The sequence below is a fragment of the Methylococcus sp. S1M genome, from assembly GCF_051295855.1.
GTDB classification, from domain to species: domain Bacteria; phylum Pseudomonadota; class Gammaproteobacteria; order Methylococcales; family Methylococcaceae; genus Methylococcus; species Methylococcus capsulatus.
The window spans coordinates 680114-734365 of record NZ_JBPDXO010000001.1 but is presented as its reverse complement, the minus strand read 5'-3'; the positions used below and the strand labels follow the sequence as shown (position 1 = coordinate 734365).

The following is a 54252-nucleotide window of genomic DNA, read 5'->3' as shown; positions in this document are numbered from 1 at the left end:
TCGCCCGCAAGGGGTATCCGGTCACGGTGGCGACGCCCGGTAACCGCCCCGATGAAATTTTCCGGGTGATCGGTGAGCTGGCGCCGCATTTCGAGCAGACGGTGCTGCTGGGTTATCCGCCGTTCGTGAAAGACGTGATCGATAGCGGAGCGGCCGCGGGGATTTCCTGGGAACGCCATGCGGTGAAGCTGGTGTTCGCTGGCGAGGTGTTCAGCGAGGAATGGCGCTCCCTCGTCTGCGCCCGGATCGGGTCCGACTCGCCCTGCTACGACACCGCATCGCTCTACGGCACCGCCGATGGGGGCGTCCTGGGCAACGAAACGCCTTTGAGCATCGCCATACGCCGTTTTTTCGCGGCCCACCCCGAGGCCGCCCGCGAGCTGTTCGGCGAGTCCAGGCTGCCGACGCTGGTGCAGTACGATCCCCTGAGCCGCTATTTCGAACTGCACGACGGTACGCTGGTGGTGACCGGCGACAACGGCGTGCCCCTGATCCGCTACCACATCGCCGACCGGGGCGGGCTGGTCGGCTATGCCGAGATGCGGGACTTCCTGCGCGACTGGGACGCGCGCGATCTCTCCGAATACGGATTCGATCCGGCCTGGGGCGAGCGGCCTTTGCCTTTCCTCTACCTGTTCGGGCGGGCCGACTTCACCGTCTCGTATTACGGGGCCAACATCTATCCGGAGAACGTGACGGTGGGCCTGGAACGGCCTGGCATCGTCGACTGGGTCAGCGGCAAGTTCGTGCTGGAGACGCCGGAAGATGCGGCGGGGGACCGCGAGCTCCTGCTGACGGTGGAACTGTTGCCCGGTGTGGAAGCCGACGAGGCCAAGGCGGCGAGAATCGCCGAGTCGGTGCGGACGGAGCTCTTGCGCCTGAACAGCGAGTTCGCCCATTACACGCCGGAGGCTCGGCAGACTCCCCGTGTAGTGCTGCGTCCTTTCGCCGATCCGGAGTACTTTCCGGCCGGCGTGAAGCACCGCTATACGCGGCGTTAAGCCGCATACTCGACGTCTTTCGAGTACATTTCGTAGGCGGCGCCATATTCCATCACCCGCGCGACCTCGCGGATGAAGTCCTCACCGTAGCCGGCCCTACGCAGCAGATGGAATCCGATTTCCATGCCGGAGCTGATTCCGCCGCCGGTGACGATGCGGCCGGCGTCGACGACGCGCGCCCGGCTGATGCGGCAGTTTGGGGCGATCTCCGCCAGGCGGTCGATCGGCGTCTTGCCGTGGCCCGATTGCTCCACCCGGTCGGGTTCCTTGCGGTTGGTGGCGGCTTTGCCGTCGAGCAGGCCCATCCGGCCGTAGATCCAGGAGCCGGTGCAGACCGAGACCAGCAGGGTGGATTCCGGCAGGGCGCGGATGAAGTCGTGCAGCCTGCCGTTGTTGATCTCCTGGCGGGTGCCGAATCCCCCGGGAATCAGGAAGGCGTCCATCGCCGGACGGTCGTTGAATGCGTAGTTCGGCAGCACGGTGAAGCCTGCCTGGGCCTGAACCGGCCGCAGCGATTCGGCCACGAAGAAGGCGTCCAGCTCGGGGTCGAAACGGCGAGCGACCGAGAACACGCCGTAGGGCGCGGCGAAGTCGACGATTTCGAGATCCTTGCAGACATAGATTCCCAGGCGGAATCCGGGTTTGACGGCCATGGCGGTTCTCCGGAGGATGGGCGGTGACGGGAATGATACAGACCTGTCTCCATCATTGACGAGACAGACCCGTCTGTCAAGATGGATGCCATGAGAACCGAAAACCCTGGCACGGCGCGCGAACGCATTCTGGAAACCGCCCTGCGGCTGTTTTATCAGCAAGGCATACGCGCCACCGGCGTGGACAAGATCATTGCCGAATCGGGCGTGGCCAAGATGTCGTTCTACCGGAATTTTCCGTCGAAGAAGGATCTCGTGCTTGCGTTCCTGGACCGGCGCCATGCGTTCTGGATGGACTGGTTCAAGGCGCGTATCGAAGCGCAGAGCGAGCGGGAAGGGCGGTTCCGGTTGGGCTTTATCGCCGGGTTCCTGAGGGAATGGTTCGAGTCGCCCGACTTCCGCGGCTGCGCCTTCATCAATACCGCCACGGAGACCGCGGATCTTTCGGCGGAGGAACGCCGGCGGGTGCTGGACCACAAGCAGGACCTGATCGACTACCTCGCCGATCGGCTCGATGCGGCCGGGAGGGGCGAATCCAGGCGAGTGGCCGCGCTGGCGTTACTGATCATCGACGGTGCCATCGTGCGTGCCCAAATGACGGGCGATCCGCGGATCGCCGACGACGCACAGAGCCTCCTGGACATGCTGGACCGGGAGGTCGCCTCCGGGTGGAGACCCGCAGCGCCGGCGGGCGCCGGTCAATAGTGCCGGAGCCGCTGTTCGCGGTAGCGGTCGATGCCGTCCGATGTGGGGTTGACTTCGATGGGCAACTCGGCTGCCTTCGGTAGGCAGTGCCGGACCGACAGGGCATTGAGACTCTCGGGTACCGGCAGAGGCCGAGCGGCGGGATCGGCTTGGTCCAGGCGGCATCCGTAAGTCGTCAGCCGGTAATGCGCCACGAAAATCCCGATGAATCCCATGGTCAGCCAGAAGTCGGGCACACCCAGATGGTGGGCTATTACGCCGATTCCGCCGAGCATCCCATTGATGCCCACCAGCAGCCACGAGGTTTGCCCGGGCGTCAGGTTTTTCCGCAGGAGGATGTGGTGGAGATGCTCGCGGTCGGCCACGAAGGGGTTGCCGCCCCGCAGTCCCCGCTGAAGCATCAGTCTGACCGTGTCGATGACAGGCAGCGCCAGCACCCATGCCACCGCGATGGGTGAGAGGATGCGGTTCGGCCCTCCCTCCACCATCTGGATGGCGACCCAGGACAACGCGAAGCCGAGCAGCATGCTGCCGGAATCACCGAGGAAAGCCGAGGCCTTCTTGCGCAAGGGGTGGCGCACGTTGTAGGCGGCGAAGCCGAGAATGGCCGCCAGCAGAACCCATTCCTTGGGATTTATCGGTTGCCCTGCCAGCCAGGTCGCGACGATGAACCATGACATGGCCGTGATGGCGCAGCCCGAGGCCAAGCCGTCAATGCCATCGGACATGTTGAAGGCGTTGATGAATCCCACCGTGCACAAGACCGTGAAGGGGATGGCGAACAGACCGAGCCGCAGCGATCCTGTGCCGACGATGTCACCGAGATCATGGATCATCTTTCCTCCCCACACCACCATGATCAGGGCGGCACAGATTTCGGCCACGAGCCGGAATCGCGCGGACAGCCCGTAAAGGTCGTCGATCAGGCCGACCACCAGGACGAGTCCCATCCCCAGCAGCAAAATGGGGGAAACGATTCCGGTGCCGCAGCTCGAGGCGAAGACGAAACCGCCGTAGATGGCCAGCCCGCCGGTGAGCGGGACCAGTCCCTCGTGCGTCTTCCGCCCCCCCGGCCGGTCTATCAGGCCGACGCGTTCGGCGGGTTTGCTCAGCAGGTGGATGAGAAGGGCGGTGAATGCGAGTCCGCCGCCCGAGACCAGGACCGGACTCGCATTGCCGAAGTAGCCAAGGATATCGTCGATCAGTGCCATGGATCTGATGATTTGCCCGAAAAGTGAAGAACGCGCAGCTCTCCGCAACCGCGCGGAATCCAAGCCAGATCAAATATAGTCGATGGTTCTCGAGGGAGGGAGGGCAGGACCTACGGAAATAGAGTATCCACCAGAAGATCCGGCAAATCGGCGATGGAGTCGATGATCCGGTCGGGCTGCATGGAGCCGGTTTCCAGTTGGAAAGGCCGGAACTTGCCGGTTCTGACCAGGATGCCGTAAAGCCCCGCGGATTGACCGCCGCCGATGTCCGCTTCGATGTCGTCTCCGACGATGGCGGTGCGCTCGGGCGGCAGCCCCATGTCCCGGAGGGCGACGGCGAAAAAATCCGCCGATGGTTTGCCCATGACCAATGCCCGCACGCCGGCGCAGTATTCGAGCGCGGCCACCAGTCCGCCGATGTCCATGCGCAGGCCCCGTCCGGTTTGCCAGAAACGGTTCTTGTGCACGGCGATCAACTGCGCTCCCCGCATGATGGCGTTGAACATCCGGTCGAGGCAGTCATGGGTCCAGACGGCGCCGGTATCGCCGAGCACCAGGGCGTCGGCATCCTCCATCGATGCCTGGGGGACCCCGGCGAAATCGGCCCTCACGTCGTCCTCCAGCAGCAGGTGGGCCCGCATGCCCGTGGTTTGCAGATGGCGCAGCACGGCTTGTGGGGCGCTGAGGATTTCGCTTCGTTCCACGGGAAAACCCAGCGCTATGATCTTTCGCTCCAGCGCGGCCAGGGACAGTGTGCTGGTGTTGGTGACGAAACGGCAGCTCACACCGCTGGCCTTGATCTTCGCGACGGCCTCCACGGCGCCGGGGATGGGTTGCGAGTCCACATAAAGCACGCCGTCCAAGTCGAACAGTACGCCATGAATGTTCCGATCGTTCTCGTCCATGCTTCTCCTTATTGGGCAACTGGCAGGAAGATCCGGCCCGGAATGTTCCGTGATGGCGGCTTTACAGACAAGAGCCCGAGGCGGGGGGAGTCCAGCGGTCGGCTGGAATCCCCAAGCGCCGAGGGTGGATTTCCCCCATCAAGGTGGAGAAATTCTAACGGTCCTCATGTAAGTCAATGTTTTTGCGCGTGGTTGAGCTGGCACGAACCGTGTTTTCCCTTATCCGGAACCACCGCTCGTCCTTCGCCGATGCCATGAACTCGACCGATCCCTCCCGCAACGAAGCAGCCACGATCCATCTGCTGGCTTATGCCAGTCCCAGAACCCAAGCGCTCGACTCGGTCCGTCAGGCGCACTCGGTGATCGCCAGTCTCGGCCGCAAGGCCGGCAACTGGATCGAACTCGATTTTTCCGGGGTGGAGAGCGTGAGCGCGGCGTTCACCGACGAACTGTTCGGCTTCGTCGAGCGGGAGGTGCCGGACATCTGGCTGGTGCCGACGCATTACAACGAGAGCGTCAGGCCTCTCCTCAACCGCCATCTCAGCTTGCTGCAGCAACGGCGGGACCAGGCCTGGTGCCTGGCTTCGACAGCCACGGAATTCGGAAGCTGTGCCGCTTTTGCCGGCCACTCTCAAACGCGGCGTTGAAGCTGTGGTTCTCTACCGCGAGATCAGGGACAGGAGGCCGCGGACCAGAACCGCCGGCGTCGGCGGGCAGCCGGGGATCACGGCGTCCACCGCGAGCACGTTGCCCACCGCGCCGCAACTCGCGTAGTTCACGCCGAATTCGCCGCCGTCGGCGGCGCAGCTTCCGACCGCGACGACCCATTTGGGCTCCGGCGTCGCCTCCCAGGTTGCCTGCAGCGCCGCCTGCATGTGGCGGGAAACCGGTCCTGTCACCATCAGCACGTCGGCATGTCGGGGTGAGGCGACGAAATGGACGCCGTAGCGCTCGATGTCGTAGAAGGGATTTCCCAGCGCGGCGATCTCCAGCTCGCAGGCGTTGCAGGAACCGGCGTCGACTTGCCGGATCGCGAGGCTCCCGGCGAAGCGCCCGTCGATCACGGCCTTGAGTTCCGCACCCAGGCGGTCCAGCTCGGGGTCGGTCAGCGGCTTGAAGGTTTCGGTCACGATGCCTACACGGGCAATCTTGCTCAATAGCTTGTTCATGGTGGCGGCTCCTAGAGGTCGTGGCCGGAATACGAGCCGTTGACCGACTTGTTGCACAGAGGGAAGTCCGGCACGATGTTGCCAAGGATGAGTTTTTCCAGGGCAGGCCAGTTGAAGACGCTGGGGTCGCGGGGGAAGAAGCGGACGATGCTGCCGGCGCCGTCGAAGCGCACATAGGTGGCGATTTCGCCGCGCCACCCCTCCACCAGGCCCAGTCCCTCGGCATTTGCCGGAGGGGTGCGCCAGTCGGCCCGCAGCGGTCCCGGTTCGATCCGCCGCAGGCATTGGTCGAGGATGTCCAGCGAAGCGAACAGCTCTTCGTAACGGACATACAGGCGGGCAGCGACATCGCCGTCGCCGCGGGTGACGGCCTTGACCCCCAGCCGGTCGTACGGTGCGTGCGGCGCCCGCTCCCTCACGTCGCGGCCGATGCCGCAGGCCCGGGCCACGTAGCCCAGACAGCCCAGTTCCCGGGCGACGCGTTCCGGCAGCACGCCCGCTCCGACCACGCGGTCCTGAAAGATCGTGCTTTCATCCAATATCGGCTTCAGTTCTTCCAGCTCGCTTCGCAAGGCAGCCATGGCGGCCGGCATCGCGCTGGTGGCTTCCGCCGGCAGGTCCACGGCGACACCGCCCGGCACGATCCGGTCCATCAGCAGGCGATGGCCGAACCAGCGCAGGTTGTCGCGGAGCCAGAGTTCGCGCAGGCGGCTGAACTGGGAGTGACCGAAGGCGAAGGCCGTGTCGTTGCAGATCGCGCCGATGTCGTTGAGATGATTGGCGACCCGCTCCCGTTCGAGGAAGATCGCCCGCAGCCACAGGGCCCGCTCCGGCGGCGCGACGCCGGCGGCGTGTTCCATGGCCTGGCACGCGGCCCAGGCGTGACCCACCGTCGTGTCGCCGGATACCCGCCCCGCCAGTCGCGCCAGTCCTTCGGGATCACGGCCCACGGCCAGTTTCTCGATACCCTTGTGCACGTACCCGAGGCGTTCTTCCAGGTTCAGCACCGTTTCTCCCAGCGCCAGGAATCTGAAATGCCCCGGTTCGATGATGCCGGCATGGACGGGGCCGACCGGGATTTCGTTCACCTCGGGGCCATGGGCGGAGGCGAACCCATAGCTCCGGTCCGGCGCCGTGACGGCCGGTGGCTGGCCGGCCAGGGGAAAATCCGGTCGCAGCGGGAACTCGCGTTCACCCCAGGCCTGATGGCGCACCCAGCGCCGGTCGTCGGGATGGCCGATGAATTTCAGCCCCAGCAGGTCCCGCGTATGACGTTCGGGACGGGCCGCGCCGGGGAAGTGCGGCGTGTGCGAGGGCAGGCCGGTCCGGCCCGGCGGGAGCACCGTTCTGAGCAGCAGGTAGTCGCCGGATTTTTCGAGGAGGGCATTGACGACCCAGCTTTCGCCGCGGGCCTCGCCCCAGCCTGCCGCCCAGCGGCAGCCTTGGGCCGCGGCGGCTTCGGCGGCATCCCCCCAGTCCTCGGGGATGACCGGACACAGCAGGGCGGGCCCTACGGCGCCTGCCTGGGCCTTCTCGTTGCCGAACTCCGGGGTTCCCAGGCTCTGCAAGCTTGCCGTCAGCCGATCGATGACCATGAATCCGTCCTCCTTGACGGCGGTTCGGGTGGCGGTCATAGCGGCGCGCTCCCGGCTATGAGCCGCGTGGCCTGGCTGAACCAGTCGGCCAGCACGCCCGGAATCGCGAGCCCCAGCCAGAGGACGATGCCGAGATGGGCCATCACCGGCCAGAGGTTGGCCTGCACCGGCGCCTGTCCTGCCGGTCGGGGGCCATAGGCCATGGGGTGCAGATGGCGGAACAGCCCGGCGAAGGCGATGGCGATCCCCAGCAGCAGGAGCGGCGTCAGCCAGGGAAATTCCTGCATGGTGGCGGTGAGCACCAGGAATTCGCTGGTGAAGACGCCGAACGGCGGCATCCCCGCGATCGCCACCACCCCCAGCACCAACCCCCAGCCGACCATCGGCTGGGTCCGCAGCAGGCCGCGGATGTGCTCGATCCGCTGGGTGCGGGTGATCTGGGCGGCATGGCCGACGGTGACGAATATCGCCGACTTGGTGAGCGAGTGCACCGTCATGTGCATCAGCGCCGCGAAGGTGGCCAGCGGGCCACCCAGGCCGAAGGCGAAGGTCATGATGCCCATGTGTTCGATCGAGGAATAGCTGAACAGCCGCTTCACGTCGCGCTGGCGGTGCAGGAACAGCGCCGCGACCAGGAACGACAGCAGGCCGAAGCCCATCATCAGCCGGCCGGCGAGCGGACTTTGCAGCGAGCCGTCCACCAGCATCTTGGAGCGCACCACCGCATACAGCGCGTCGTTCAGCAGCAGGCCGGAGAGGATGGCCGACATCGGCGTCGGGCCTTCGGAATGGGCGTCCGGTAGCCAGTTGTGCAGAGGCACCAGCCCGATCTTGGTGCCGTATCCGACCAGCAGGAACACGAAGGCGATGCTCATGACCGTGGGATTGAGTTCGGCGGCATGGGCGTAGAGCACCGACCATTGCAGTCCGTGCTCGCCCATCCCTTCCACCTGGCCCGCGGCGAAGTAGAGCAGCACGGTGCCGAACAGCGCCTGGGCGATGCCGACGCCGCACAGGATGAAGTATTTCCAGGCCGCTTCGATCGATTCCGGGGAGCGGTACAGGCTGACCAGCAGCACCGTGGCCAGGGTCGCGCCTTCCATCGCCACCCACATCAGCCCCAGGTTGTTGGTGGTCAGCACCAGGTACATGGTCAGCATGAAGCCCTGGTACATGGCATGGTAGAGCCGCATGCGCGCGGCGTTCACCCGCCCGTGTTCACGCTCGTTGGCCATGTAGGGCGCCGAGAACATCGCCGTCGTCGTTCCGACGAAGGCGGTCAGCACGACCAGGTAGACGTTGAAGGCATCGACGCGGAACTGCAGGTCAGCCAGCTCGATGGTGCCCTGGCGCAACACCTCGACCGCCAGCACCAGCGAAGTCAGGAAGACCAGGCCGCACAAGCGGGTGTTGAGCCGCCCGGCCTCGGGCGCATCGCCGCGCCAGGCCTGATAGAGCATCCCGGCGAAGGGGATGCCCAGAATCCAGTAGACTGCGCTCACGGTTCCACCTCGCTCAGACGGTTCAGCCGGTCCACGTCCAGCGAGTCGATGCTGGAACGGATATGGAAGAAGAACACGCCGAAGATGACGGCGGCGACCAGCACGTCGAAAGCGATGCCGAGTTCGACCACCATCGGCATGCCCTGGGTCGAGGCCACGGCGGCGAAGAACAGGCCGTTTTCGATCGCCATGAAGCCGATCACGTGGGTGACGACCTGGCGGCGGGTGATCATCAGCAGCATTCCCAGCAGCACCACCGCCAAACTCACCGCCATGGCGTTGCGGGTCGCCAGCGTGGAGAGGTGCTCGATCGGCTCCACCACGTAGTAGCTGAACATCACCAGCGCGGCCGCGGTCATCATGACGTAGCCGTACAGGTAGAGCGGCTCGGCGTCGCGGTGCATGGCCAGCCGGACGATCAGCCGGTGCAGCATCGCCGGTATCAGGATGACTTTCAGCGCCACGATGATGAGAGCGGAAATGTAGAGGTGCGGATAGGGCAGGGTGTAGGCGGCAAGCGCGGTGGTGGCGGCCAGCAGGGCGCCCTGGGCCGCGAACAGATGGATCATGCCGGACAGGCGCTTCTGGCCCAGCATCAGGAACGAAGAGAAGACCACCAGGGCGGCGATGAACAGGATCGCCTGTTCGTAGATCGAGTAAGCCGGAGCGGGCATGACGCCTAGACCTCCAGGATGATGTGGCTCAGCATGCCGAGCAGGCTGAGCAGGTAGGCGAACCCCAGGAACTCCTGGACCCGGAACAGCCGCATCTTCGCCACCGAGGTTTCGGCCAGGGCGAGGACGATCGCCAGCACCCCGAGCTTGGCCGCGATGGCCGCGGCCCCGATGCCCAGCGCCTCGGGCGTGAATTCGCGGGCCAGTCCCCAGGGCAGGAAGATGTTGGCGATGAGCACGCCGTACAGCATCAGCCGGATCTGGCCGGCCCATTCGATCAGCGCCAGATGGCGGCCGCTGTATTCGAGGATCATGGCTTCATGGATCATGGTCAACTCGAGATGGGTCGCCGGGTTGTCGATGGGGATGCGCCCCGTTTCCGCCACCGCCACCAGCAGCAGCCCCCCCAGCGCGAACAGGAAGGAAGGCCGCAGCGCCAGGCCGGTGTCCAGCAGATAATCGATGGCGACGGAAATATTGGTGGTGGAGGCGGTCAGGGCCAGGGTGAAGATGGCCATGAGCATGGCCGGTTCCGCCAGCGAGGCGATGGTCATCTCCCGCGACGAGCCCATGCCGCCGAAGGCGGTGCCGACGTCCATCCCGGCCAGGGCCAGGAAGAAACGGCCCAGGGCGAAGAAGCCCACCAGCACGATCATGTCGGCGATGGCCGCCGTCGGCAGGTCTACGGCGAAGAACGGCACGATGGCGCCGGACAGGGCCGCTGCGCAGAACACGACGTAGGGCGTGACCGGAAACAGCCACGATGCGGTGTCGGCGACCACCGGGCGCTTGCCGAACAGCTTCCGCAGGTCGCGGTAGGGCTGCCACGGTGGGGGCGGGCGGCGGTTCTGCAGCAGGCACTTGACCCATTTGAGCCAGCCCGAAAACAGCGGCGCCAGCAGCGTGAACAGCACGGCCTGGATCAGGGCGAGCAACCAGTCCATCAGCTTACGACTCCCAGGAGAACGATCAGCGTCATGAAGGAATACGCGATGTAGATCCGCACCTGCCCGGTCTGGATCCGCGCCGTCTGGCGGGCCAAATCCTCGACCACACGGGTCAGCGGCAGGTACAGCCAGCGCCAGGAGCGGTCCCCGATCTCCAGCCGGTAGCTCAGGGCGGTGACCTGCAAGGGATTGGCGGCCGCCGTCTCCGGGGTCGAGGTTTCGACGGTCTCCCACACCGGCGCGAAGATGCGTCTGACCGGCTGGGCGAAGGCGGCGGCGGTGTACTGCATGCGGGGGCTCAGTCCCCCGAAGCCGCAATCCCAGGCCGGCGCGCGCCGGACGTCGGCCGCCGGCCCGCGACGCTCGAGCCGGCGCAGGAGCCACCAGGCCAGCGCCATCGCCAGCAGCACCAGCGGGGCCGAGTACGAAGCCGTGCTGACGCCGCCCGGCGTCAGCCACAGCCAGCCTCGGGCCGAAGCGCTGGTCAGGGTTTCCCCGAGCAGTTGGCGGGTGATGGGGCGCATGGCGTCGAGCACCCAGGTCGGAAGCACCCCGAGCAGCAGGCACAGGCCGGCCAGCATGGCCGGCGCCCACAGCATGCCGGAATGCGACACCTCGTGGGCATGGGCCGAGCGCCGCTCGCGCGGCTGGCCCAGGAAGGCCACGCCGTAGAGCTTGACGAAGCAGGCCGCGGCCACGGCGGCGGTGAACGCCAGGATCGCCGCCGCCACCGAGACCATGCTGCGCAGGATACCGTTGTCGATGACCGACGCCGCCTGCAGCGCTGCCTGAAAGGTCAGCCACTCCGAGACGAAGCCGTTCAGCGGCGGCAGGCCGGCGATCGCGACCGAGCCCACCAGGAACAGTCCGGCGGTGACCGGCATGCGCTTGATCAAACCCCCCATGTGTTCCAGATCGTGCCGATGGGTCTGGTGGACCACCGAGCCCGCCGCCAGGAACAGCAGGTTCTTGAACAATGAGTGGTTGAGCACGTGATACAGGGCGGCGACCAGGCCGATCAGCCCGAGCTGCACGTGTCCCTTGCCGATGAAGACCATGCAAAGGCCCAACCCCATGAACACGATCCCCATGTTCTCGATCGAAGAGTAGGCCAGGAGGCGCTTCAGGTCGCTCTGCACCACCGCGTACAGAATGCCGAGCGCCGCCGAGCCGGTTCCGAGGCCCAGCACGATCGCGCCCCAATACCACTGCACGTCGCCCAGCAGGTCGAACGCGAAACGCAGCAGTCCGTAGACCGCGATCTTCAGCATCACCCCGCTCATCAGGCCGGAAACGTGGGCCGGCGCGGCGGGGTGGGCTTCCGGCAGCCAGGCGTGAAGCGGCACCAGACCCGCCTTCATCCCGAACCCGGCCAGGGCCAGCAGGAAGGCGGCGGTTCCCCAGGCCGGCGTGACGTGTGCGTCCCGCCAGGCGTCGAAGGCGAAGCTGTGTGAAGCCGCGGCCAGGATGCCGAACGCGAGGATGATGGCGATGGCGCCTACCTCGCCCATCAGCAGGTAGAGGAAAGCCGCCCGCCGGTGCGAGGCATGCTCGTGCTGGTAACCCACCAGGAAATAGCTCGATACCGTCATCGCCTCCCATGCGATCACGAAGAGATAGGCATCGTCCGCGATCAGGACCCCCTCCATGCCGGCCACGAACGAGCCGGTGAAGAGACCGAGCGCCCCGAACGAGTACTGGCCGGCGAACTGGCGGGTGTAGCCCGGACCGTAGACGCCCGCGGCGATGACGCCCAGGCCGAGCACCACGAGGAAGAAGGCCGACAAGGTATCGAGCCGCACATGCCAATGCAGCCAGGGCAGACCGAAAGGCAGTTGGCCGGAAACCGCCGCATCGGCATGGAGCTGCAGGAGGCCCGCCCCCAGGGCCGACACGCCGGACGCCGTCAGCAGAGCGAACACCATGCGCCGCCAGGCGTGCGGCAAGCGCCGATGATGGCCGACCGCCGGCTTCGGGCGCAGGGGAACGGGGATGCGGACCAGCTTGGCGACCTGCAGCGCCGGTCCCGTCCAGGCGGCGCGGTGCTCCCCCAGCAGCGCCAGCAGACCCGAAGATAGCGCGGCCGCCACGGAGGCATAGGCCAGAAGTAATGTCATGGAGGAACCTGGGGAAAGGCGAGAGGGATACGCAGGACAAGCAAATTTAGTGCCAATAAGCCGTTTGCCTGAAACGATGGACGATTTTCCACCCCTGCCGGCCCGGCCGGGGTTGTTATGAACCATTGGTTGCGGGGCATTTGAACGGAAAAACCGTTCGAAGCGGCCGCATTGCGTCGCTGGCGCGAAGCCGGCACACTGTGCGCGGCCTTCGAATGGGGAACGACAGCCATGGGACAAGCACGAGCCGTAGCCGCACCGACACCCTATGAGCGTCTGATGGCGCTGCCCGACAATCTGGTCGGCGAGATCGTGGATGGCGAGCTTTACGCCCAGCCTCGGCCTGCCGGACCGCACGCCTTAGTGGAGCGCAGCCTTAACATCGAACTGGGCGGACCTTTTGACAAAGGCCGGGGCGGCCCTGGCGGCTGGTGGATTTTGCCGGAACCGGAACTGCACTTCGTCCGCGACGTCGAAGTCGTCGTGCCCGATCTTGCCGGCTGGCGCCGCGAGCGCATGCCCGCGGTGCCTGAGGACCACCGTTTCGAAGTGGTGCCGGACTGGGTCTGCGAAATCCTCTCGCCCAATACGGCCAAAAAGGACCGAGCCATCAAGCTGCCGCTGTACGCCCGCCGCGGCGTGGCCCATGCCTGGCTGGTCGATCCGCAGGCGCGCATCCTCGAGGGATTCGAGCTGCGCGACGGTTCCTGGCTGTTGCTCGGCATCTTCAAGGACGACGATCCGGTCTGTCTGACGCCTTTCGATGCCGTGACTTTTTCACTGGCGGATCTGTGGACATGAAACCGAAATGGCTCGACACGAGGCAAAGCCGGTCTGTGAAGGACCGGCGGATGAACACGACGCGGCGGATGGCGCCGATGAGCGGCGCAGCCCAATGTTGTGTTCCGGTGGTCGCGTCTGTGTTCTTCCTCCTTGCGGGGTGTGCGGGGAGGGAAGAGAAGGTCGAAAGCGTCGAAGAACTGCTTTCCGCCTCCGGGTTCACGACCTTCTACGCCCAGAATCCGCAGCAGCAGGCCAACCTGGAAAAGATCCCGCAGCGCCAGCTGGTCGCGCACCGGACCGGCAAGGCCGTGACCTACCTCTATGCCGACGACGAGCTTTGCGACTGTGTCTACGTCGGAGACCAGCAGGCCGAAGACCGCCTGAAGCAGCTCGCCGCCCGGAAAGTCCAGGCGGACAAGCGGCTCATGGCGTCCGAACTCAAGCTCGACATGACGGAAAATCCGCAAATGTGGATGATGGGGAGTGGCTTCGGCTACTGAAACCCGCGCGCCGTTTCCTGCGGGCGGGGTCCGGGCCCGCGCCCCGGAACCGGGACCGACGAAGATCGTAATCTTTGCGTGCGCTTGCGTCGGACGATGGACGACCGAAGCCGCTCGAATTTGACGTAACCCGTTTGGCTGCTAAGCTGCGTTCAACGCCTGAACAGACCTTGCGCCGAACCGATGACCCCTCGTGAACAGGCCCAATTGCGGATTCTCAAGAACCTGGAGGATTCCCCGGGCATCAGCCAACGGGTGCTTGCCGAGCGGCTCGGCATCAGCCTGGGAAAAACCAACTATCTCCTCAAGGCACTGCTGGAAAAAGGCTTCATCAAGGCCGGCAACTTCCGCCGCAGCGGCAGCAAGCTGGGTTATCTCTACTTGCTGACCCCGCAAGGCATCGAACAGAAGCTCAGCCTCACCCGTGCCTACCTGGCGCGCAAGGAGGCGGAATACGAAGCGCTGCGCGCCGAGATCGCCGCGCTGCACGTCGAGCTGTCGACGGCTGCGGATTCGAACGCACCCGGCGAAAAGTCCATTCAAAACCCCGTGACCAAACCATGACCCGAAAAATCGCTCTCATCACCGGCGTCACCGGCCAGGACGGCGCCTACCTGTCCGAATTCCTCCTCGGCAAGGGCTACGAAGTCCATGGCATCAAGCGCCGGACCTCGCTCTTCAACACCGATCGCATCGACCACCTCTACCAGGACCCGCACGTGAAGGACCGCCGCTTCATCCTGCACCACGGCGACCTGACCGATTCCACCAGTCTGGTCCGCATCATCCAAAAGGTGCAGCCGGACGAAATCTACAACCTGGCGGCCCAGTCCCACGTCGCGGTCAGCTTCGAGGAGCCGGAATACACCGCGAATGCGGACGGCATCGGCGCCCTGCGCATCCTGGAAGCCATCCGTATCCTCGGAATGGAAAAGAAAGCCCGCTACTATCAGGCGTCCACCTCGGAACTCTACGGCCTGGTGCAGGAAGTTCCGCAGAAGGAAACCACGCCGTTCTACCCGCGCAGCCCGTATGCCGTCGCCAAGCTCTACGCCTACTGGATCACGGTCAATTACCGCGAGGCTTACGGCATCTACGCCTGCAACGGCATCCTGTTCAACCACGAAAGTCCGGTGCGGGGCGAAACCTTCGTCACCCGCAAGATCACCCGCGCCATCGCCCGCATCGCGCTCGGCCTTCAGGAGTGCCTCTACCTCGGCAATCTGTCGGCCTTGCGCGACTGGGGCCACGCCCGCGACTACGTCGAGATGCAGTGGCTGATGCTCCAGCAAGACCAGCCCGACGACTTCGTGATTGCGACCGGGGTCCAGTACAGCGTCCGCCAGTTCGTCGACTTCGCCGCGGAAGAACTGGGAATTTCGCTGGCCTGGGAAGGGGAGGGCGAACGCGAAACCGGCAGAGTCGTGGCCGTATCCAACAAGGACGTCAAGGTGAAAGCCGGAGACGTCATCGTCCGGGTCGATCCGCGCTATTTCCGTCCGACCGAGGTCGAGACTCTGCTCGGGGATGCCAGCAAGGCGCGCGAGAAACTCGGCTGGAGCCCCCAGACCAGCCTGCGGGAACTGGTCAAGGAAATGGTGCAGAGCGATTACGCGGCCGCGAAGCGCGATGCCCTCGTCAAGATGGCCGGCTTCACCGCCTACGATTACAACGAGTAGACGGCGATGGAAGCCAGTCCCCGCATCTTCGTCGCCGGCCACCGCGGCATGGTCGGCAGCGCCATCGTCAGGCTGCTGCGGCGGCGCGGCCACACCAACATCCTGACTCGTACCCGCTCCGAGCTGGACCTCACCGACCAGGCCGCCGTCCGCGCGTTTTTCCAGGCCGAGAAGCCCGACCAGGTCTACGTCGCCGCCGCCAAGGTGGGCGGCATCCATGCCAACAATACCTATCCCGCCGAGTTCATCTACCAGAACCTGATGATCGAGGCCAACCTCATTCACGAAGCCTGGCGCGCCGGCGTGCAAAGGCTGCTGTTTCTGGGCTCCAGCTGCATCTATCCCAAGTTCGCGCCGCAACCGATGGGTGAGGACGCGCTGCTCACCGGCATGCTGGAGCCTACCAACGAGCCCTACGCCATCGCCAAGATCGCCGGCATCAAGCTCTGCGAGTCCTACAACCGCCAGTACGGCACCGACTACCGCAGTGCCATGCCGACCAACCTTTACGGCCCCGGCGACAACTACCACCCGGAAAACAGCCACGTGATCCCCGCGCTCCTGCGGCGTTTCCATGAAGCCAAGGCGAGCAGGGCGCCCAACGTCGTGATCTGGGGCAGCGGGCGCCCACGGCGCGAATTCCTCCACGTGGACGACCTGGCCGAAGCCTGCCTGCACATCATGGATCTCGACAAGGCGGCCTATGATGGTTGCACGGAACCCATGCAGAGCCATCTCAACGTCGGCACCGGGGAGGACATCACCATCCGGGAGCTGGCCGAGCTCATCGGGGAAATCACCGGCTTTGCGGGAGAAATCGTATTCGACACCGCCAAGCCCGACGGCACGCCGCGCAAGCTGCTGAACGTTCAACGGCTGGCCGACTGCGGATGGCGGGCCAGGATTCCCTTGCGGGAAGGCCTCGAACGAACCTACAAGGCATTCCTGGAAGAGACCGGCGAGTTCGCGGGGTGAAAGGGCTCTTAATTTCTCCGGCAACCCCCAAAAATTTTTCGAAAGGACCCTTGCCGCCCCGCTTCGGCCGGCTATGCTTGGTGTTCAAGTGTTGAACGTGCAGTGAGGCGTCATGCTTTCGACCATTCCCGCCAGCGGACTTCCGGCTCGGCCAGCGGCTCGAAGATACTCATCCTCGGCCTCACACCTTCAAGGAAAACTGCCCGGACCTGCGCAACAGCCGCGTCGTCGACATCATCGACGAACTGCGGAGCTACGGCGCCGAGGTGGAAGTCCACGATCCCTGGATCGACCGGGAAGAGGCCATGCATGAATATGGCATCGACGTCCTCGAAAGCCCCCCCGTCGGACGGTACGACGCCATCGTCCTGGCGGTCGCCCATGACCAGTTCCGCCGGCAGGGCGCCTTCGCCATCCGCGCCCATGGCCGTCCCGGCGCCGTGCTGTACGACGTCAAGTACCTGTTTCCGGCCCATCAAGTCGATGGACGGTTGTGAAGACCGACACCCTGTTTCATGAACTCTTTCGTCAATGGCCGGCGGTGGCCCTTGATCTGGCTGGCCTCGACCCTGGCCGGGCGGCTCACTACCGCTTCCGGTCCGAAGAGCTCAAACAGGCCGCTTTCCGGATCGATGGCGTGCTGTCGCCGATCGAAGACGGCGACGACCCCCATGTTTTCATCGAAGTCCAGTTTCAGCCCGACGACACGCTGTATCGGCGCCTGTTCGCCGAAATCTTCCTCTACCTGCAACGGCTGGCGCATCCCCGCGAATGGCGCGCTCTGGTCCTGTATCCCAGCGCCGGCATCGAGCGCATTCCCCGCGGTTACGCCAACCTGCTGAGTTTGCCGGAAGTGCGGCGGGTAGACCTCGGTGTCCTCAGCGGGCAAGATAGCGAAACCCCGGGTTGGGATTTGTTGCGGTTGATCGTCGACGATACTGACGTCGCACTGGCCCGTGCCGCCGGAATGATCCAGCGGCCAGTCCAGGACCTGGAACTGCTCAATTTCATCGAAACCATACTGATCTACAAACTACCGCGCAGCAGCCGCGAGGAGATACAAGCTATGCTGGGCATTACCGACATCGATCTCAGGCAAACCCGCTTTTACCAGGAGGTTCTCGCCGAAGGACGCCAGGAGGGACGTCGGGAAGGGCGTCAGGAAGGGCGTCAGGAAGGGCGTCAGGAAGGGCGTCAGGAAGGCCGTCAGGAAGGGCGCCGAATGGGGGAGGCTCTGGTATTGCGCCGGTTGCTCATCCGTCGCTTTGGGCCTTTGCCGGAGTGGGCCGAACTACGCATCCAGCAGGCGCCGCCCGAACGGCTGGAGGCCTGGGCCGAACGCCTGCTGGACGCGGAAAGCCTTTCCGCGGTATTCGAGACCTGAAAAGCAGGCTCTCATTGGTGAACAGGCCCCACCCATTGCCGAACCGGAACCTGCTGCACGACCATGCATGACGGATCGTACAGGCACGTCTTCGCCCGCGCCCTCATCGTGGAAGACCTGCCACGCGGCTTCGTGCGTGAAGACGGGGTGTCCCGGGTCGACTACGGCGGCCTGGAGAAGGGGGGCGGCGGTCATGTCACCGACGACCTGCGCGAACGGGAAGACGACGCCATCTGGCGGGTGACGCCCGAGGACGACGGGCCGCATGTCTACCTGCTCATCGAGTTCCAAGGCCGCCGTGCCCTCTGGATGGTGCGGCGCAGCCTGGTGTATGCGGGCCGGCTGTATCAAGACCTGGTGAAAAGGGGCCGGATCGTGGAGCCGAACAAATCACCCCCCGATCTTTCCCATCGGGATATACGATGGCGAAAGCCACTGGCGGGCCGCCTGCGAAGTGGCCGAGTCGATCGAGCCGGCGGGGCTGGGTGCCTGGCGCTCCAGTCAACGGTACTTCCTGACGGACGAAGGGCGGATGAGCGAACCCGGCATGGCAGGAGCGGACGACACGCTGAACGACCTCATCCGGCTGGAACCCGGTCCCGAAGCCATGCGGCACATCTTGGCCGGGCGCCAGTCATGAACTCCTACGACCGCGATGCCCGCGCCGTTCCGGTGTCTGGCCGCGCGCTACCCGGCCTTTCCGGCTTGATCCGGATTGGGAGCCCCGGATGCCCCGGCGTTGCATCCGGGTTACCCGCCACTCGCTGAAAAATTATGTCAGTGCGCCACACGATATTTCAGTTCACCAGACGGCCGTTCGTTCGCAATGTCCTCGCGGTTGCCGGCGGTACGGCGGCTGCTCAGGGCATTACGATGGCCTTTTCGCCCATCGTCACCCGTCTTTATGGCCCCGAGGCATACGGCATCCAGGGCGTGTTCATGTCCGTCGCGGGTATACTCGGGACCGTCGCGGCCATGAACTACCCGGTTGCCATCGTCCTGCCTAAAAGCGATGCCGAGGCGTCCGGACTGGCCCGGCTGTCGATCTATATCGGCATCGGCATGTGCATCCTGGCAGCCGTCCTTTTGTTTCTCTATGGGTCCGAACTGCTTGACTTGCTGAACGCCGGCAAGATTGCTGCGTTCATCTACCTCATCCCGGTGTTCATGATGGTCTCCGTCGTCAACCGGGTGGCCAGCCAGTGGCTGATAAGGAAGAAAGCCTTCGCGTTGACAGCCAGAATCGCAATCTGGCAGGCGCTTTTGATCAATTCGGCGAAAGCGGGATTGGGATTCGCCTACCCGGCAGCGATAGCGCTGATTGTCATGAACATCTTGAATGGCCTGCTGGGAACGGCCATGGCGCTGTTTGGCTGGCGCATGTCACGCGCAATCCAGCCGGTTGCGGCAAAGGTTTCGGATCCCCCCTCGAACGCATGGACGCTTGCCAAGAGCCATCGTGACTTCCCGCTGTATCGTACCCCGCAAGAATTGCTGAATACCTTCTCGCAAAGCCTGCCGGTCATGATGCTCGCCACTTGTTTCGGTCCATCCGAGGTCGGCTTCTTTTCTATCGCTTCCGGCGTGTTGGCTTTGCCTGCTGGCCTTATCGGCACATCGGTCATGCAGGTCTTTTACCCGCGCATCAACGAGGCAATACATCGCGGGGAAGATGCAAAAGGGTTGATCGTCAAGGCGACCCTGGGTCTGGCGCTCAGCGGCGCGCTGCCTTTCCTTGTCGTGATCGCCGCGGGCCCGATGCTGTTTGGATTGATTTTTGGAGAGGAATGGGAAACCGCCGGCGTCTATGCACAATGGCTGTCGCTCTGGCTTTTCTTCCAATACATCAACAAGCCGGCCGTATCGGCCATTCCGGCGTTGGGGCTTCAACGCGGCCTGCTCATCTACGAGTTGTTCAGTACGGGCACCAAGGTGCTCGCGCTTTATCTCGGCTATGTCGTTTTCAAAAGCGATGTAGCGGCAATCGCCCTGTTTTCGGGGTTCGGCGTTGTCGCCTATGCGTGGCTGATCCTGTGGGTCATCGTTCACAGCGGCAAGCCGCTGCTCAAATCAATAGCGGATACGGTCTGATATGCGTTTTGAAAAACAAGTCGATAAATCCATCTATGAGTTTCATCGTTATATGTCGAAGGAGCGATGGTCAAGCCTCTGGCATCAGCTCGATGAAGTCCAACGGCTCGATCCGGAAAAGGTGCTCGAGATTGGCCCGGGGCCCGGACTATTCAAGCACATGGCGACGGCACTGGGAATAGCGGTCGAAACCCTGGATTTTGATCCGGAACTGAAGCCCGATCATGTGGCTTCCGCAACCGACATGCCTTTCGAAGATGCGACCTATGACGTGGTTTGCGCTTTCCAGATGCTGGAGCACCTGCCGTATGAGCATTCATTGAAAGCGTTTTCTGAGATGGTGCGCGTCAGTAAACGCCATGTGGTCATCAGCCTGCCCGATGCCAGAGGGGTATGGCGGTACCAGATCCATGTGCCCAAATTCGGTACGCACCCATTTCTTGTGCCGCGCCCGCAGCTCCGTTCGCCGGAACATACGTTCGATGGGCACCATTATTGGGAAATAAACAAGCGTGGTTATCCGCTGTCACGCATCGTCGGTGATTTGACTGCTCATGCGGTGCTGGAAAAAACCTACCGAGTTCACGAGATGCCCTATCATCGTTTTTTTATATTCACGAAACCGTAGACGGAATATATGCAAGAATTCGATAGAAAAACCTTGGCGTCATGCTTTGGCAGATATGTCCGAAAGTCCGCGCGGATTCTCGATGTAGGATGCGGGATTGGTGAAAACATGTTGCTGCTGAAGGGCATGGGATATCAGAATATCGTTGGGGTCGATATCTCTCCCGAGATGGTGAAAAAGGCGACGGCCGCGGGTTGCGAGTGTTATCTCGATACCGAGATGGGCGAAACGGGTTTTGATGTCATCTTGTTTTCTCATGTGATAGAACATCTGGGTTACCCAGGCATCGTGAGCTTCCTCGAAGGCTATTTTTCTCGCGCAAGCGAAGAGGCGATAATGGTCGTATTGACGCCAACGTTATATGATGGATTTTTTGCCGACATCGACCATATAAAGCCATATTATCCAGAAGGATTGCTTCTGTTGTTCTCTGATCGCAATGCTTCTAGACAGTATCATTCCAGGTTCAGGCTCGAACTGGTCGATATTCGATTCCGCCGCGATTCGCTGATTCCTTATAACATGCGTTCGAGATATATAAGGACACTGCCAAACAGGTTTTTGTTTTTCTTCATTTCGCGGTTTTTCTTGATATTGAAGGCAATCACTTTCAACATGCTGTCAAGAACCACTGGCTATATTGCTGTATTCAGGTTGAAAACCAACAAACAAACCTGTTCGGTTTGAAGAACAACGTAAGATTCCACATGAAACCGGTGATTGTAGTAGCGGCATTCAGGAGGGAAAAAGCCCTTGCTCGTTTGTTGAACTCTATTCAGTCGGCATCATATTCGTTCCCCGTCAAATTGATAATCTCACTGGACGGCGGAGCGAGTCCTGAAGTAGTCAGGACCGCAACGGAGTTTGACTTCCGGCACGGTACTGTAGAAGTGGTTCGGCGAACCGAAAACATTGGTTTACGTCGCCATATCATATGGTGTGGAGATAAAGCCGAGGAATATGGATCTGCGATTGTTTTGGAAGATGATCTGTACGTTGATCCATACTTTTATGATTATGCCGTCAATGCCTTGCAATTTTATCGGAATGAAACAATGGTTGCCGGAATCGCGCTTTATGCGCAGAAGTTCAATGAATGTGCTGGTTTGCCATTTGAGCCGATATATAACGGATCGAGCGGATATTTTATGCAGGTTGCTTGTTCGTGGGGCCAAGCATGGACAGGTGACCAGTGGGCGAGATTCAAAGACTGGTATTTGAATGCCGATGAGAATTCTGTCAATAATGTCGGCGCGCTTCCGCAATACGTTAAAGAGTGGCCTGAATCGTCGTGGAAGAAATATTTCTTCGCTTATATTGTTGAGCATAATAAATACATATACTATCCATATATCACATATTCGACCAACTGCTCCGATCCGGGTGGGTCGCATGTGAAGGACGGGAGCGATGTCTATCAAGTTCCATTAGGCATGGCGTGTCGTCCATTGGAGGAATTCAAGTTTTTCCCATTCGATGGTGGCTTGGCATACTATGATTCGTATATGGAGCCGATCAATGACGAAATTTTTCGTGGTTTGGGCTTGGATCGCAGAGATTTGGAAGTCGATTTGTATGGGACAAAGCCATTGGAGCTTTTGAAGAAGAAGAAATATGCTCTAACTTCTAGAGATTGCAAAAGGTACATCAGAGTTTTTGGTGCTCAGTTTAGGCCGATGGAAAAGAATTTATTGTTCGATCTCGATGAACACGATGTATCTCGGATCGGCGACGGAAAGTATATATATTTAACAAGGTCCGATGATGTTGTCGGTGCAGGAAATCCATACTTCAAGCTGGCAAGGTACTATTCATATATTCCCTTTGCGTCAAGAAGATTCGCAAAGGGGTGTTTCTTGTTGATGGCAAGGGAGGTCTCGGCAAAGATAAGTAGAGCTATCATCTTTTTTATCAGGCGCTTGAAAGTTTATGTTTGTGGTTAGTTTTACATATTTGCCAGTATCAATTTCATCGCTGAAGCCTGAAAGGCGGCTGTACATTGCTGGATGGTTTGCTTCTATTTTGTTGCCAAACCACGATATCATCAACTATGCGTTGAACGGAACCCCGCTCGTGATTTGGAAACAGCTGCTCGCACTGGTTCTATTGGTATTATCCATTCCTGTCATTAGCGTCAAACGGTCTATCATCAATGGGCGGACAGGACATATTCGCGCTATAGTCAAGGCGCTAATGATTATGGTTGCCGTGCTGGCCGTTACCTCGATGATTGAGGGTATATCTATTATTAGAGTTGGGTATGCTGTAATTGGATACATCGGATTTGTTGGTGCTTTTGGTTTTGCGGTTTCGGTAATTTCTCTGGGTAAGACATTGTCCGTTCTTCGGCTTTACACTATTCTGGGCGTAGTGTCGTCGGTAGGGTTGATTATCGATTATTTGACCGGATGGCTCGATTTTCTTCCCCGTACCGGTGAATGGGGGATGGATGAACAAATCGAGCGTCAAATATTACGTAGGGCGAGCTTTCTTTTTGGCGCTTCGAATACAATCGCACCGTTTATGCTTTTTGCAGTCCTTGCCGCCGCGTTGCTGCTCATGTCGAGTGCAAATAAGAAAGATACAGTCTATTCTTCCATGTTATTCATTTTGGCCCCCATTGGATTGTTTTTTTCCGGGAGCCGATCTGCGCTATTGCTCGAGATCACCTTTTTTGTCGGGTTGGTATTCATTCTTTCCGTTGGCTATATAAGGAGGAAAAAAGGATTTTTTGGGGTGATGGGCGTGATGATCTTTGTTTTTTCATTTGTTTTTGTTAGATATATAGATGACATTGAGCAGTCGGCAATGTTGCTTGACAGATACAGCAACGCTTTTGATGAAGCAGACAGAGGAAACGACCATAGATATGAGCGATGGCGAGAGGGTGCGGAGCTGTTTATGGATTTTGACATCTACTCTATCATTGGCAACGGTCTTGGTAGCTCCAGTGGCGCGTTCGCCGACGACATGAAGTATAATACTCATTACGAGAGCAGCTTATTTCAGGCGTTTTCTGAGGGTGGATACTTTGGGTTGATGTTGAGATATCTTCCATTTTTTTGTGCGCTAATCGTGATGATAAGGCACAAGTGCGGTAACGACAGGTTTGTCTATCAAGCTAAGATAATGTTGTTGCTGTGGTTGATCGTGTATTTTGCGTCGGTTTTTTCTGCGCCTATAGCAGGTGCTTATTTCACCCAATTTGTCTATTTTATGGTGGTTGCATTTGTATTGAATCTCGACAGATTCTGTCTTATTAACTCGCGCGAGACGTTATTGGTGCGGGCATAAGGGTGTTTGATGCTTCGAAACTATTTTGCGGCAATGCTGTTCTTTGTAACCCCCCCAACCCGTTGTTTTAGAGTAAAGGCTTTTTTATTGAGATGCGTAGGCATTAACGTCGGGGAAAGGACTAGCCTTACTGGACATATAAGGTTTTATGGGCGGGGTGATGTGACCATCGGAAACTCCTGTTGGCTTGGCATCGGCTGCAGGTTTTATATCCCGGTCGGGTCGTCCGTTGTGATTGGCGACCGCTGCGACATCGCTCCGGAGGTGAAGTTTGTATGCGGCAGCCATCGAATTGGCACGGCCGAGCGGCGCGCAGGGGAAGGTTTTGCCGATGATATCGTCGTAGGGGCGGGGTCATGGATCGGGGTGGGAAGCACCCTGCTCGCCGGCGTGCGAATAGGCGAAGGCTCCGTGGTGGCCGCTGGCGCCGTGGTCACGCCAGGACGATACCCAGCCAATGCACTTTTGGCCGGGGTACCCGCCAAGGTTGTCAAAATCTACGACCCATGAAGACCGAACCCCGCGTGTTCTATTTTTGCGCGATCAATTCGCCCGGGTACGAGAAAAAGCTGAAGCAGCGTCTCCATGTCGGCGCTGCCAGCAACAAGGTGCTTTCGGTCGTATCGGCCCTTCGCAGCGTGGGATGTCGAGCCTATGCCGTTTCCTTGCCGGTGTTGGGCCGAGCGTCAAATAGCCGGGCGGTTCAAGGCGATGTCATCCGCGAGCGGGGCGCTCCCGTCGTTTACCTCAGCGTCGCCGCCGACCCGGTGTTGCGTCGGTTGCTCGGCGCGATCGGTTTTGCCGGATTTTGCCGGAGATTCATCAAGAAAACCGACCGGGTGCTGATTTATAACTTCATGCCGGAATATCTGCCTGCGCTGCTGCTATTAAGGCTGAAAGGAAATTCCGCCGTACTGGATCTGGAAGATGGGCCTTTGAACAAATGCTCAAGCTGGCGCGAGATTGGCAATCTCATGACTTATAAGCTGGTTCGTTTTTTGTGCCGCCGAGGGGGGGTGACGGTATCGTTACAGGTTGCGCAGAACCATGGATTGCAACCCGCTTGCGTCGTTTATGGCGCGGTCAGGCAGATGAATATCCCAATGTCCAGGCCATCGCCCGATGAAGGTTCGTTTCGAATTCTCTATGGCGGCTCGCTTTGCGAGGATACCGGCTTGAACCTATTCTGCGATGCGGTCAGGCTGATTCGCGAGCGCATGGATTACCGCGACGGGGCGCTGGTATTCGTCGTCACCGGTTTCGGTGGCGAGGGGCTGATCGAACGGCTGCGCGCGCAAATCGACGATGAGCGCGTCTCCGTGGAAAGAAAGACCAATCTATCCATGGAGCAGTATCAACAGGAGCTGGCGTCCTGCGATGCCGCATTGTGTCTCAAGCTGCCCGGTTCCGGGATGGGTGATACCACTTTTCCGTCCAAGGTGGTGGAAATCACTGCCGCCGGTCGGCTTTTGATTTCGACCAGAGCCAGCGACATTCCGCTGTTGTTCGATGACCGGAATGCTCTGTTGCTCGATGAGGCCACGCCGGAGGCGCTTTGCTCGGCCATCTTGTGGGCGCTGGACCATCCCGAAGAGTGCGCCATACGGGCGAGACGAGGCCGGGAGCGCGCCATGGAGTTGTTTTCCGAGGTTGCGGTGGGGCAAAGGATTCAGGATTTTATTTTTCGATGATGGACATTTCCTTGAATTCCGATATTCCCTTGCGGCGGATCATCTTCTGGGAGCCCTGTGTTTCCCCGCATAAATCCGATTTCATGCAGGCGGTTTCCCGCACCCTGCCCGACGTCGAAATCATCTGTTGCGCGGATTCCGATGTCCCGCCGGATCGGAAGGCCATGGGCTGGTCGGCGCCCGACGGCAACGGCATCGAGACTCTCATCGCCCCCGGTGCCGGACAGATCGAGCGGCTCGTCCAGGGACGGCATCCCGGCACTTTTCATGTGTTTTCGGGAACCCGGCATTTATCGACGCTGATCCGCGGGTTGCAAGCCGTCAAGGCCTGCGGTGCGCGCTTCGCCATCCTGTCGGAGCCGCGCGTGCGGGAAGGCTGGGCCGGGGGGCTGCGTTACCTGCAGTCCCGGCTGACCGAGGGATGGTTACGCTCGCACTGCGAGCTGGTTTTGGCGATCGGCAGGAATGGCCCGCCCTGGTATCTGTCGGTCGGCTATCCGTCCGAGAAGGTGTTCCCGTTTGCCTATTTCGTGGCGCCGCCTCGCCTTTCCCGGTCATCGTCCGGGGAGACGGGCGGGCAGGGACGGCCAGCCGTCCGGGTGGGTTATGTCGGCCGGCTGGTGGCGATGAAAGGGGTTTTCGACCTGGTACAGGCCGTGGCCAGGCTGAAACGGCCGGCGCACCTGACCCTCGTTGGCGGAGGGCTGGATGAGGCGGCGCTGAGAAAGACTTGCCTGGAGCACGGCGTCGATGCAGATTTCCGCGGCGTGCTGCCCATTGAATCCATCGGTGAGGTGATGGCGCAACTGGACGTGCTGGTGTTGGCCTCCACATCATCCGATGACGGTTGGGGGGTGGTGGTGAGCGAGGCATTGATGGGCGGCACGGCGGTGGTCGCCACGAGCTGCGTGGGTGCATCGCTGATGCTGGACGAGCCGTCATTCGGCCGTTTGGCGCCGCCGCGCGATCCTGGGGCGATCGCCCAAGCCATCGTCGCACTGGCGGAAGAGGGGGCATTCACGCCCTCGTCACGTCTGCAGCGCCGGCGGCTGGCGCTGGCGCGATTGAGCGCGGAAGCGGGTGCGCGCTACTTCGTGGATTTGCTCCATCACCGGCTGGCGGGCGGGGCGCCCCCGGTGCCTTTTTTCCAGTATCCACCGGCGGATGAGATCATCGAGCCATGTCGTAGGGTGGGCGGGTTGCCCACCCCAATCCAAGGTTGATCCCATGAGCGGAACGTTAGCGGTCATTCATACGATCGCCCGTCTGTGGCGCAACAGCGGCGTGACCGACGCCGTGGTTCATGCCGCGAACGGCTGCGCTCGCGCGGGGCACAGGACGGCGGTCATCACCTGGTCGGATGCCGAGTCCATCGCCCCCGGTGCCTTCGCGCCCGGCGTCGAGCTATGGGCGCTGCGACGGCCCCGCAGCGTCATCCAGCGGTATGTACGCTTCCGGCGGACCTTGCGCGACCGGGTGCTTGGCTTGAGGCAGGGCGGACATCGGGTCGTCATTCACGATCATGGCCTGTGGCTGGAATCGGACATTGCCGCGGCGCGGGCGGCCCATCAGGCGGGCCTGCCTTTGGTCGTCAGCCCGCACGGCATGCTGGAGCCCTGGGCGCTGAGCCATCGGGCCGGCAAAAAGCGGCTGGCGTGGCGCCTGTATCAGGAAAGGCTCTTGCGCACGGCCCGGCTGATCCACGTCACCGCGGCGGCGGAGCAGGCATCGGTGGCCGCGGTGTTGCCGGGAACGCCCACCCGCGTCGTTCCGCTGGGCGTGGCGCCCAGCGCAGCGGTTTCCTCATGCGATGGCAAGACCGCCCTGTTTTTGTCCCGCATCCACCCGAAAAAAGGGCTCGATCTTTTGTTGGCAGCCTGGGCCAGGGCGATGCCCGCGGATTGGCGCTTGCGCATCGCCGGTCCGGACGAAGGCGGCCACGCGCAGGTGGTGGCCGGACAAATCCGGGCCTTGGGCCTGGAAGACCGGGTCGAACTGTCGGGGCCGTTGTATGGGGAGGATAAGGCGCGGGCCCTGGCGGAAAGCGCGCTGTTCGTGCTGCCGTCGCGTTCGGAGAACTTCGGGCTGGTGGTGGCCGAGGCGTTGATGGCGGGGGTGCCGGTGATCACCACCCGCGCCACGCCCTGGCTGGATCTGCCGATGCGGGGCTGCGGCTGGACGGTGGCTCCCGACGTGGAAGCGCTGGCGGATGGCCTGCGGGAGGCGAGCCGACTCTCCGCCGAACGCCGCCGGGCCATGGGGCGAGCCGGGCGCGCCTGGATGTTGGCGGATTTCACGTGGGATGCCTACGGCCAGCGCCTAGCGAGGTTGTATGAAGAGTTGGCGGCGGATGCCGCCGATTTGATCCGATGAATGTCGCGCGCGATGAGAAACAGGCTCAAACAGTTTTGTCTGCGGCTCGGCGAGGCTCATCCCGCAATGGGATTTTACCTGCGCCGTTTTTACAAGGGGTATTTCTTCAACAGGATCAAGAAGAAAATAAAGGGCCGGCAGAACGTCATCCGCTACAAGCATGCGGTCCTGTCTTCGGTGTGGTTTGACGTGGCCGGTGATTCCAATCAGATAGACATCGGGGACGGTTGCATCCTGGACGGCGTGGGCTTCCTCATCCGAGGAAACCATCATCGTATCGCCATCGGTGAGAACTGCACCTTCGATAAAGGCACGGTGTTGTGGTTCGAGGATCATCACGGGGCTTTGACCGTCGGGGCCGGCAGCACCTTTGGCGCGGTGCATATCGCCGTGACCGAACCCTGTTCCAGAATCGAGATCGGCAACGACTGCATGTTCGCCTATGACATCGACGTCAGGACCGGCGATTCGCATTCCATCGTGGACAGGGAGAGCGGGGAAAGACTCAATTTTGCCAGGAATATTTCCATCGGAAATCACGTCTGGGTGGGCGCCCACTCGATCATCCTCAAGGGCGTCAAAGTGCAGGATCATTCCGTCGTCGCCACCGGGTCGGTGGTCACCCGCGCCTTCGACGAGGCAAACGTCGTCATCGCCGGAAACCCGGCGGCCGTCGTCAAGAAGAACATCAGTTGGCTAAGGCAGCGTATCGAGGCGACGGCGATTTCAGCGAAGGTAGACTGAATGGGCATCTTGAACACCCTGTCTTTTCTTTTGAACCACCCGCTCAGCCAGGGCCGGAAATTACCGGCACTGGCGCGGTTCGTACGCTGGCAGCTCGGCAGCCGGCTGCTCCCGGGCGAGGTGGTGTGCCCCTTCGTCAACGACGCCTGCCTGGTCGTCCGGCCCGGCATGACCGGCGCCACCGGCAACCTTTATGTCGGCTTGCACGAATTCGAGGACATGGCCTTCCTCCTGCACTACTTGCGCCCGGAGGACCTGTTCGTGGACGTGGGCGCCAATGTCGGCTCCTACACCGTGCTGGCGGGGGCAGGCATCGGCGCCGCCTGCCTCAGCATCGAGCCGCTGCCGCAGGCCTTCGCCGCCCTGCGCCGCAACATCGCCATCAACGAGATGGGCGGCCGGGTGCAGGCGCTCAATCTGGGATTGGCCAGTCAAGCGGGCGTGTTGCGCTTCACCAGCCGCCTGGACACGGTGAATCACGTATTGAGCAAGGAGGAAGATCACGCAGACGCGGTCGAGGTTCCGGTGCGCACCCTGGATGAGGTCGTGGGCGATGCTTCACCTGCCCTGCTCAAGATCGACGTCGAAGGCTACGAAACCGAGGTCCTCGCCGGCGCCCAGCGGGTTCTGGCGAATCCCGCGCTGCGCGCGCTGATCCTCGAATTGAACGGCAGCGGCCGCCGCTACGGCTTCGACGAAGACGCCATCCGCCGGCAGTTGCGGGACCTGGGTTTCACCGCCTGCGCCTATCGGCCTTTCGAGCGCGCCTTGACGCCTCGCGCCGAAACCGCCGCCGGCGGCAATACCCTCTTCGTGCGTGATCTGGAGTATGTCGAAAACCGCCTGCGCACCGCGCCGGCTTTCCGGGTGTCAGGATGGGAACTATGACTGCACGATCCGCTTTTCGCTCACGGAATTTGTCCATCGCTAACAAACTGGCCCGCGCTCTATGGAACCTGGTCTGGCTGCTGCTCTACCGCCCCAGTCCCGTGCCTTTGCACGGTTGGCGGCGGTTTCTGCTCAGGCTGTTTGGCGCGAAGGTCGGGCGGGGTGCGCATCCCTACCCTTCCGTCAAAATCTGGGCGCCCTGGAATCTGGAGATGGGCGATCATAGTTGCCTCAGCCACCATGTGGATTGCTACTGCGTGGACCGCATCAGGCTTGGCGCGCATACCACGGTCAGCCAATACAGCTTCCTTTGCACCGCCAGCCACGATTACACGGATCGCGCCATGCCGCTGATCACCGCGCCGATCACCCTCGGCGAGTGGGTTTGGGTCACCGCGGGCGTTTTCGTAGCGCCAGGCGTCACCATCGGCGATGGATCGGTCATTACTGCCCGCTCCAGTGTATTTCGCGACATCGGACCTTGGATGGTTGCGGCAGGCAACCCGGCCGAACCGGTAAAGCCGCGCCGGTTTGAGGATCACGGTTTACGGTCGGAAACCTCATCCCCTTACTGCGGTGAACAGGGAACTCTCTCTCGCCTCGATCAGGAGCACTGCCACTGATGGATACTACCGAAATTTCCGGCTACCGCTATGCCGACGCCGGCTTGAACCACTCCCACGGTTATCTGCTGCCCGCCGTGTTCCGCCTGCTGGACGGGCTGAACCTCCCGGCGGATCGGCGGCGGCTGTTCGAGTTGGGCTGCGGCAACGGGTCGGTTGCGCACCAACTGACCCGGCGCGGTTGGCAGGTGACCGGGGTGGACCCTTCCGCCGAAGGCATCGGCGCCGCCAATGCGGCCTATCCGGAACTGGCGCTTTGTTCCGGCTCCGCCTACGACGATCTGGCCGGGCGCTACGGCCGCTTCCCGGCCGTTCTCAGCCTGGAGGTGGTCGAGCATGTCTACTTTCCCCGCCAGTATGCCGCCACCCTGTTTTCGCTGGTCGAGGGGGGGGGACCGCCATCGTTTCCACCCCGTATCACGGCTACTGGAAGAATCTGGCCCTGGCATTGAGCGGCAAGATGGATGCGCACTTCACCGCCCTTTGGGATCACGGCCACATCAAGTTCTGGTCGATGAAGACGCTTTCCTTCCTGCTGGAGGAAGCGGGCTTTCGCGACATCCGCTTCGAGCGGGTCGGGCGCGTCCCGGCGCTGGCCAAGGCCATGATCGCCGTTGCCCGGAGGCCTTGATGCCAACCCGGACGCAGCAGGTGGTTGCCGATTCCGCCGTATTGGCGCCACTTCCGTATTCGTCAGGGCAGAATGTTTTCGTCGATTTTTTCGATCAGGGAAATCAGTTTCTTGTCGGCCGTCAATACCTTGCAACCGTGCCTTCTGGCAAGAATGACGTACAGCAAGTCGTAAACCGGGTGGCTATACTGGATCGCGGCGGAAATGGCTTCGGTGGCGAGTTGCTCATCCGTTTCGAAAGCATCGACCAAACCGATGGCTTCCTCGTAGCAGGTTAGGGCCGTTTCTCTATCGAGATTGCCGAAACGGACATATTTCCAAAGCGTATTGGCGATTTCGCTGTGAAACAGGGCAGGAGCCAAGACCAAGGAACTACCCTCGAGTCTTTCAATGAAATCCGGCGCGCGCTCTGTACGCATGACAATATTGGCTGCCGCTGAGGCATCGAGCACCGCGCGCATGAGATCAGCGCTCCCGGTCTTCGCGCAGCAGTTGCTCAGGGGGGATAAATGGCGTTTGAACGCCCTGGGTTTCGAGATTTAGCTTGATGCGCTCGAGGATTTGGCGGCGGCGCCCGGAAGCGGCCGTACCGATGGCCTCGCGCAGTTCGATGATGGCCTGCTGGGCCAAGCTGCGGTGCGCCCGCTCGGCGCGAAAAGACAAGGCGTGGTACAGATCGTCGGGAAGGTTGCGGATTTGCAGGGATGGCATGATGATGCGCCTGAAGGAGATCGGGTTCCTCATGATGCATGCATTCTGGTGAGCTTGGCAAGTGACCTCGACCGTGTCGACGTGGACCGAATGGTTCTATTTTTTCGAGGATTTGGTTAATGCGCGTGACTCCGCAAAAAATTCGGAACCGTCGGAGGGCTCGCTGGAATATCCTGAAACTACAGATTGGGAATCTGGATCAGGCGGCCTACCGTTCCGCTGAATTGCAGGACGGTATGGGCCAGAAGGTATTGCCGGCCATCCTCGAAGTGGTGCCGTGCCTTCGGCAAAAACGTTGCATGGCTCGCAATGCGATCGCTCACGGATATCCCGACGATCCCGGGTCGCGGGCGAGCGCAATCAACGTTTCCTCGACGGCGCAATGCGGCCATGCTGCACGCGTTAGGGTGATTTCTGCGACCGACTATCCGATCTTCCATGAACCTCACCGCCATCATCCTCACCCATGACGAAGAAAAACATCTGGCCCGCTGCATCGATAGCCTGCAAGGGGTGGCGGACCGGGTCGTGGTGGCGGATTGTTTTTCCACCGACGCCACGCTGGCGATTGCGAAGGCCAAGGGCGCGCGGGTCATCCAGCGGGCGTGGGTGAACCATGCCACGCAGTTCAATTGGGCTTTGACGCAACTCGATCCCGATACTGGCTGGGTGTTGCGCATCGATGCCGATGAGGTGTTGACGCCGGCACTGGCGGCGGAGATTCGCGCGCGCCTGCCGGAGCTTGGGCCGGAGATCGACGGGGTGAGCTTTGGCCGGCGGATGACGTTTCAGGGCCGGCTGATCCGCTGGGGCGGGGTTTTTCCGGTGAAGGTGTTGCGGCTGTTCCGGTACGGGCGGGGGCAGTGCGAAAACCGCTGGATGGACGAGCACATCAAGGTTGTCGGGGCCACGGTGGATTTCAAGGGCGAGCTGATCGATGACAATCTCAATCCGCTCACCTGGTGGACCGACAAGCACAATCGCTACGCCAGCCGCGAGGCGGTGGATTTGCTCAACCTGAAATATGGCTTCATGCCCCATGACACCGTCGCCAGCCTGCGCGGCAGCCAGGCGGGGGTGAAACGTTGGGTGAAGGAGGAGATTTACGCCCGGCTTCCGGGCGGTGTGCGGGCCTTCGTCTATTTCTTCTATCGCTACGTGCTGCGGCTGGGGTTCCTGGACGGGCAGGCGGGCGCGGCGTTCCACGTGTTGCAGGGCTTCTGGTACCGTTACCTGGTCGACGCCAAGGTCGTGGAAGTCGAGCGTTGCATGGCCCAGAGGGGATGTTCGGTGGTGGAAGCGATCGAGGCGGTATTGGGAATCCGGCTTTGAAGCAGGCAGCCTCGATGCAGAGGCTCATCGTAATCGCGGTTTCCTTTGGATACGGCTCAACATGGGTTGTTGCGCTCCTCGTCATGGACATCCCGGCGCACGGCCGGCAGTTGTTTGAGTAGATCTGGCAGCGCCGTCTGCACCGTCTCCCACACCACATCGAGGTTGATGTCGAAGTAGCCATGGGCGATGCGGTTACGCATACCGCGCATGCTGCGCCAGGGCATTTCGGGGTGCGCCTGCGTGAACTCGGCATGGCCTTCCATCACCTTCGTGGCAGCCTCGCCGATGATGATGAGGCTCATGATGACGGCTTGCTGGGTGCGCTTGTCGGCAAGGAAGTCGTCTTTGCTCAGACCTTCCACGAAGCCGCAAGCATCCGTCGCAGCCTGCTGTATGTGCTCGAGGTAATCGGGAAGCCGGTTTCCACTCATACCGGCTGCGCCTCCGCAAGCACCTTGGCCCGGAATTTCGGCGGCAGGTCAGCCGGGGTCAGCAGATCGACGCGAACTCCGAGCAACGATTCCAGTTCGTCTTGCAGGCCACCTAGGTCGAACAGCGTCGCGCCGGGCAGCGCATCGACCAGCAGATCGAGATCGCTGCCGTCCTGGTCGGTGCCGTGCAGCACCGATCCGAAGATGCGCGGGTTCGCCGCACGGAAGCGGCCTGCCGCTTCGCGCACGGCGTTTCGTTTAAGGTCAAGCGCGACAGATGGCCGCACGGGGCTCCCTCCATTATCGAAACGCGTTGAAAGGGTAGGCAACCGAGAATAGCATTTCAAGAACCATCTTCGAGAATCATGACGCCTTGATTTCCTGTGTCACCTCGAATGGCTGGGCCGGCTTGTCACAAACCTATGTGTTCGAGCGATTGAAAGAGCCGGATTTGGATATGCGTGACGGAGGGGTTCGTGTCGTGGCCTGATGAAATCGACTTGGCGCCTGACGCCCTGTATGCCGCGATCAAACGCGGTGGCGAATGGATATTGTCGTGAGAGTGCATCTTTATTCGTCTTACCGACGTTCAGCAAACGACAGGTAGAGGTTCATCGTACGGTTTCCTTCGGATACGGCACGCTCCATGGTTCACTACCGTCGCAACTTCGTACCGGGGGCAGGTATTTTTTACCGTGGCATCGCTCAACCGGCATGTGCGCTGGTTGAGCGAATGCCTTGGCGTTTTGCGCCATGCCTTTCGGGAAACTCGCGCCGCGCAGGCATTCCATGTCGATGCCATCGTCGTTTTGCCCGAACACCCGCACACGATCTGGCCCTTGCCGCCCGGCGAACCTGATTTTGAAGAGGGTCACGGATGGAATGCCGAATGCTGATCCTCCGATTGCGCCGCATCAAGGCTACCTGCGGTGGCGGTTTGACCGGTCAAACTGCTTTGAGCTCGATTCCTTGTGGATAGGCGGCGGACACCCCTGAGACGTCTTGTACGCAAACATAGGAGATATCCTTCATGCTCAAACATGGCCTGTTGTTTGCCCTTTTCCTACTGGCCGCGCCGGCTCTCGGCGCACCCCAGATTTTCTGGGCCAGCGACCCGGTGAAGCCCGGCGAGGCGGCCCTGATGGTGGGCGACGGCTTCGGCGAGCATCCCAGGATCGAGTTGACGCGCCTGAAGGACGATGCCGGCGGCGCTCCGGCCAGCCCCAAACGCACCGTAGCCGGCGCGAGCGTCGAACCGTTGCAGGCTTCGGACCAGTCGGTCAAGTTCATCATTCCGGCCGAATTCGAGGACGGCGTTTATGCCGCCCGCATTACGAACGCCAATGCTTCGACGATCGGCCTGCTCAATGCACCCACGGTCTACTGGGCGCAGGGCGATCAGGGCGTGCACGCCGCGCCGGGCGGCTGGATTCGGGTTTTCGGCCGCTGCATCGGCCATGCGCCGGCTTCCGCGGTTCTGCTTTTGAACTCCGTGTCAGACAGGACTTCCCGGCGGCTTGCGGCGGCGTCTTCGAGCCCGTGGGAGGCAAGGTTCGAGGTGCCTGCCGACATGAAACCGGGCGCTTACGATCTTCATCTGCACAGCGGCGCGGGCGACAGCGGGGCCTGGAGTCCGGCGGGCCGGCTGGAGATCAAGGCCGCCGAACATTGGCCGGAGCGGCAGTTCGATGTCCGCGATTTCGGGGCGACCGGCGCCGGCTCCACCGACGACACCCAGGCGGTGCTGGCGGCGGTGAAGACCGCCGGCGATCTGGGCGGCGGCGTGGTGTATTTTCCCCGCGGCCGTTACCTGCTGACGCAGGCCCTCATTCTCCCCCGCTTCGTCACCCTGCGCGGGGAGCGCCGCGATCGGGTGAACCTGCTCTGGCCCGATATGGAACAGCCGCCCGCGGCGCTCATCCAGGGCAGCAATCACTTCGCCCTGGAGGATCTGACGCTGTACGCCTCGAACCATACGCACCTCATCGCTGGCGACCTGCAAGCCACGCCCGCCGGCGAACCGGGTCATGTGCGCATCCAGCGGGTGACGGCGCGCGCCGACGTCTACCGCGGCCATCTCAAGCCCGAACAAGTCGATCAGCGCTTCAGGGAAAGTCTGAAACTGTCCACCGGCGGTGGCGACACGCTCCGGCTGGGCGGCGAGCATCTGGTGATCACCGACAACGATCTGTATGGCTCGGGCCGGGCGCTGTATCTCTTCAAGCCCAAGGGCGCCTACGTGGCCAACAACCATTTCTACAACGGCCGCTGGGGCTGGTATTGCCTGTCGGGAGTGAACGGACTGATCTTCGAGGACAACCAGATCACCGGAGCCGATCTCATGTCCACGGGCGGGGGCATCAACAATCTGGGCGGCACGCCTTATTCACAAAATGTCTTCTTCGCCCGCAACAGACTCAGCCTGATGCACGGCTGGGACCGCGAGGCGATGACCTCCGATGCCGGAGGCGGCCTGTACTATGGGCCGCTGAAAGATATCAGAGCCAATGCCTTTGCGTTCACTGCCGAGCCCACCGGCAAGCGCGAGCGCGCCGACGGCTGGAAGGGCGCCGGGGTCTTCATCCTGGGCGGCAAGGGCATGGGCCAGTTCGCGCAGATCGATCATATCGACGGCGATTCGGTCCATCTCGACCGCCCCTGGAAGGTCCCGCCGGATGGCTCTTCCGTGGTCACCGTCACGGGAATGCAGCAGCACTATATGTTCATCGCCAACGATTTCAGCGACGCCAGCGTGGCCTTGTCCTACTACGGAACGTCGATCGACAATATCGCGGCGGGAAACAAGTCGACCCGGACCGCCGGTTTCTACAATTCCGGCATGTGGTATCTGCATTACCAGCCGAGTTGGTACTGCCAGTTCTTCGACAACGAAATACTGGAAGGCAACAACTATCACGGCGGCCTCGGGTTGGCCCAGGGATGGTTATCCGGAGAGGCATCACTGGGCACAAGGGGAAATCAAAAACCGCCCAATACCGCCCCGCTCGCCCTGGCCGCCGTCCATCGCCGCAATCATCTTTATTCCAATGCCCACCTGCTGATCACGGGCGGCGGCAACCGTGCCGCGCCAGGAACGCGCGACGTGATCGTGGAAAACAACACCGTCGAGAACGCCGATGTGGGTTTGCAGGTCGACGCCGGCGTGGTCGGGCTCCTGGAGCATGGCAATGTCTTCAACCAGGTCAAGGAACCCTTCAGGGCCCCACCGGGCAGCATGCTGCGGGTTCAGGATATTCCCTAGGTTGATAGATGAGGACTGGGGCGGATATGAGTTCCTGATGATCTCTGTAGGAGCGGCCTTGGCCGCGATCGAGCGGAGAGTAGGTACTGGCCGTTGCGGATCGCCCGCAAGCGGGCTCCTACGTTGGATCGAACGGATTTGTGAGATTCGAATCAGGGAAGTTATTCTTGGTCAAGTCCTAATCGTTGAATCCGGTTTGCCGGTCGACGCCCGGGCCAATGGTGATGGCAGACTGGATGGAAGTCGACCCGGGCGGGAACCAAGGCCCCATACGCTCTCGATGCTCTGAATCAATGATGAGGCAGTGATTCCATGACAAAGGCGGCATTGGAGAAACCCGGGCGATGGACCTATGCGGATTACCGGACATGGCCGGAAGAGGAACGCTGGGAGTTGATCGGCGGCGAGGCCTATGACATGTGTCCGTCGCCTTCGACGACTCATCAGAGCGTTTCTTTCCAGCTGGGTCTGGTATTGGGCAATTTCTTCCGTGACCGGCGCTGCCGCGTGTTGGCGGCGCCGGTCGATGTGCTGTTGCCCAGCTCCGATGAAGCGGATGAATTGGTGGATACGGTGGTGCAGCCGGATTTGCTGGTGATCTGCGACCGGGGGAAAATTTCCGAGCGGGCGGTCCGCGGCGCCCCGGACCTGGTGGTCGAGATATTGTCGCCCTCCACCGCCAAGAAGGACGAGGGCGTCAAGCGGGACCGTTATGAACAAGCCGGCGTGGCGGAATACTGGCTGGTTCATCCCGTCGACCACACCGTATTTCGCTATGCGTTGATGAATGGCCGTTATGGACGGCCCGAGGTCTTCGGCGCCGGGGACGCCATGGCATCGACGCGTTTTCCCGGTTTGCTGGTGGTGTGGGACGAGGTTTTCGAGACTGGATCCTCCGAAGACTCATCGCCTGAGCCAGATTCAAGAATGACCCGGAGCGCGACCAGCCGCATCGGGCCATGAGAAACGTGATTACCCATACCGACATCCATGCAGATTCTATTTCTTAACCGCTTCTTCTACCCCGACCACTCCGCGACCAGCCAGTTGTTGTCCGATCTGGCGTTCGCCCTCGGCGAATCGGACCGCAAGGTGCGGGTGATCACCAGCCGGCAGCGCTATGATGACCCCGGCGCGGACCTGCCGGCGTTCGAGGCGGTGGGCGGGGTCTTCGTGCACCGGGTGTGGACCTCGCGCTTCGGAAGGGCATGGCTGCCCGGGCGGGCGCTGGATTATCTGAGTTTCTATGTCTCGGCAGGATGGCGCCTGTGGCGGCTGACGCGGGCGGGCGACGTGATCGTGGCAAAGACCGACCCGCCTTTGATTTCGCTGGTGGGTGCGGTGGTTGCCCGGCTGCGCGGGGCGAGGCTGGTGAACTGGCTGCAGGACTTGTTTCCGGAGGTGGCCGAGGCGTTGGGCGTGCGGATGCCGGGCCTGGCCGTGCGCCGGTTGCGGGATTGGCGGAATGCATCGCTGCGGCAGGCACGGACGAACGTGGTCCTGGGCGAGCGAATGGCGGAGCGGCTGCGCGAATCGGGCGTCCCGGCGGAGCGGGTCGAGATCATCCACAACTGGGCGGACGGGGGGACGATCCGGCCCACGGCGGCGGCGGGCAACCCCCTGCGGGAGGAGTGGGGGCTGTCGGGCAGGTTCGTCGCCGCCTATTCCGGCAACCTGGGCCGGGCCCATGAGTTCGACACCCTGCTGGCGGCGGCCGAGCTCCTGCGCGGCCTGGACGGTATGGCATTCCTTTTCATCGGCGGCGGACACGGTTACGAAAAGCTGCGCCTGGAAGCGAGCCGGCGGGGGCTTGCCAATGTCCTTTTCAAGCCGTACCAGCCCCGCGAGCGTCTGGGGCTCAGCCTGACCCTGCCGGATATCCACCTCATCTCGCTATTGCCCGCGCTGGAAGGACTGGTCTTGCCGTCCAAGTTCTACGGCGTGCTGGCGGCCGGCCGGCCCGTCGCCTTTGTCGGGGCCAGAGACGGCGAGCTGTCCCGGCAGATAGAACGGCATGCCTGCGGCGCAAGCTTCGCGCCGGGAGACGCCGATGGACTGGCGGGGTTTCTGCTCGCCCTCAGCCGGGACGGCGAGAGGCGGGAGCGGATGGGAAGAAACGCCCGGACCGCCTTTGAAAACGAATTCGACCAGGTCCACGCGCTGGCGAAATGGCGCGCCTTGCTCACTCCGCTGCGGCCCTCCTGAGACATGCGCTCGACCGACCATCAAATTCAGCTCATTCGACGACTTGCGGTTCGAGTGGCGGGAAAACCGTGCCGCGTGCGAGTCTTCGGCTCCAGGATCGACGATACCGCGCATGGCGGCGATCTCGACCTCATGCTTGAATTGCCGGAACCCGTGGAAAACCCCGTGCTCATGGCCGCGCAGAGGGCGGCGGCGGTGTCGCGCGCCATGCGCAGACGCAAGGTGGATGTGTTGCTGTGCGCCCCCAATCTCGAGCGCCTGCCCATTCACGAGATCGCATTCAAGGAAGGGCAGCTGCTGTGACCTTAGAACCCAAGACACGCCTTCAATTTCTGGCCAGAGTGGTGCGCAAGGAGTGCCGGCACCTCGCCATCACGGACCAGTGCCTCTTCGGGAATCCGTTCACTATGGAGCAGGCCGAGCATCTCGAAGAAGACTCCGATCTGGCCGAACGGGTGGAGGCCTTTGTCGGCAGGTTTGGCCGCCTGCAAGACACTTTGGGCGACAAATTGTCGCCCTTGCTCTTGGCTGCCCTGGGTGAAAAAACATCCGCGGTCATCGACAATCTCGACCGCGCCGAACGTTTAGGGTTGCTCGGTTCCGCTGACGCAGGGCTGACCATGGGCAAGCTCAGGAACCAGATGGTTCATGAATACATCGAAGACCCGGTCGTGCGAGCCAGGTCCGAGGATCAGCGGGAAAAAATGCGCCTCTGGCCATTGAATCTTCGCCTGGCTCTTCTATACTGCTATCGGTAGCCGTTTTCCACGCTCATGTACCACTTTTTGGGGGGACCCTGTCATGAAGGTTGCATTCACTCGACTCACGACGATTTTTGCCCTGTCGATCCCGCTGCTGATGCCGTCTACGGGAACCGCCGCGCCATACAAGGCCTCGCTGTCGGATGCGGACAGGCAGCTGATCCAGGACGCCCGGCAGTCCGTCAAGGACCAGGCGGCAAGCCGCATCGAGGCGCTTCGGGCCGAATTGGATGCCGGCAAGATTTCGAAACGGGAATACAAGTCCCGGGTCTGGGAAATTCAGTCCACCCAGAATCAGTTGCTGAACTCCCTGAGCAGCAAGGCCAACCAGAGGGAGCTGGCGGGGCTGTTGGGCGACCTCAAGGCTCATCCGGAATCCGCAGAAGACATCTTGTCCGCTCGGGGCAGCAACAATCACGGAAACGGCTGGAACTACAAATGGTTCGCGAGCTGGATCAGCTGGTTGCGCGAGTACATCAGCAACTGCCGGATCCTTTGATTTCGGATGGATAGAGAGCGAACTCGCTGGATCGGCTCGATCCGGCGGGTTTTTTGCGCACGGAATGCAGACGGCTCGTGGCTGCCTCATTTGAGAAGGGTTTGTTTTCTGTCCTGCTGGCCGTGATCCTGTGGCTGCCATTGCCCTGGGGCAGCAACTGGGAAGGGGCCGTCTATCTTTTTTCCAGTGCCGTATTCGTTCTCGGGGCCGTCTGTTGCCTTTTGCATGCCCACGGCAGGCTCCCGCTTACGATGCCGTTTCGAAGGGCATGGCCCGCCTTGCTGCTGATCGGCGCGAGTGTCGTATGGGCGGGTTTTCAAGGGGCTCCGTGGTTTTCCGATCTGGCGGACGAGTTGCTTCCTCGGGCCGCGCGAGTTTATCCGGATGCTCGCCGGGTCGACCCCGACCTTCCGTCCGCGTTCAGTACCGACCCGTACTACACCCGCCTTGCGGCACTCAAGGGGGCGGCCTATCTGATCCTGTTCGCGCTGATTCTGTTGCTGACCCGCAGTCGGGAAAGGATCCGGTGGCTGGCTTATGCGATCGTGGCATGCGGGGTGTTCGAGGCCTTGTATGGCTCGGCCAAGTCGTTGACTGGTCTTGAGTTCGGCTTCTTCGGCAGGGAAGTGGGCAGATCCGTCGCGGTCGGTACTTTCGTCAACCGCAACCATCTTGCCGGTTTGCTGGAGATGACGCTGGCGGTGGGGGTCGGACTGCTGATAGCCGGTCGGTTCTCCTCCCCGGGCGGCAACTGGCGCGACTGGCTGCGGGGAGCGGCGACTTTCCTGCTCAGCGACAAGGCGCCGCTTCGCATCGCCGTCGTGATCATGGCCATCGGTCTGGTGCTGACCCGGTCGCGCATGGGGAACGTGGGGTTCGCGGTTTCCTTGAGCGTCACCGGCGCCGTTTACCTCTTGCTCGCCCGTTCGTCGAGGTTTTCCAGCGGTTTGGTGTTGGCCATCCTGTCGAGCATCGTGCTCGTCGATCTCGTGATCGTCGGCAGTTATTTCGGGATCGAGGAAGTGGCACGGCGTTTGGAGCAGACCACGGTGACGGAGGCTTCGAATCGGGTCGATCTGTACGACTACGCGGTGCCTTACGTACTGGATTACCTGCCGTTCGGCGCCGGCGCGGGCTCGTTCGTGGCGTCGTTTCTGCCTTATGGCGGTGCGGAGGTGGTCATTCCGTACGATCATGCCCATAATGACTATCTGGAATTTCTCGGTGAATGGGGAATCGTCGGTTGGCTGCCGATGGCACTGGCCGTTCTGTTGAGCCTGGGAGCGGCCGGGTTCGCGCTCCGCGAACGCCAGGATTCCCTGCTGCGGGCAACAGGAATTGGCTCCTTCATGGGAGTCGTCGCCTTGTTGATTCACTCCTTCGTCGATTTCAATTTGCAGATTCCGGCGAATGCCGGCTTTTTTACGGTATTGCTTGCCATGGGTTGGCTTGCCCGCTATATGCCTGTTCATCATCATAAGCCTGCCAGCAGGCAGTCGGAAGCGCATGGTTAGAGGGTGGAAGGTGAGGCTGGTTTGGCCGATGGCCGTTTTTCCAAGCCAGGGGTTATAACGATGCGTCGGAGTCTGCCGCAGCCGGTTTCCATGGATTCCCCGGCTCTCTCGTCGTTCGTCGGTCATGGAGAGGGAGGCCATAGTGCCGGCAAGGTACCTTCTTCGGGGACGAAAGCGCTACTGAAACGTACGGCTTTGCTTGCCTTACGTCTTTTGCCCGGGTTTTGCGCGCTGTACCCCGCGTCCACCTGGTCCCAGGGTGGGAATGGCGTCGCCAATCCTTTGGACGGTTCCAGCGGTTATTCGAATTTCAGTCCCGGCAACACCTACGATCCCTACAACCGTACGCCGCAATATGTGAGGATGGATCAGCCGTTGGGCACGGAAGGAAGACTTGACGACGAATTCGACTTCCGTCTCCCGATCGTCGGGCGTATGCGGGTGGAAGGTTTTTACGACGACAACGTGCTGAACACCGGCATTCTCAAGAAGGGTTCGTTCGGGACGTTCATCCAGCCCTGGTTCTTCCTCCCGTTTCACCACCGCAGTCTCACTGCCGGCCTCGGCTATTCGTTTCGCGGCAACGTCTACGAAAACGTTCCGCAAAACAATTACGTCGACAATTATGTCAACGCGTTCAGCGACGTACGCTTCGACCACAGAAACCGTCTGAGCCTCAACGGGTCGCTCAGTTACGCCCATGATCCGCTCGGTACTCAATTCGTACAGGGTGACGCGAGCCTGCTGTTGAAAAATCCAAATGAATGGCAGAGCCAGAGTTTCGGGGCCTTGTACAGGTACGGGGCCGAGGGGGCCAAAGGTCTCCTGGAATTCCGGTTCGACTATATGAACAGGTACTACCAGAATAACCCGGAATTCACGCGGGGGCGTTCTCTCAATCAATACAACATTGGCAGTGCGTTCTATTATCGGGTTCTGCCTAAGACTTCGCTTTTGTTCGAAATCAACGAGAGCTTCTCGGACTATTTGAACCCCCTGCCGAACGGGATCTCGCAGACCAACAACCAGTTGCGGGTGCTCGGCGGCGTGACTTGGCGCGCGACGGCAAAGACGACGGGGATTTTGAAGGCGGGGGTTCTCGTCAAAGAATTTGACGAACCCGTCCAGGGACTGGGAACCAATGGCCAGCCCCGGCCTACGTTCGACGCGGCCGTGCTGTGGCAGCCGCGTTCCATCGATACCGTGCGGGTCGGCGCCGTGATGATCACCAACGAGTCGAATTATCTGGGCGGCGCCGTCAACAACCAGACCTATACCGTCATGTGGAATCATCAGTGGCTGCCGAAGCTCAGCAGCAACATTTACGCGAATGCCATGGAGAACAGCTACACGGGGTCGGACCGAACGGACAAAGGGTACATGCTGGGCGTCGGCGTTTATTACCCGCTTCAGCGCTGGCTGACGAGCGGGCTCCAATATACCTATACCGACCGTTCCTCTACCATTGAGCAATATAGTTTTACCCGTAACCTGGTCATCCTGAACTTGCAGATGAATTTTTAGGGGGGCTATCGAGTTGGCCGTCCGGGGTTGCTCTACGGACAGGTCTGGGATCGCATTCTGTTGTAGATGGAAATTTGAACAATATTCTTGCCGAAGACGGACAGCCATGTTTCGAGTCATTTCCAGGATTGCCTTGTTGTTTGTCGCTTCGTCATTCTTGAGCCTGTTGCATGGGGAGGACAAGGTGTCCGGTTACAGGCTCGGTCCGGACGACCTGATCAAGATTTCCGTCCTGAACGAGCCCAATCTCAGCATCGAAGCGAGGCTCAGCGATGCGGGTACGGTTTCCTACCCGTTTCTGGGCGAGATTCACATCAAGGGGAAGACTCCCGGTGAAGTGGAGCGTCTCATCACGGATGGTCTCAGGGGCGCCTATCTGGTCGATCCGAAAGTGAACGTCAGCGTGCTGGAATACCGGAAATATTACATCGGCGGGCAGGTCAAGCAGCCCGGCGCATATCCGTATCAGCCCGGGCTGACGGTAGGGAAGGCCGTGGCTCTTGCCGGCGGCTTCGGCGAGCTGGCCTCCCGGGACATCGTGATCCTCCGCGAGGACGATCCTGCGCAGCCGCAGCTCGAGGCCGACGTGATGACGCCGGTGCATCCGGGGGACGTCATAACGGTAGAGGAAAGCTTCTTCTGATTCGCTCACCGTTTCCTACCTTCCGGTCCGCCGCAATGAACGACAAGAACATCTATTCGCCCGTCATTCCGAGCAACGTTCCTCAGGTCGTCAACGTTCCGTATGAGGCTGGCGGATACGTTTCGGAGGAGGAACAGTTCGACCTCAGGCGGTATTGGGCCGTCATCCGCCGGCATCTCTGGGGCATTCTCGGCCTGGCGGTGTCGGTTTCGGTCCTGACGCTCCTGATTCTGCTCTCGAAGACGCCGATCTACCGTGCGACCGCCTCGCTGGTCATCGAGCCGAAGCAGCAAAAGGTCGTTTCCGTCGAGGAGCTTTATGGCATCGATACCAAGAGTGCCGCTTACTATTACACGCAGGTCGAGGTACTGAAATCGCGCGCCATCGCCCGCAAGGTCATCGAGGCCCTGAATCTGACCGCGCATCCGGAGTTCGTGGGCGAATCCCCGGCGCCGGATTCTGCAGAAGAGACGGGACCGGTCGGACCGGATGGCCCGCGAATCCCCAAGGACCTTGCTTCGGCCGACTCCGGGGAGCCGGTGGATGGCGGTGAGGCGGAATCTTCGTTGCTGGATTGGCGTTCCTGGCTGCCGTTCGGCACATCTCAGCCGGTGACGACGTCCACCGAGGAGCCGGATCCGGTCGATCGCGTGGTGGACCAGTTTCTGGCGCGTCTGAACGTGACCGCGATACGCAACACCCAGATCGTGCAGGTTTCGTTCGAAGCGGCCAGCCCGGAACTGGCGATGCGGGTCGCCAACGCGGTGTGTGATGCTTATATCGACGCCAATCTCGAAGCCCGGACCGAGGGGACGCAGTTGGCCTCGAGATGGCTCGCAAGCCGTCTCGAGGGATTGCGGCAGAAGCTGGCCGAGTCCGAACGCCGCCTGCAAGCATACCTCGAGAACCAGAAACTCGTGGACATCGGGAACGCTTCGTCTTCAGGGGGGACGTCTTCGGGGGTGTCGTCCCTGAGCGCCAGCCAGTTGAGCGACTTGAATGCAAAGTACATCGAAGCCAGAAAGGCACGTCTGGAAGCAGAAACGGCTTACGGGCAGATCGCCGGCCTCGGCGGCCAGGTGCCCGACAACATCGAAAGCATGCCGGCGATCTACGGCGACGAAACGGTGCGCGATCTCAAGCAGCAGGAACACGAGGCGCTGACGCGCGTCAACGAGTTGTCCAGCCGCTACGGCGCGCAGCATCCGGAGCGGGTGACCGCGGAGACCCATCTCGAATCGGTACGAACCGCGCTGAAGAAGCAGATCGCCAGTGTGGCCGCCCGGCTGAAACAGCAGATCGCAGTCGCGTATGCCAACGAGAATGCGCTGGCCGGCCAGATCGACGGGCTCAAGAACGAATTGCAGGGGATTGCCAGGAAAGAAAGCGTATATCGCGAATTGCAGCGGGAGGTGCAGTCCAACCGCGAACTTTACGAGATGTTTTTCAAACGTCTCAAGGAAACTTCCGAGGCGGGCGACCTGCAGCCGTCCAATGCCCGCATCATGGATGCCGCGATTCTGCCCAGGGTGCCGGTGAAGCCGAACAAGAAACTGGGCGTGACCATCGCTTTTTTCCTTTCTCTGATGGCGGGAATCGGCCTCGCCTTCCTGCTCGATTTCATGGACAAGTCGTTCCGGAGTTCGGGCGAGGTGGAGCAGAAGCTGGGGCTCCCCTTGCTGGGCCTGGTACCCTTGGTGCCCCAGAAACAGAAGCGAGGCGTCAAGGAAGATGTGTCAAGGGTCTTCCTGGAAGATCCGCGGGGCAATTTCGCGGAATCGGTGCGCACGATTCGCACCGGCATCATGCTTTCCGCGCTGGACGATCCGCGCATGAGCATCCTGGTGACGTCCTCGCTGCCGGGCGAAGGGAAGTCGTCGATTTCGATGAGCCTGGCCTATGCCCTGGCCCAGCTCAATTCCAGGGTGCTGGTCGTGGAGGCGGATCTGAGGCGGCCCAACCTGGCCAAGCGCTGCGGCCTGTCCGCGAAGATGCCCGGTCTTTCGAACCTGGTGGTGCAGACGGCGACCCTGGAGGAGTGCATCCACCATTACGACGCGGGCAATATCGATCTGATGCCGGCCGGGATCATTCCGCCGAATCCGCTCGAGCTGCTGTCTTCCCACCGCTTCGCCGAAGCGATGGCCGAGCTCGAGAGCGAGTACGACGCGATCATCCTCGACGCGCCGCCGATGCAGCCGGTGAGCGATGCGCTGGCACTGTCCCGGCTGGTCCGGTCGGTGATCTACGTGATCCAGGCGGAAAAAACGCCGGTGCACATGGCGCGTTCGGGCATCGACCGGCTGCGCAAGGTTCGTGCGCCGCTGACCGGTGTGGTCCTGAGCCAGTTGAACCTGGAAAAAAGCCGGCGCGGCTACAGCAGCTACTACTACAGCGACTATTATTATGGGAGTTACAAGCAGGAAGGCGCCCAGTAATAGGGAACGGCTACCTCGGTTGTGTGGATCCCGAATCAGACTGCAGCATTGGAGCTTCGAATTCCCATGATCGACCTTCATTGCCATCTGTTGCCTGCCATCGACGACGGTCCGGAAAGTCTGGCCCAGGCCGTGGAGCTCGCCCGGCTCGCGGCGGACAGAGGGATTCGGCGGTCGGTGGTGACGCCGCATATCCAGCCGGGCTGCTGGGACAACGACCAGGCCGGCATCGAGCGTGTCTTCCGGGCCTTTCAGGCGGAACTGGAACGCGAAGGGATTCCGCTCGAAGTCGGAATGGCGGCGGAAGTCCGTGTGTGCGCCGAGATCATGAGCCTGCTGGCGCAGGACCGGATTCCCTTCCTCGGCGAGTACCGGGGCAAGCGGGTGATGCTGCTCGAATTTCCCCACGAGCAGATCCCCCCGGGCACCGACGCGCTGGTGCGCTGGCTGATGAAGCGCGACATCCTGCCGATGATCGCCCATCCGGAGCGGAACAAGGCGGTTCTGCGCGACTTCAGCAGGATATTCCCTTATGTGGAAATGGAATGCCTGTTCCAGGTCACCGCCGGTTCGCTGGCCGGGCAGTTCGGCGAGCGTTGTGAAGAAAGGGCGCTCCAGTTCCTCGAGGAAGGCTGGATCACGGTGTTGGCGTCCGACGCACACAACGTGAAACATCGCCCTCCCAATCTGGAGGAGGGGCGGGAGGTGGTCGAGCGCGTGGCCGGGCCGGAAGTGGCGAGGAGGCTGGTCGTCGACAACCCGAGCGAAATTCTCGGATTGCGTACTCAATGACTTCTGAATCCGAATGTCCGCCGCTTTACGCATCCTGTTGTGCTACCTGCTGGCCGGCGGCTTGTTTTTCCTCGGTTGGACTTGCCTGAAGCGGGCCAAGGCCGGCGTTCATGAAATCCAGGTAGGCTGGCTGTTCAAGGCATGGATGGCGCAACCGGACAAGCAGCCGTCCGAGGCCGAGCTGAACCGCATCGAGCGCGTGCTGCGCGGCGCGGTCGCCCTGGATCCCGACAATCCCGTCCTCCACGAACAATTGTGCCAGTTGTACATGTGGCAGCTCGCGCTCGCCCGCAGCAACCCGGACGCTGAGGCCAGGCTGAGCGCCAAGGCCACTGCCGAGGCCCGCCGCGGGGTGTCGCTGCGGCCGGCCTGGCCGATGGCCTGGGCGCGTTTACTCGGCTTGAAGGCGGCTTTCGACGTCCCCGACGACGAATTCAGGCTCGCTCTGAGGCGAGCCACCACCCTCGGGCCCTGGGATTTTCAAACCAGCCAGGCGGTGGCGGCCGCGGTGCTCCCGATCTGGGAGGAAGTCTCGCCGGAGGATCGCGAGGCGGCGGTGAACGCGGCGATCCGGGGTTTCCAGCAGAAACCGCGGGACATGCTGCCGATCGTGCAGGATTCCGGCCGGCTGGTGGAAGTCTGCGCGGCCATGGCCGGGCAGCCCGAGCTTCACCAGCAGGTCTGTTCGGATGTGATCGAATAGACGGCCGGAGCGGCCGGGCCGAATAATGCGCTTCAGGGCTGAAACACCCTGATCTTGCTGGGCTGGATCACCACTTCGTCGCCGTGCTTGATGGCGTGGCGGCCGAAGGCTTCGCGGCTGAGTTCCGCTTCCACGGCGCCCTGGCCGTCCTTGCGCTCCAACTCCACCCGCACCGCGTTGCCTCGGCGCCGGATGTCCCGGACGACGGCGTCGAGGCCTGTGCCGTCGCCGCCGATTTCGATTTCGTGGGGACGGGCGAAGAACAAGGCCTGCTCCGCGTCCGATTCCGCCGTGCCCGGCAGGTCGATCACCGTCTCGCCGATAAGGGCGCGGCCGTCGTGCACCCGGCCGTGGAACAGGTTGACGTCGCCGATGAACTGGCACACGAAGGGCGTGGCGGGATGGTCGTAGACCTCGTCCGCCGAGCCGACCTGCTCGATCTGCCCGGCGTTCAGCACCACGACCCGGTCGGCCACTTCGAGCGCCTCCTCCTGATCGTGGGTGACGAACACGGAGGTGATGTGCAGCTCGTCGTGCAGCCGCCGCAGCCAGCGCCTGAGGTCCTTGCGGACCTTGGCGTCCAGTGCGCCGAACGGCTCGTCGAGCAGCAGAACCTTGGGCTCCACCGCCAGCGCGCGGGCCAGGGCGATGCGCTGGCGCTGGCCGCCTGAGAGCTGGCCGGGATGGCGGTCGGCCAGCCAGTCGAGCTGGACCAGTTCCAGCAGCTCGTGCACCCGCCGCCGGATTTCGGCCTCCGGCGGGCGGTGGCCGCGCGGGCGCACCCGGAGGCCGAAAGCGATGTTCTCGAACACGCTCATGTGCCGGAACAGGGCGTAGTGCTGGAACACGAAACCGACCTGGCGCTCGCGGACGTGGCGGTGCGTCGTGTCTTCCCCGTGGAACAGGATCTGGCCGTTGTCCGCGGCCTCCAGCCCGGCGATGATGCGCAGCAGCGTGGTCTTGCCGCAGCCGGAGGGACCGAGCAGGGCCACCAGTTCGCCGGAACCGATGGTCAGGTCGATGCCCTTGAGGACCTGGAAGCTGCCGAAGGATTTGGTGATGTCGCGGATTTCGATGCTCATGGTCGTTCAGTCTCGATTCATTCTTCGTCTTTGGCGGCGTCGATCTGCTGGGCCAGCCGCCATTCCAGGGCGCTCTTCAAGGCCAGGGTGACCAGGGCCAGCATCGCCAGGAGCGAAGCGACGGCAAAGGCCGCGGCGCTGTTGTATTCGTTGTAGAGGATCTCCACGTGCAACGGGATCGTGTTGGTGGCGCCCCGGATATGGCCGGACACCACGGACACGGCCCCGAATTCGCCCATCGCCCTGGCGTTGCAGAGAATCACGCCGTACAAGAGGCCCCAGCGGATGTTGGGCAGGGTGATGTGGCGGAAGGTCTGCCAGCCCGAGGCGCCCAGCACCAGCGCGGCTTCTTCCTCGTCGTTGCCCTGGGCCTGCATCAGCGGAATCAGCTCGCGGGCGACGAAAGGCACGGTGACGAAGATCGTGGCCAGCACGATGCCCGGTACCGCGAAGATCAATTTGATGTCGTGCTCGTGCAGCCAGGGACCCAGCCAGCCCTGCATGCCGAACAGCAGCACGTAGATCAGGCCGGACACGACAGGCGACACCGAGAATGGCAGGTCGATCAATGTGGTGAGCAGGTTCTTGCCGGGAAATTCGAACTTGGCGATGGCCCAGGCCGCCGCCACGCCGAACACTGTGTTCAGCGGCACCGCGACCAGGGTGACCAGCAGGGTGAGCTTGATCGCGGCCAGGGCCATTGGGTCGACCAGCGCGGACACGTAGGTTTCCCAGCCCTTGGCGAAGGCCTGGACGAACACCAGCGCCAGCGGCATCAGCAGGAATAATGCGAGAAAGACCAGGGCGGCGGCGGTCAGCGACCAGCGCACCCAGGGCGCTTCGCCGCGGGCGGCGTGATGGACATGATGGATGTGCGAGGCGAAGGTGAGCGTTTGTGCGGACATGGCGATAGATTCGGTCGGTGTGCCGTTCAGATGCGGGAGCCGCGGCGGTTCTGGGTCCACCATTGCAGCAGGTTGATGGCCAGCAGCAGGGTGAACGAAACCAGCAGCATGGACACCGCCAGGGCGGTGGCGCCGGCGTAGTCGTACTGCTCCAGCTTGGTGATGATGAGCAGCGGGGTGATTTCCGAGACCAGCGGAATGTTGCCGGCGATGAAGATCACCGAGCCGTATTCGCCGACGCCGCGGGCGAAGGCCAGGGCGAATCCTGTCATCAGCGCCGGTGACAGGGTCGGCAGGATCACCTTGAGGAAGGTTTGCCAGCGGGTGGCGCCCAGACTGGCCGCCGCTTCCTCCAGTTCCTGTTCCAGGTCTTCCAGGATCGGCTGTACCGTGCGCACCACGAAGGGCAGGCCGATGAAGGTCAGGGCGATCGTGACGCCCAGCGGGGTGAAGGCGATCTTGAATCCCGCCTGGGCCGCGAACTGCCCGATCCAGCCCTTGCTCGAATAGAGGGTGGCAAGCGCGATGCCGGCGACGGCGGTGGGCAGGGCGAAGGGCAGGTCGACGAACGCGTCGGCCAGCTTGCGGCCGGGAAATTCGTAGCGCACCAGCACCCAGGCCACCAGCAGGCCCATGACGGCATTGATCGCCGCGGCGGCGAGCGCGGCGCCGAAGGTCAGCTTGTAGGACGCCAGTACCCGCGGTGTCGTCACCGCCTCGAAGAACCCGCCCCAGCCCAGGGTCGCGCTCTTGAGGAAGGTCGCCGACAGGGGAATCAGCACGATCAGGCTGAGATAGAGCAGGGTGAAGCCCAGTGCCAGCGGGAAGCCGGGCAGGACGCTGTGTTGCCGGTAACTCCTCATGTTCGTTTTCTGTCCGGAAAAGCCTGTGGTTTGGCGCGAGTTTATCCGAGCTCGTTTATCTTGTTAAAGAATCAACAGAGCTATTTATATTCCATAATCTTCGTAGATCGTTGGCCGCGATCCGGCTTGACAAGCCCCGAGCGCTCTCTGTACCTTGTTTCGCACATACCGGAGCTGACCGGACCACCGGAAGCCAGCGTGTCCCCTTGGGGACCGCTGGCTTTTTTGTTGCCCGCGATCCGGATCGGGCGGAACTTAGGGAGGTTTCCATGCCACATTGGTTCGAAGACAACTCGCAATCCATCGGACACACGCCCCTGGTGCGCCTCAACCGGGTGACCGACGGCGCGCCGGCCACGGTGCTGGCGAAGATCGAGGGGCGCAATCCCGCCTATTCGGTTAAATGCCGGATCGGGGCGGCGATGGTGAAGGATGCGGAACAGCGCGGCCTGCTGGGGCCGGGCAAGGAACTGGTGGAGCCCACCAGCGGCAACACCGGGATCGCGCTGGCCTTCGTCGCCGCCGCCCGCAACATCCCGCTGACGCTGACCATGCCGGAAACCATGAGCCTGGAACGGCGCAAGCTGCTGATCGCCTACGGCGCCAAACTGGTGCTGACGGAGGGTGCCAAGGGCATGTCCGGCGCGGTGGCCCAAGCGGAAGCGATCGCCGCCTCCGATCCCGGCCGTTACGTCCTGCTGCAGCAATTCAGGAATCCGGCCAATCCCAAAATTCACGAGGAGACCACGGGCCCTGAAATCTGGGACGACACCGGGGGCGCGGTCGACATCTTCGTGTCAGGCGTCGGGACCGGCGGCACCATCACCGGGGTTTCTCGCTATCTCAAGCAGACGCTCGGCAAGCCGGTGCTCTCGGTCGCGGTCGAGCCGGCCACCAGCCCCGTGCTGACCCAGCGCCGCGCCGGCGAGCCGCTCAAGCCCGCGCCGCACAAGATTCAGGGCATCGGCGCCGGTTTCGTGCCGGAGGTGCTGGATTTGTCGCTGGTGGACGAGATCGAGCCGGTCAGCAACGAGGAAGCCATCCATTACGCCCGCCGTCTGGCGCGCGAGGAAGGCATCCTGTCCGGGATATCCAGCGGCGCCGCGGTGGCCGCCGCCGTGCGGGTCGCCAAGCGGCCGGGCAATGAAGGCAAGACCGTCGTCGTCGTCCTGCCCGATTCCGGCGAGCGTTACCTCAGCAGCGTGCTGTTCGAGGGCGTGTTCGACGCGACGGGGCTGGCCGCATGAGCGCACGGATGAAGTCCTTCGAGACCCGGTTGTCCGCCGGCCCCAACTGGGGCATCGATGCCATCGTCGCCGAATTGCGCCATCTGCGGGAGCGCTCGCTGGAAGCGCGCCAGCGGCTGGACCGCCCGCCCAAGCTGCCTTCGCGCAAGGTCTTGTCGGAGATCGTGGGCGGGCTGAGCGCGGCGCTGTTTCCCAATCGGCTCGGGGCCGTGGAGATCGCGCGGGAAGGGATCGACCACTATGTCGGCCACACCCTGGATTCCAGCCTCCGGTCGCTGCGCGAGCAGGTGAGCTGCGAACTGCTTTTCGTTTCCGGCCAGGAGTCGGGTGAGGATGCGCAGGAGCGCGCCGTGGCAATCGTCCGGGAGTTCGCCGCTCGGCTGCCGCGGATCAGGGAACTGCTGGACACGGACGTGCGTGCGGCATTCGAGGGCGATCCCGCGGCGCGCAGCGTCGACGAGGTGCTGGCCTGCTATCCCGGCGTGACCGCCGTCATCCATCACCGGCTGGCGCATGAACTGTACCGACTGGGCGTTCCGCTGATCGCCCGGATCGTCTCCGACGTCGCCCACTCGGCCACGGGCATCGACATCCATCCCGGCGCACAGATCGGCGGCAGCTTCTTCATCGACCACGGCACCGGTGTCGTCATCGGCGAAACCGCGATCATCGGTGAGCGGGTGCGGCTGTACCAAGCGGTGACGCTGGGCGCGAAGCGTTTCCCGGTGGATGAAAGCGGTGCCCTGATCAAGGGCAACGCCCGCCATCCCATCGTGGAGGACGAGGTCGTGATCTATGCCGGCGCCACCATCCTGGGGCGTATCACCATCGGCCGCGGCTCGGTCATCGGCGGCAACGTCTGGCTGACCCGCAGCGTGCCGCCCAGGAGCAACGTCAGCCAGGCGCAAGTGCGCAACGAAACCTTCGATGCCGGCGCCGGCATTTGAACCCCAGTGCAGGAGGAAAATCCGACCCGCAGCAAGTGAAGCACACTCCTACGACCAATGCCCTTGAGTTAAGCCGTCATGCCGGCAGGGAATACCGACATCCAGGTCACAGGGATGTGTGCGGCGCGAGTCATCCATGGCCTCTGGGCTCCGGCACTCGCCAGAGCGCGTATGCGAATCCGTGCCGGAGTGACGGGACTTCTCTTAACTTAACAGCCTTACCCCCACGACCATCAAACCCTCAAGGAGTAACCGATGGCAGAAATCGAATCGAGACAACTCGCACTGGGCGATGCGGCGGCTCGCCAGCTCGCCAACGCCACCAAGACCGTTCCCCAGCTCCAGCCCATCACGCCGCGCTGGCTGGTGCACCTCTTGCCTTGGGTCGGGGTCGAAGCCGGCATCTACCGGCTCAACCGGGTCAAGGACGAATCCCGGGTGCTGACCGCCTGCTCGCAGCGCGACGAGCGGGACTTGCCCGAGACCTTCGTCGACTACGACGAAAACCCGCGCGAGTATTTCTTGAGCGCGGTGTCCACCACCGTGGACGTGCACACCCGGGTGTCGGACCTGTACAGCAGTCCGCACGACCAGATCCAGCAGCAGCTGCGCCTGGCCATCGAGACCATCAAGGAGCGCCAGGAAGACGAACTCATCAACAACAAGGAATACGGCCTGCTGAACAACGTCGTGCCCGAGCAGCGCATTTCCACGCTGACGGGCGCGCCGACGCCGGACGACCTGGATGAACTGATCACCAAAGTGTGGAAGGAGCCCGCCTTCTTCCTGGCCCACCCGCAGGCGATCGCCGCGTTCGGGCGCGAGTGTACCCGCCGCGGCGTACCGCCGCCGACCGCCAACCTGTTCGGCTCGCCGTTCCTCACCTGGCGCGGCATCCCGATCATCCCGACCAACAAGCTGAAGATTCAGGACGGCAAAACCAGCATCCTATTGCTGCGCACCGGCGAAGCCCGCCAGGGCGTGGTCGGGCTGTATCAGCCGGGGCTACCGGGCGAGCAGGGCCTGGGGCTCTCGGTCAAATTCATGGGAATCAGCCGCAAGGCCATTGCTTCTTACCTCGTTTCGCTGTACTGCTCGCTGGCGGTGCTGACGGACGATGCAGTCGCTGTGCTCGAAGGGGTCGAGGTGGGCAAGTACCATGACTATAAGCACGAGTACAAATAGTCCGGATACGTGGATCGGCAGCATCCTGGAGCCGGGCGCGGTACCGGAATGGGAGGCCGACGCCGCCGCACCGCACGATACGGCGCTGCTGCGGCAGATCGCCAACGCGCTGTTCGCGGCGGTGCCCGGTTCCCCGGTCGGCGCCGTGGAGCCGCCGCTGGCGGCGGCTCCCGCCGCCCCGCCGCAGTCGCCGCCCGGCACCCCGTTGCCGACGCCTCCGTCGGAAGCGGCGTTGCGGTCCATACCCGCCGCGCTGGCGGGCGCCATCGGCGTCTCGCCGCGTGTGCTCCAGGAGCCGCTGGAACCCGAGTCCACGGGATCGGCGTTCTATTTCCTGGAATCGGCCCGGCCCAGTTCGCCGCAGGCTGTGCCGAATCTGAACGTGGTGCCGCCGGGATTCGAGCCGCCCTTGGGCTTCACGGTCCCGACGGTGTGGCTGGCC

The 54252-nt window shown here is 62.2% G+C and carries 61 protein-coding genes and 1 pseudogene (2 of these 62 only partly in view); 44 read left to right on the top strand and 18 right to left on the bottom strand.

Annotation, left to right across the window (positions count from 1 at the left end; genetic code table 11):
- Positions 1-1001 carry the 3' portion of a phenylacetate--CoA ligase family protein gene (locus tag ACSHWJ_RS03295; RefSeq protein ID WP_432539301.1) on the top strand. 496 nt of this gene lie to the left of the window's left edge, so the window shows 1001 of its 1497 coding nt (coding positions 497-1497); its start codon lies beyond the left edge, outside the window; the stop codon is at positions 999-1001.
- Here the strand turns inward: ACSHWJ_RS03295 and ACSHWJ_RS03290 are convergent.
- Positions 998-1654 (bottom strand): DJ-1/PfpI family protein, encoded by a 657-nt coding sequence (locus ACSHWJ_RS03290; RefSeq protein WP_367027066.1) that lies wholly within the window; start codon positions 1652-1654, stop codon positions 998-1000. The two genes, ACSHWJ_RS03295 and ACSHWJ_RS03290, sit on opposite strands and share 4 nt — an antisense overlap.
- A gap of 90 nt (positions 1655-1744) precedes the next feature.
- Here ACSHWJ_RS03290 and ACSHWJ_RS03285 point away from each other — a divergent pair, with 90 nt between their 5' ends.
- Positions 1745-2359, top strand: a complete 615-nt coding sequence (locus ACSHWJ_RS03285; RefSeq protein WP_432539300.1) for a TetR/AcrR family transcriptional regulator — start codon at positions 1745-1747, stop codon at positions 2357-2359.
- Here the strand turns inward: ACSHWJ_RS03285 and ACSHWJ_RS03280 are convergent.
- Positions 2353-3570, bottom strand: a complete 1218-nt coding sequence (locus ACSHWJ_RS03280) for an MraY family glycosyltransferase (protein WP_432539299.1) — start codon at positions 3568-3570, stop codon at positions 2353-2355. The genes ACSHWJ_RS03285 and ACSHWJ_RS03280 overlap by 7 nt on opposite strands.
- Positions 3571-3680: 110 nt before the next feature.
- On the bottom strand, positions 3681-4475 hold the full coding sequence (locus tag ACSHWJ_RS03275; protein ID WP_432539298.1) for a TIGR01458 family HAD-type hydrolase: 795 nt from the start codon (positions 4473-4475) through the stop codon (positions 3681-3683).
- A gap of 209 nt (positions 4476-4684) precedes the next feature.
- Between ACSHWJ_RS03275 and ACSHWJ_RS03270 the strand changes: the two genes are divergently transcribed.
- Positions 4685-5122 carry an STAS-like domain-containing protein gene (locus ACSHWJ_RS03270; protein ID WP_432539297.1) on the top strand — a complete coding sequence of 146 codons (438 nt, stop codon included), beginning with the start codon at positions 4685-4687 and terminating at the stop codon, positions 5120-5122.
- A gap of 12 nt (positions 5123-5134) precedes the next feature.
- On the opposite strand, the gene ACSHWJ_RS03265 is transcribed toward ACSHWJ_RS03270, so the two are convergent.
- The 6 genes from ACSHWJ_RS03265 to hyfB are packed head-to-tail and all read right to left on the bottom strand — an operon-like array spanning position 5135 to position 12605.
- Positions 5135-5644, bottom strand: coding sequence for an NADH-quinone oxidoreductase subunit B family protein (locus ACSHWJ_RS03265; protein WP_432539296.1), 510 nt, complete (start codon positions 5642-5644; stop codon positions 5135-5137).
- Between the two features lie 11 nt (positions 5645-5655).
- Positions 5656-7278 (bottom strand): hydrogenase large subunit, encoded by a 1623-nt coding sequence (locus ACSHWJ_RS03260; protein ID WP_249385418.1) that lies wholly within the window; start codon positions 7276-7278, stop codon positions 5656-5658.
- Entirely contained in the window at positions 7275-8741 is a 1467-nt protein-coding gene (locus ACSHWJ_RS03255; RefSeq protein WP_432539295.1) for a hydrogenase 4 subunit F, read from the bottom strand. Before ACSHWJ_RS03255 ends, ACSHWJ_RS03260 begins: the two co-directional genes overlap by 4 nt.
- Positions 8738-9415: a formate hydrogenlyase gene (locus ACSHWJ_RS03250; protein WP_218807043.1), complete on the bottom strand. Its 678-nt coding sequence runs from the start codon at positions 9413-9415 to the stop codon at positions 8738-8740. The genes ACSHWJ_RS03255 and ACSHWJ_RS03250 overlap by 4 nt, the downstream gene beginning before the upstream one ends.
- 5 nt (positions 9416-9420) lie before the next feature.
- Positions 9421-10359 carry a respiratory chain complex I subunit 1 family protein gene (locus tag ACSHWJ_RS03245; protein ID WP_432539294.1) on the bottom strand — a complete coding sequence of 313 codons (939 nt, stop codon included), beginning with the start codon at positions 10357-10359 and terminating at the stop codon, positions 9421-9423.
- A complete protein-coding gene (hyfB, locus tag ACSHWJ_RS03240; RefSeq protein WP_432539293.1) occupies positions 10359-12605 on the bottom strand; it encodes a hydrogenase 4 subunit B in 2247 nt (748 codons plus the stop codon). The genes ACSHWJ_RS03245 and hyfB overlap by 1 nt, the downstream gene beginning before the upstream one ends.
- A 105-nt stretch (positions 12606-12710) precedes the next feature.
- On the opposite strand from hyfB, the gene ACSHWJ_RS03235 reads away from it, so the two are divergent.
- The 5 genes from ACSHWJ_RS03235 to fcl all read left to right on the top strand — a co-directional run bounded on the left by ACSHWJ_RS03235 (position 12711) and on the right by fcl (position 16416).
- Entirely contained in the window at positions 12711-13280 is a 570-nt protein-coding gene (locus ACSHWJ_RS03235; protein WP_218797567.1) for a Uma2 family endonuclease, read from the top strand.
- Positions 13277-13762 carry a hypothetical protein gene (locus ACSHWJ_RS03230; protein WP_435920135.1) on the top strand — a complete coding sequence of 162 codons (486 nt, stop codon included), beginning with the start codon at positions 13277-13279 and terminating at the stop codon, positions 13760-13762. Before ACSHWJ_RS03235 ends, ACSHWJ_RS03230 begins: the two co-directional genes overlap by 4 nt.
- 183 nt (positions 13763-13945) lie before the next feature.
- On the top strand, positions 13946-14326 hold the full coding sequence (locus ACSHWJ_RS03225; RefSeq protein ID WP_017365100.1) for a MarR family EPS-associated transcriptional regulator: 381 nt from the start codon (positions 13946-13948) through the stop codon (positions 14324-14326).
- On the top strand, positions 14323-15441 hold the full coding sequence (gene gmd / locus ACSHWJ_RS03220) for a GDP-mannose 4,6-dehydratase (protein WP_017365099.1): 1119 nt from the start codon (positions 14323-14325) through the stop codon (positions 15439-15441). Before ACSHWJ_RS03225 ends, gmd begins: the two co-directional genes overlap by 4 nt.
- Positions 15442-15447: 6 nt before the next feature.
- A complete protein-coding gene (gene fcl / locus ACSHWJ_RS03215) occupies positions 15448-16416 on the top strand; it encodes a GDP-L-fucose synthase (protein ID WP_017365098.1) in 969 nt (322 codons plus the stop codon).
- A gap of 110 nt (positions 16417-16526) precedes the next feature.
- Here fcl and ACSHWJ_RS03210 read toward each other — a convergent pair whose 3' ends face one another.
- A complete protein-coding gene (locus tag ACSHWJ_RS03210) occupies positions 16527-16727 on the bottom strand; it encodes a hypothetical protein (protein ID WP_432539291.1) in 201 nt (66 codons plus the stop codon).
- Between ACSHWJ_RS03210 and ACSHWJ_RS03205 the strand changes: the two genes are divergently transcribed.
- The 18 genes and pseudogenes from ACSHWJ_RS03205 (at position 16650) to ACSHWJ_RS03120 (ending at position 30763) form a co-directional block, all read left to right on the top strand.
- A complete protein-coding gene (locus ACSHWJ_RS03205) occupies positions 16650-16913 on the top strand; it encodes a UDP binding domain-containing protein (protein WP_432539323.1) in 264 nt (87 codons plus the stop codon). The two genes, ACSHWJ_RS03210 and ACSHWJ_RS03205, sit on opposite strands and share 78 nt — an antisense overlap.
- A complete protein-coding gene (locus tag ACSHWJ_RS03200) occupies positions 16910-17800 on the top strand; it encodes a DUF2887 domain-containing protein (protein WP_051220202.1) in 891 nt (296 codons plus the stop codon). Before ACSHWJ_RS03205 ends, ACSHWJ_RS03200 begins: the two co-directional genes overlap by 4 nt.
- Before the next feature lie 63 nt (positions 17801-17863).
- A pseudogene (locus tag ACSHWJ_RS03195) lies at positions 17864-18154 on the top strand (Rpn family recombination-promoting nuclease/putative transposase); the annotation flags it as partial.
- A gap of 100 nt (positions 18155-18254) precedes the next feature.
- Positions 18255-18440 (top strand): hypothetical protein, encoded by a 186-nt coding sequence (locus ACSHWJ_RS03190; RefSeq protein WP_017364173.1) that lies wholly within the window; start codon positions 18255-18257, stop codon positions 18438-18440.
- A gap of 134 nt (positions 18441-18574) precedes the next feature.
- A complete protein-coding gene (locus ACSHWJ_RS03185; protein ID WP_432539290.1) occupies positions 18575-19891 on the top strand; it encodes a lipopolysaccharide biosynthesis protein in 1317 nt (438 codons plus the stop codon).
- A 1-nt stretch (position 19892) separates the two neighbouring features.
- Complete coding sequence (locus ACSHWJ_RS03180; RefSeq protein WP_432539289.1) at positions 19893-20519, top strand: class I SAM-dependent methyltransferase; 627 nt, start codon at positions 19893-19895, stop codon at positions 20517-20519.
- 9 nt (positions 20520-20528) lie between these two features.
- Positions 20529-21206: a class I SAM-dependent methyltransferase gene (locus tag ACSHWJ_RS03175; RefSeq protein ID WP_432539288.1), complete on the top strand. Its 678-nt coding sequence runs from the start codon at positions 20529-20531 to the stop codon at positions 21204-21206.
- A 20-nt stretch (positions 21207-21226) separates the two neighbouring features.
- Positions 21227-22462 (top strand): hypothetical protein, encoded by a 1236-nt coding sequence (locus ACSHWJ_RS03170; RefSeq protein ID WP_432539287.1) that lies wholly within the window; start codon positions 21227-21229, stop codon positions 22460-22462.
- The gene (locus ACSHWJ_RS03165; RefSeq protein ID WP_432539286.1) at positions 22449-23813 is read left to right on the top strand and encodes an O-antigen ligase family protein; all 1365 of its coding nucleotides are present in this window, start codon (positions 22449-22451) and stop codon (positions 23811-23813) included. The genes ACSHWJ_RS03170 and ACSHWJ_RS03165 overlap by 14 nt, the downstream gene beginning before the upstream one ends.
- Before the next feature lie 9 nt (positions 23814-23822).
- Complete coding sequence (locus tag ACSHWJ_RS03160) at positions 23823-24323, top strand: acyltransferase (RefSeq protein ID WP_432539285.1); 501 nt, start codon at positions 23823-23825, stop codon at positions 24321-24323.
- A 161-nt stretch (positions 24324-24484) separates the two neighbouring features.
- Entirely contained in the window at positions 24485-25504 is a 1020-nt protein-coding gene (locus ACSHWJ_RS03155) for a glycosyltransferase (RefSeq protein ID WP_432539322.1), read from the top strand.
- Positions 25501-26727 carry a glycosyltransferase gene (locus tag ACSHWJ_RS03150; RefSeq protein ID WP_026045785.1) on the top strand — a complete coding sequence of 409 codons (1227 nt, stop codon included), beginning with the start codon at positions 25501-25503 and terminating at the stop codon, positions 26725-26727. Before ACSHWJ_RS03155 ends, ACSHWJ_RS03150 begins: the two co-directional genes overlap by 4 nt.
- Positions 26728-26731: 4 nt before the next feature.
- The gene (locus ACSHWJ_RS03145; RefSeq protein WP_432539284.1) at positions 26732-27877 is read left to right on the top strand and encodes a glycosyltransferase; all 1146 of its coding nucleotides are present in this window, start codon (positions 26732-26734) and stop codon (positions 27875-27877) included.
- Between the two features lie 12 nt (positions 27878-27889).
- Entirely contained in the window at positions 27890-28621 is a 732-nt protein-coding gene (locus ACSHWJ_RS03140; RefSeq protein WP_432539283.1) for an acyltransferase, read from the top strand.
- Positions 28622-29509, top strand: a complete 888-nt coding sequence (locus tag ACSHWJ_RS03135; RefSeq protein ID WP_432539282.1) for an FkbM family methyltransferase — start codon at positions 28622-28624, stop codon at positions 29507-29509.
- A complete protein-coding gene (locus ACSHWJ_RS03130) occupies positions 29506-30132 on the top strand; it encodes an acetyltransferase (protein WP_050998164.1) in 627 nt (208 codons plus the stop codon). Before ACSHWJ_RS03135 ends, ACSHWJ_RS03130 begins: the two co-directional genes overlap by 4 nt.
- The gene (locus ACSHWJ_RS03125; RefSeq protein ID WP_432539281.1) at positions 30132-30584 is read left to right on the top strand and encodes a class I SAM-dependent methyltransferase; all 453 of its coding nucleotides are present in this window, start codon (positions 30132-30134) and stop codon (positions 30582-30584) included. The genes ACSHWJ_RS03130 and ACSHWJ_RS03125 overlap by 1 nt, the downstream gene beginning before the upstream one ends.
- Complete coding sequence (locus ACSHWJ_RS03120; protein ID WP_017364953.1) at positions 30581-30763, top strand: hypothetical protein; 183 nt, start codon at positions 30581-30583, stop codon at positions 30761-30763. Before ACSHWJ_RS03125 ends, ACSHWJ_RS03120 begins: the two co-directional genes overlap by 4 nt.
- Positions 30764-30825: 62 nt before the next feature.
- Here the strand turns inward: ACSHWJ_RS03120 and ACSHWJ_RS03115 are convergent, their stop codons facing one another.
- The 3 genes from ACSHWJ_RS03115 to ACSHWJ_RS03105 all read right to left on the bottom strand — a co-directional run bounded on the left by ACSHWJ_RS03115 (position 30826) and on the right by ACSHWJ_RS03105 (position 31797).
- Positions 30826-31224, bottom strand: coding sequence for a type II toxin-antitoxin system VapC family toxin (locus tag ACSHWJ_RS03115; protein WP_017364954.1), 399 nt, complete (start codon positions 31222-31224; stop codon positions 30826-30828).
- Between the two features lie 4 nt (positions 31225-31228).
- Positions 31229-31474, bottom strand: coding sequence for a FitA-like ribbon-helix-helix domain-containing protein (locus tag ACSHWJ_RS03110; RefSeq protein ID WP_026045889.1), 246 nt, complete (start codon positions 31472-31474; stop codon positions 31229-31231).
- Positions 31475-31653: 179 nt separating this feature from the next.
- Positions 31654-31797: a hypothetical protein gene (locus tag ACSHWJ_RS03105; protein WP_017364956.1), complete on the bottom strand. Its 144-nt coding sequence runs from the start codon at positions 31795-31797 to the stop codon at positions 31654-31656.
- A 115-nt stretch (positions 31798-31912) separates the two neighbouring features.
- On the opposite strand from ACSHWJ_RS03105, the gene ACSHWJ_RS03100 reads away from it, so the two are divergent.
- Positions 31913-32806, top strand: a complete 894-nt coding sequence (locus tag ACSHWJ_RS03100; protein ID WP_432539280.1) for a glycosyltransferase family 2 protein — start codon at positions 31913-31915, stop codon at positions 32804-32806.
- A gap of 56 nt (positions 32807-32862) precedes the next feature.
- On the opposite strand, the gene ACSHWJ_RS03095 is transcribed toward ACSHWJ_RS03100, so the two are convergent.
- Positions 32863-33240 (bottom strand): HepT-like ribonuclease domain-containing protein, encoded by a 378-nt coding sequence (locus ACSHWJ_RS03095; RefSeq protein ID WP_017364958.1) that lies wholly within the window; start codon positions 33238-33240, stop codon positions 32863-32865.
- On the bottom strand, positions 33237-33488 hold the full coding sequence (locus ACSHWJ_RS03090) for a nucleotidyltransferase domain-containing protein (protein WP_017364959.1): 252 nt from the start codon (positions 33486-33488) through the stop codon (positions 33237-33239). Before ACSHWJ_RS03090 ends, ACSHWJ_RS03095 begins: the two co-directional genes overlap by 4 nt.
- A gap of 447 nt (positions 33489-33935) precedes the next feature.
- On the opposite strand from ACSHWJ_RS03090, the gene ACSHWJ_RS03085 reads away from it, so the two are divergent.
- From ACSHWJ_RS03085 to ACSHWJ_RS03025, 13 genes are all read left to right on the top strand, one after another.
- Complete coding sequence (locus tag ACSHWJ_RS03085) at positions 33936-34136, top strand: hypothetical protein (protein ID WP_026597630.1); 201 nt, start codon at positions 33936-33938, stop codon at positions 34134-34136.
- Between the two features lie 134 nt (positions 34137-34270).
- Positions 34271-36502: a right-handed parallel beta-helix repeat-containing protein gene (locus ACSHWJ_RS03080; protein WP_017364960.1), complete on the top strand. Its 2232-nt coding sequence runs from the start codon at positions 34271-34273 to the stop codon at positions 36500-36502.
- A gap of 312 nt (positions 36503-36814) precedes the next feature.
- Positions 36815-37465: a Uma2 family endonuclease gene (locus tag ACSHWJ_RS03075; protein WP_017364961.1), complete on the top strand. Its 651-nt coding sequence runs from the start codon at positions 36815-36817 to the stop codon at positions 37463-37465.
- A 27-nt stretch (positions 37466-37492) separates the two neighbouring features.
- Entirely contained in the window at positions 37493-38707 is a 1215-nt protein-coding gene (locus ACSHWJ_RS03070) for a glycosyltransferase family 4 protein (protein ID WP_432539279.1), read from the top strand.
- 3 nt (positions 38708-38710) lie between these two features.
- Positions 38711-39010, top strand: a complete 300-nt coding sequence (locus ACSHWJ_RS03065; RefSeq protein ID WP_432539278.1) for a nucleotidyltransferase domain-containing protein — start codon at positions 38711-38713, stop codon at positions 39008-39010.
- A 104-nt stretch (positions 39011-39114) separates the two neighbouring features.
- On the top strand, positions 39115-39465 hold the full coding sequence (locus ACSHWJ_RS03060; protein WP_432539277.1) for a hypothetical protein: 351 nt from the start codon (positions 39115-39117) through the stop codon (positions 39463-39465).
- Positions 39466-39508: 43 nt separating this feature from the next.
- A complete protein-coding gene (locus ACSHWJ_RS03055) occupies positions 39509-39967 on the top strand; it encodes a hypothetical protein (RefSeq protein ID WP_010960461.1) in 459 nt (152 codons plus the stop codon).
- Positions 39968-40044: 77 nt separating this feature from the next.
- Positions 40045-41481 (top strand): O-antigen ligase family protein, encoded by a 1437-nt coding sequence (locus ACSHWJ_RS03050; protein ID WP_432539276.1) that lies wholly within the window; start codon positions 40045-40047, stop codon positions 41479-41481.
- 90 nt (positions 41482-41571) lie between these two features.
- The gene (locus ACSHWJ_RS03045; RefSeq protein WP_432539275.1) at positions 41572-43005 is read left to right on the top strand and encodes an outer membrane beta-barrel protein; all 1434 of its coding nucleotides are present in this window, start codon (positions 41572-41574) and stop codon (positions 43003-43005) included.
- A gap of 106 nt (positions 43006-43111) precedes the next feature.
- Positions 43112-43648 (top strand): polysaccharide biosynthesis/export family protein, encoded by a 537-nt coding sequence (locus ACSHWJ_RS03040; RefSeq protein WP_282213409.1) that lies wholly within the window; start codon positions 43112-43114, stop codon positions 43646-43648.
- Positions 43649-43683: 35 nt separating this feature from the next.
- Positions 43684-46086 (top strand): GumC family protein, encoded by a 2403-nt coding sequence (locus ACSHWJ_RS03035; RefSeq protein WP_282213408.1) that lies wholly within the window; start codon positions 43684-43686, stop codon positions 46084-46086.
- A 66-nt stretch (positions 46087-46152) separates the two neighbouring features.
- Entirely contained in the window at positions 46153-46878 is a 726-nt protein-coding gene (locus ACSHWJ_RS03030) for a tyrosine-protein phosphatase (protein ID WP_282213407.1), read from the top strand.
- 13 nt (positions 46879-46891) lie between these two features.
- Positions 46892-47581 carry a hypothetical protein gene (locus ACSHWJ_RS03025; protein ID WP_282213406.1) on the top strand — a complete coding sequence of 230 codons (690 nt, stop codon included), beginning with the start codon at positions 46892-46894 and terminating at the stop codon, positions 47579-47581.
- A gap of 32 nt (positions 47582-47613) precedes the next feature.
- Here the strand turns inward: ACSHWJ_RS03025 and ACSHWJ_RS03020 are convergent, their stop codons facing one another.
- Genes ACSHWJ_RS03020 through cysT form a run of 3 tightly spaced genes read right to left on the bottom strand, consistent with a single transcriptional unit; the run spans position 47614 to position 50431 of the window.
- Entirely contained in the window at positions 47614-48663 is a 1050-nt protein-coding gene (locus tag ACSHWJ_RS03020; protein ID WP_432539274.1) for a sulfate/molybdate ABC transporter ATP-binding protein, read from the bottom strand.
- A 17-nt stretch (positions 48664-48680) separates the two neighbouring features.
- Positions 48681-49568 (bottom strand): sulfate ABC transporter permease subunit CysW, encoded by an 888-nt coding sequence (gene cysW / locus ACSHWJ_RS03015; RefSeq protein ID WP_367026290.1) that lies wholly within the window; start codon positions 49566-49568, stop codon positions 48681-48683.
- A gap of 26 nt (positions 49569-49594) precedes the next feature.
- A complete protein-coding gene (gene cysT / locus ACSHWJ_RS03010) occupies positions 49595-50431 on the bottom strand; it encodes a sulfate ABC transporter permease subunit CysT (RefSeq protein WP_367026291.1) in 837 nt (278 codons plus the stop codon).
- Between the two features lie 269 nt (positions 50432-50700).
- On the opposite strand from cysT, the gene cysK reads away from it, so the two are divergent.
- The 4 genes from cysK to ACSHWJ_RS02990 form a co-directional block, all read left to right on the top strand.
- Positions 50701-51678, top strand: coding sequence for a cysteine synthase A (cysK, locus tag ACSHWJ_RS03005; RefSeq protein ID WP_367026292.1), 978 nt, complete (start codon positions 50701-50703; stop codon positions 51676-51678).
- Between the two features lie 8 nt (positions 51679-51686).
- A complete protein-coding gene (gene epsC, locus ACSHWJ_RS03000; RefSeq protein ID WP_367026293.1) occupies positions 51687-52625 on the top strand; it encodes a serine O-acetyltransferase EpsC in 939 nt (312 codons plus the stop codon).
- Between the two features lie 255 nt (positions 52626-52880).
- A complete protein-coding gene (locus ACSHWJ_RS02995; RefSeq protein WP_432539273.1) occupies positions 52881-53810 on the top strand; it encodes a family 2A encapsulin nanocompartment shell protein in 930 nt (309 codons plus the stop codon).
- Positions 53785-54252, top strand: the beginning of a protein-coding gene (locus ACSHWJ_RS02990; RefSeq protein ID WP_432539272.1) for a family 2A encapsulin nanocompartment cargo protein cysteine desulfurase. 1605 nt of this gene lie beyond the right edge of the window; 468 of the gene's 2073 nt are visible here — the first part of the coding sequence; the start codon lies at positions 53785-53787; the stop codon falls past the right edge of the window. The genes ACSHWJ_RS02995 and ACSHWJ_RS02990 overlap by 26 nt, the downstream gene beginning before the upstream one ends.

Bases quoted from the DNA above. Each gene is read 5' to 3' on its own strand.
- ACSHWJ_RS03290 (WP_367027066.1), bottom strand. From the start codon at position 1,654: ATGGCCGTCAAACCCGGATTCCGCCTGGGAATCTATGTCTGCAAGGAT.
- ACSHWJ_RS03285 (WP_432539300.1), top strand. From the start codon at position 1,745: ATGAGAACCGAAAACCCTGGCACGGCGCGCGAACGCATTCTGGAAACC.
- ACSHWJ_RS03280 (WP_432539299.1), bottom strand. From the start codon at position 3,570: ATGGCACTGATCGACGATATCCTTGGCTACTTCGGCAATGCGAGTCCG.
- ACSHWJ_RS03275 (WP_432539298.1), bottom strand. From the start codon at position 4,475: ATGGACGAGAACGATCGGAACATTCATGGCGTACTGTTCGACTTGGAC.
- ACSHWJ_RS03265 (WP_432539296.1), bottom strand. From the start codon at position 5,644: ATGAACAAGCTATTGAGCAAGATTGCCCGTGTAGGCATCGTGACCGAA.
- ACSHWJ_RS03260 (WP_249385418.1), bottom strand. From the start codon at position 7,278: ATGACCGCCACCCGAACCGCCGTCAAGGAGGACGGATTCATGGTCATC.
- ACSHWJ_RS03250 (WP_218807043.1), bottom strand. From the start codon at position 9,415: ATGCCCGCTCCGGCTTACTCGATCTACGAACAGGCGATCCTGTTCATC.
- ACSHWJ_RS03245 (WP_432539294.1), bottom strand. From the start codon at position 10,359: ATGGACTGGTTGCTCGCCCTGATCCAGGCCGTGCTGTTCACGCTGCTG.
- hyfB (WP_432539293.1), bottom strand. From the start codon at position 12,605: ATGGTTCATAACAACCCCGGCCGGGCCGGCAGGGGTGGAAAATCGTCC.
- ACSHWJ_RS03235 (WP_218797567.1), top strand. From the start codon at position 12,711: ATGGGACAAGCACGAGCCGTAGCCGCACCGACACCCTATGAGCGTCTG.
- ACSHWJ_RS03230 (WP_435920135.1), top strand. From the start codon at position 13,277: ATGAAACCGAAATGGCTCGACACGAGGCAAAGCCGGTCTGTGAAGGAC.
- ACSHWJ_RS03225 (WP_017365100.1), top strand. From the start codon at position 13,946: ATGACCCCTCGTGAACAGGCCCAATTGCGGATTCTCAAGAACCTGGAG.
- gmd (WP_017365099.1), top strand. From the start codon at position 14,323: ATGACCCGAAAAATCGCTCTCATCACCGGCGTCACCGGCCAGGACGGC.
- fcl (WP_017365098.1), top strand. From the start codon at position 15,448: ATGGAAGCCAGTCCCCGCATCTTCGTCGCCGGCCACCGCGGCATGGTC.
- ACSHWJ_RS03210 (WP_432539291.1), bottom strand. From the start codon at position 16,727: ATGCATGGCCTCTTCCCGGTCGATCCAGGGATCGTGGACTTCCACCTC.
- ACSHWJ_RS03185 (WP_432539290.1), top strand. From the start codon at position 18,575: ATGTCAGTGCGCCACACGATATTTCAGTTCACCAGACGGCCGTTCGTT.
- ACSHWJ_RS03180 (WP_432539289.1), top strand. From the start codon at position 19,893: ATGCGTTTTGAAAAACAAGTCGATAAATCCATCTATGAGTTTCATCGT.
- ACSHWJ_RS03175 (WP_432539288.1), top strand. From the start codon at position 20,529: ATGCAAGAATTCGATAGAAAAACCTTGGCGTCATGCTTTGGCAGATAT.
- ACSHWJ_RS03170 (WP_432539287.1), top strand. From the start codon at position 21,227: ATGAAACCGGTGATTGTAGTAGCGGCATTCAGGAGGGAAAAAGCCCTT.
- ACSHWJ_RS03165 (WP_432539286.1), top strand. From the start codon at position 22,449: ATGTTTGTGGTTAGTTTTACATATTTGCCAGTATCAATTTCATCGCTG.
- ACSHWJ_RS03160 (WP_432539285.1), top strand. From the start codon at position 23,823: ATGCTTCGAAACTATTTTGCGGCAATGCTGTTCTTTGTAACCCCCCCA.
- ACSHWJ_RS03150 (WP_026045785.1), top strand. From the start codon at position 25,501: ATGATGGACATTTCCTTGAATTCCGATATTCCCTTGCGGCGGATCATC.
- ACSHWJ_RS03145 (WP_432539284.1), top strand. From the start codon at position 26,732: ATGAGCGGAACGTTAGCGGTCATTCATACGATCGCCCGTCTGTGGCGC.
- ACSHWJ_RS03140 (WP_432539283.1), top strand. From the start codon at position 27,890: ATGAGAAACAGGCTCAAACAGTTTTGTCTGCGGCTCGGCGAGGCTCAT.
- ACSHWJ_RS03135 (WP_432539282.1), top strand. From the start codon at position 28,622: ATGGGCATCTTGAACACCCTGTCTTTTCTTTTGAACCACCCGCTCAGC.
- ACSHWJ_RS03130 (WP_050998164.1), top strand. From the start codon at position 29,506: ATGACTGCACGATCCGCTTTTCGCTCACGGAATTTGTCCATCGCTAAC.
- ACSHWJ_RS03125 (WP_432539281.1), top strand. From the start codon at position 30,132: ATGGATACTACCGAAATTTCCGGCTACCGCTATGCCGACGCCGGCTTG.
- ACSHWJ_RS03115 (WP_017364954.1), bottom strand. From the start codon at position 31,224: ATGCGCGCGGTGCTCGATGCCTCAGCGGCAGCCAATATTGTCATGCGT.
- ACSHWJ_RS03110 (WP_026045889.1), bottom strand. From the start codon at position 31,474: ATGCCATCCCTGCAAATCCGCAACCTTCCCGACGATCTGTACCACGCC.
- ACSHWJ_RS03100 (WP_432539280.1), top strand. From the start codon at position 31,913: ATGAACCTCACCGCCATCATCCTCACCCATGACGAAGAAAAACATCTG.
- ACSHWJ_RS03095 (WP_017364958.1), bottom strand. From the start codon at position 33,240: ATGAGTGGAAACCGGCTTCCCGATTACCTCGAGCACATACAGCAGGCT.
- ACSHWJ_RS03080 (WP_017364960.1), top strand. From the start codon at position 34,271: ATGCTCAAACATGGCCTGTTGTTTGCCCTTTTCCTACTGGCCGCGCCG.
- ACSHWJ_RS03075 (WP_017364961.1), top strand. From the start codon at position 36,815: ATGACAAAGGCGGCATTGGAGAAACCCGGGCGATGGACCTATGCGGAT.
- ACSHWJ_RS03070 (WP_432539279.1), top strand. From the start codon at position 37,493: ATGCAGATTCTATTTCTTAACCGCTTCTTCTACCCCGACCACTCCGCG.
- ACSHWJ_RS03065 (WP_432539278.1), top strand. From the start codon at position 38,711: ATGCGCTCGACCGACCATCAAATTCAGCTCATTCGACGACTTGCGGTT.
- ACSHWJ_RS03060 (WP_432539277.1), top strand. From the start codon at position 39,115: ATGGAGCAGGCCGAGCATCTCGAAGAAGACTCCGATCTGGCCGAACGG.
- ACSHWJ_RS03055 (WP_010960461.1), top strand. From the start codon at position 39,509: ATGAAGGTTGCATTCACTCGACTCACGACGATTTTTGCCCTGTCGATC.
- ACSHWJ_RS03045 (WP_432539275.1), top strand. From the start codon at position 41,572: ATGGATTCCCCGGCTCTCTCGTCGTTCGTCGGTCATGGAGAGGGAGGC.
- ACSHWJ_RS03040 (WP_282213409.1), top strand. From the start codon at position 43,112: ATGTTTCGAGTCATTTCCAGGATTGCCTTGTTGTTTGTCGCTTCGTCA.
- ACSHWJ_RS03035 (WP_282213408.1), top strand. From the start codon at position 43,684: ATGAACGACAAGAACATCTATTCGCCCGTCATTCCGAGCAACGTTCCT.
- ACSHWJ_RS03030 (WP_282213407.1), top strand. From the start codon at position 46,153: ATGATCGACCTTCATTGCCATCTGTTGCCTGCCATCGACGACGGTCCG.
- ACSHWJ_RS03025 (WP_282213406.1), top strand. From the start codon at position 46,892: ATGTCCGCCGCTTTACGCATCCTGTTGTGCTACCTGCTGGCCGGCGGC.
- ACSHWJ_RS03020 (WP_432539274.1), bottom strand. From the start codon at position 48,663: ATGAGCATCGAAATCCGCGACATCACCAAATCCTTCGGCAGCTTCCAG.
- cysW (WP_367026290.1), bottom strand. From the start codon at position 49,568: ATGTCCGCACAAACGCTCACCTTCGCCTCGCACATCCATCATGTCCAT.
- cysT (WP_367026291.1), bottom strand. From the start codon at position 50,431: ATGAGGAGTTACCGGCAACACAGCGTCCTGCCCGGCTTCCCGCTGGCA.
- cysK (WP_367026292.1), top strand. From the start codon at position 50,701: ATGCCACATTGGTTCGAAGACAACTCGCAATCCATCGGACACACGCCC.
- epsC (WP_367026293.1), top strand. From the start codon at position 51,687: ATGAAGTCCTTCGAGACCCGGTTGTCCGCCGGCCCCAACTGGGGCATC.
- ACSHWJ_RS02995 (WP_432539273.1), top strand. From the start codon at position 52,881: ATGGCAGAAATCGAATCGAGACAACTCGCACTGGGCGATGCGGCGGCT.